This window comes from Nonomuraea turcica (assembly GCF_030718205.1).
GTDB lineage: Bacteria > Actinomycetota > Actinomycetes > Streptosporangiales > Streptosporangiaceae > Nonomuraea.
The window spans coordinates 1-55,937 of the sequence record NZ_JAUZQF010000038.1 but is presented as its reverse complement, the minus strand read 5'-3'; the positions used below and the strand labels follow the sequence as shown (position 1 = coordinate 55,937).

59 protein-coding genes and 1 pseudogene (1 of these 60 running past the window's edge) are annotated in these 55,937 nt (G+C 69.1%); 34 read left to right on the top strand and 26 right to left on the bottom strand.

All coding sequences use genetic code 11. The features are described 5' to 3' along the window. A protein-coding gene (locus Q9G87_RS54240; RefSeq protein WP_305924536.1) for a LysR family transcriptional regulator crosses the window boundary here: on the top strand, positions 1-96 show its 3' end. 780 nt of this gene lie to the left of the window's left edge; only the last 96 of its 876 coding nucleotides appear in the window; its start codon lies beyond the left edge, outside the window; the stop codon is at positions 94-96. 9 nt (positions 97-105) lie between these two features. Next, positions 106-1,149, top strand: coding sequence for a tartrate dehydrogenase (locus tag Q9G87_RS54235; protein ID WP_305924535.1), 1,044 nt, complete (start codon positions 106-108; stop codon positions 1,147-1,149). A gap of 8 nt (positions 1,150-1,157) precedes the next feature. Here the strand turns inward: Q9G87_RS54235 and Q9G87_RS54230 are convergent, their stop codons facing one another. Next, complete coding sequence (locus tag Q9G87_RS54230; RefSeq protein WP_305924534.1) at positions 1,158-1,598, bottom strand: anthrone oxygenase family protein; 441 nt, start codon at positions 1,596-1,598, stop codon at positions 1,158-1,160. A gap of 198 nt (positions 1,599-1,796) precedes the next feature. Then, complete coding sequence (gene tnpA, locus Q9G87_RS54225; protein ID WP_305924533.1) at positions 1,797-2,228, bottom strand: IS200/IS605 family transposase; 432 nt, start codon at positions 2,226-2,228, stop codon at positions 1,797-1,799. A 25-nt stretch (positions 2,229-2,253) separates the two neighbouring features. Here tnpA and Q9G87_RS54220 point away from each other — a divergent pair, with 25 nt between their 5' ends. Beyond that, positions 2,254-3,570: an RNA-guided endonuclease InsQ/TnpB family protein gene (locus Q9G87_RS54220; RefSeq protein ID WP_305924532.1), complete on the top strand. Its 1,317-nt coding sequence runs from the start codon at positions 2,254-2,256 to the stop codon at positions 3,568-3,570. Between the two features lie 49 nt (positions 3,571-3,619). Here the strand turns inward: Q9G87_RS54220 and Q9G87_RS54215 are convergent, their stop codons facing one another. Together Q9G87_RS54215 and Q9G87_RS54210 are read right to left on the bottom strand one after the other, a co-directional pair. After that, positions 3,620-4,090 (bottom strand): PPOX class F420-dependent oxidoreductase, encoded by a 471-nt coding sequence (locus tag Q9G87_RS54215; protein ID WP_305924531.1) that lies wholly within the window; start codon positions 4,088-4,090, stop codon positions 3,620-3,622. A 97-nt stretch (positions 4,091-4,187) separates the two neighbouring features. Further along, the gene (locus Q9G87_RS54210) at positions 4,188-5,303 is read right to left on the bottom strand and encodes a hypothetical protein (protein WP_305924530.1); all 1,116 of its coding nucleotides are present in this window, start codon (positions 5,301-5,303) and stop codon (positions 4,188-4,190) included. A gap of 231 nt (positions 5,304-5,534) precedes the next feature. Between Q9G87_RS54210 and Q9G87_RS54205 the strand changes: the two genes are divergently transcribed. Beyond that, a complete protein-coding gene (locus tag Q9G87_RS54205) occupies positions 5,535-6,089 on the top strand; it encodes a YceI family protein (RefSeq protein WP_305924529.1) in 555 nt (184 codons plus the stop codon). 93 nt (positions 6,090-6,182) lie between these two features. Then, a complete protein-coding gene (locus Q9G87_RS54200) occupies positions 6,183-6,320 on the top strand; it encodes a hypothetical protein (protein WP_305924528.1) in 138 nt (45 codons plus the stop codon). 30 nt (positions 6,321-6,350) lie between these two features. Here the strand turns inward: Q9G87_RS54200 and Q9G87_RS54195 are convergent, their stop codons facing one another. After that, complete coding sequence (locus Q9G87_RS54195; protein ID WP_305924527.1) at positions 6,351-7,076, bottom strand: phytanoyl-CoA dioxygenase family protein; 726 nt, start codon at positions 7,074-7,076, stop codon at positions 6,351-6,353. 57 nt (positions 7,077-7,133) lie between these two features. Here Q9G87_RS54195 and Q9G87_RS54190 point away from each other — a divergent pair, with 57 nt between their 5' ends. The 4 genes from Q9G87_RS54190 to Q9G87_RS54175 all read left to right on the top strand — a co-directional run bounded on the left by Q9G87_RS54190 (position 7,134) and on the right by Q9G87_RS54175 (position 10,799). Next, complete coding sequence (locus Q9G87_RS54190) at positions 7,134-7,928, top strand: SCO6745 family protein (protein WP_371825980.1); 795 nt, start codon at positions 7,134-7,136, stop codon at positions 7,926-7,928. Then, complete coding sequence (locus Q9G87_RS54185) at positions 7,897-8,106, top strand: hypothetical protein (RefSeq protein ID WP_305924525.1); 210 nt, start codon at positions 7,897-7,899, stop codon at positions 8,104-8,106. The genes Q9G87_RS54190 and Q9G87_RS54185 overlap by 32 nt, the downstream gene beginning before the upstream one ends. Positions 8,107-8,403: 297 nt before the next feature. After that, a complete protein-coding gene (locus tag Q9G87_RS54180; protein ID WP_305924524.1) occupies positions 8,404-9,423 on the top strand; it encodes a hypothetical protein in 1,020 nt (339 codons plus the stop codon). Positions 9,424-9,578: 155 nt separating this feature from the next. After that, positions 9,579-10,799 (top strand): cytochrome P450 family protein, encoded by a 1,221-nt coding sequence (locus Q9G87_RS54175; protein ID WP_305924523.1) that lies wholly within the window; start codon positions 9,579-9,581, stop codon positions 10,797-10,799. A 139-nt stretch (positions 10,800-10,938) separates the two neighbouring features. Here Q9G87_RS54175 and Q9G87_RS54170 read toward each other — a convergent pair whose 3' ends face one another. Next, positions 10,939-12,168 (bottom strand): MFS transporter, encoded by a 1,230-nt coding sequence (locus Q9G87_RS54170; protein WP_305924522.1) that lies wholly within the window; start codon positions 12,166-12,168, stop codon positions 10,939-10,941. 240 nt (positions 12,169-12,408) lie between these two features. On the opposite strand from Q9G87_RS54170, the gene Q9G87_RS54165 reads away from it, so the two are divergent. From Q9G87_RS54165 to Q9G87_RS54125, 9 genes are all read left to right on the top strand, one after another. Continuing rightward, complete coding sequence (locus Q9G87_RS54165) at positions 12,409-14,910, top strand: polysaccharide lyase family 8 super-sandwich domain-containing protein (RefSeq protein WP_305924521.1); 2,502 nt, start codon at positions 12,409-12,411, stop codon at positions 14,908-14,910. Positions 14,911-15,003: 93 nt separating this feature from the next. Further along, entirely contained in the window at positions 15,004-16,386 is a 1,383-nt protein-coding gene (locus Q9G87_RS54160; protein WP_305924520.1) for a serine/threonine protein kinase, read from the top strand. Positions 16,387-16,449: 63 nt separating this feature from the next. Further along, positions 16,450-17,409 carry an EamA family transporter gene (locus tag Q9G87_RS54155; RefSeq protein WP_305924519.1) on the top strand — a complete coding sequence of 320 codons (960 nt, stop codon included), beginning with the start codon at positions 16,450-16,452 and terminating at the stop codon, positions 17,407-17,409. A gap of 277 nt (positions 17,410-17,686) precedes the next feature. After that, positions 17,687-19,171: an MFS transporter gene (locus Q9G87_RS54150; protein ID WP_305924518.1), complete on the top strand. Its 1,485-nt coding sequence runs from the start codon at positions 17,687-17,689 to the stop codon at positions 19,169-19,171. Positions 19,172-19,294: 123 nt separating this feature from the next. Beyond that, positions 19,295-20,353, top strand: a complete 1,059-nt coding sequence (locus Q9G87_RS54145; protein WP_305924517.1) for a protein kinase family protein — start codon at positions 19,295-19,297, stop codon at positions 20,351-20,353. Positions 20,354-20,447: 94 nt separating this feature from the next. Then, positions 20,448-21,047, top strand: coding sequence for an RNA polymerase sigma factor (locus Q9G87_RS54140; protein WP_371825979.1), 600 nt, complete (start codon positions 20,448-20,450; stop codon positions 21,045-21,047). After that, positions 21,040-21,990, top strand: coding sequence for a CU044_5270 family protein (locus Q9G87_RS54135; RefSeq protein ID WP_305924516.1), 951 nt, complete (start codon positions 21,040-21,042; stop codon positions 21,988-21,990). The genes Q9G87_RS54140 and Q9G87_RS54135 overlap by 8 nt, the downstream gene beginning before the upstream one ends. 135 nt (positions 21,991-22,125) lie before the next feature. Beyond that, positions 22,126-23,340: an FAD-dependent monooxygenase gene (locus Q9G87_RS54130; protein ID WP_305924515.1), complete on the top strand. Its 1,215-nt coding sequence runs from the start codon at positions 22,126-22,128 to the stop codon at positions 23,338-23,340. A gap of 33 nt (positions 23,341-23,373) precedes the next feature. Then, on the top strand, positions 23,374-24,093 hold the full coding sequence (locus Q9G87_RS54125) for a TetR/AcrR family transcriptional regulator (RefSeq protein WP_305924514.1): 720 nt from the start codon (positions 23,374-23,376) through the stop codon (positions 24,091-24,093). A 73-nt stretch (positions 24,094-24,166) separates the two neighbouring features. Here Q9G87_RS54125 and Q9G87_RS54120 read toward each other — a convergent pair whose 3' ends face one another. Beyond that, complete coding sequence (locus Q9G87_RS54120; protein ID WP_305924513.1) at positions 24,167-24,748, bottom strand: HD domain-containing protein; 582 nt, start codon at positions 24,746-24,748, stop codon at positions 24,167-24,169. 173 nt (positions 24,749-24,921) lie between these two features. On the opposite strand from Q9G87_RS54120, the gene Q9G87_RS54115 reads away from it, so the two are divergent. Continuing rightward, on the top strand, positions 24,922-25,929 hold the full coding sequence (locus Q9G87_RS54115) for a GlxA family transcriptional regulator (RefSeq protein ID WP_305924512.1): 1,008 nt from the start codon (positions 24,922-24,924) through the stop codon (positions 25,927-25,929). 21 nt (positions 25,930-25,950) lie between these two features. Here the strand turns inward: Q9G87_RS54115 and Q9G87_RS54110 are convergent, their stop codons facing one another. The 5 genes from Q9G87_RS54110 to Q9G87_RS54090 all read right to left on the bottom strand — a co-directional run bounded on the left by Q9G87_RS54110 (position 25,951) and on the right by Q9G87_RS54090 (position 29,230). Then, positions 25,951-26,814 carry an acyl-CoA thioester hydrolase/BAAT C-terminal domain-containing protein gene (locus Q9G87_RS54110; RefSeq protein WP_305924511.1) on the bottom strand — a complete coding sequence of 288 codons (864 nt, stop codon included), beginning with the start codon at positions 26,812-26,814 and terminating at the stop codon, positions 25,951-25,953. A 95-nt stretch (positions 26,815-26,909) separates the two neighbouring features. Then, positions 26,910-27,815, bottom strand: coding sequence for an aminoglycoside phosphotransferase family protein (locus tag Q9G87_RS54105; RefSeq protein ID WP_305924510.1), 906 nt, complete (start codon positions 27,813-27,815; stop codon positions 26,910-26,912). A 39-nt stretch (positions 27,816-27,854) separates the two neighbouring features. Continuing rightward, positions 27,855-28,016: a hypothetical protein gene (locus Q9G87_RS54100; protein WP_305924509.1), complete on the bottom strand. Its 162-nt coding sequence runs from the start codon at positions 28,014-28,016 to the stop codon at positions 27,855-27,857. A gap of 123 nt (positions 28,017-28,139) precedes the next feature. Further along, positions 28,140-28,820, bottom strand: a complete 681-nt coding sequence (locus Q9G87_RS54095; protein WP_305924508.1) for an SDR family NAD(P)-dependent oxidoreductase — start codon at positions 28,818-28,820, stop codon at positions 28,140-28,142. Between the two features lie 80 nt (positions 28,821-28,900). After that, complete coding sequence (locus Q9G87_RS54090; protein ID WP_305924507.1) at positions 28,901-29,230, bottom strand: DsbA family protein; 330 nt, start codon at positions 29,228-29,230, stop codon at positions 28,901-28,903. Positions 29,231-29,404: 174 nt separating this feature from the next. On the opposite strand from Q9G87_RS54090, the gene Q9G87_RS54085 reads away from it, so the two are divergent. Next, positions 29,405-29,737, top strand: coding sequence for a winged helix-turn-helix transcriptional regulator (locus Q9G87_RS54085; protein WP_305924506.1), 333 nt, complete (start codon positions 29,405-29,407; stop codon positions 29,735-29,737). A 239-nt stretch (positions 29,738-29,976) separates the two neighbouring features. Here the strand turns inward: Q9G87_RS54085 and Q9G87_RS54080 are convergent, their stop codons facing one another. Next, positions 29,977-30,633, bottom strand: coding sequence for a winged helix-turn-helix transcriptional regulator (locus Q9G87_RS54080; RefSeq protein ID WP_305924505.1), 657 nt, complete (start codon positions 30,631-30,633; stop codon positions 29,977-29,979). A gap of 214 nt (positions 30,634-30,847) precedes the next feature. Here Q9G87_RS54080 and Q9G87_RS54075 point away from each other — a divergent pair, with 214 nt between their 5' ends. The 5 genes from Q9G87_RS54075 to Q9G87_RS54055 all read left to right on the top strand — a co-directional run bounded on the left by Q9G87_RS54075 (position 30,848) and on the right by Q9G87_RS54055 (position 34,420). Then, on the top strand, positions 30,848-31,543 hold the full coding sequence (locus tag Q9G87_RS54075; protein WP_371825978.1) for a maleylpyruvate isomerase N-terminal domain-containing protein: 696 nt from the start codon (positions 30,848-30,850) through the stop codon (positions 31,541-31,543). Positions 31,544-31,701: 158 nt separating this feature from the next. Continuing rightward, a complete protein-coding gene (locus Q9G87_RS54070) occupies positions 31,702-32,226 on the top strand; it encodes an RNA polymerase sigma factor (protein WP_305924504.1) in 525 nt (174 codons plus the stop codon). After that, a complete protein-coding gene (locus Q9G87_RS54065; protein ID WP_305924503.1) occupies positions 32,223-32,708 on the top strand; it encodes a hypothetical protein in 486 nt (161 codons plus the stop codon). The genes Q9G87_RS54070 and Q9G87_RS54065 overlap by 4 nt, the downstream gene beginning before the upstream one ends. After that, on the top strand, positions 32,705-33,205 hold the full coding sequence (locus tag Q9G87_RS54060; RefSeq protein WP_305924502.1) for an ATP-binding cassette domain-containing protein: 501 nt from the start codon (positions 32,705-32,707) through the stop codon (positions 33,203-33,205). The genes Q9G87_RS54065 and Q9G87_RS54060 overlap by 4 nt, the downstream gene beginning before the upstream one ends. A gap of 99 nt (positions 33,206-33,304) precedes the next feature. After that, positions 33,305-34,420 carry a MerR family transcriptional regulator gene (locus tag Q9G87_RS54055; protein ID WP_305924501.1) on the top strand — a complete coding sequence of 372 codons (1,116 nt, stop codon included), beginning with the start codon at positions 33,305-33,307 and terminating at the stop codon, positions 34,418-34,420. A 245-nt stretch (positions 34,421-34,665) separates the two neighbouring features. On the opposite strand, the gene Q9G87_RS54050 is transcribed toward Q9G87_RS54055, so the two are convergent. Further along, positions 34,666-35,307, bottom strand: coding sequence for a histidine phosphatase family protein (locus Q9G87_RS54050; RefSeq protein ID WP_305924500.1), 642 nt, complete (start codon positions 35,305-35,307; stop codon positions 34,666-34,668). Between the two features lie 159 nt (positions 35,308-35,466). On the opposite strand from Q9G87_RS54050, the gene Q9G87_RS54045 reads away from it, so the two are divergent. Further along, positions 35,467-35,652 carry a hypothetical protein gene (locus Q9G87_RS54045; protein WP_305924499.1) on the top strand — a complete coding sequence of 62 codons (186 nt, stop codon included), beginning with the start codon at positions 35,467-35,469 and terminating at the stop codon, positions 35,650-35,652. A 164-nt stretch (positions 35,653-35,816) separates the two neighbouring features. Further along, positions 35,817-36,719: an aminoglycoside phosphotransferase family protein gene (locus Q9G87_RS54040; protein ID WP_305924498.1), complete on the top strand. Its 903-nt coding sequence runs from the start codon at positions 35,817-35,819 to the stop codon at positions 36,717-36,719. A 451-nt stretch (positions 36,720-37,170) separates the two neighbouring features. Here the strand turns inward: Q9G87_RS54040 and Q9G87_RS54035 are convergent, their stop codons facing one another. The 4 genes from Q9G87_RS54035 to Q9G87_RS54020 all read right to left on the bottom strand — a co-directional run bounded on the left by Q9G87_RS54035 (position 37,171) and on the right by Q9G87_RS54020 (position 40,108). Continuing rightward, entirely contained in the window at positions 37,171-38,067 is an 897-nt protein-coding gene (locus tag Q9G87_RS54035) for a S41 family peptidase (RefSeq protein WP_305924497.1), read from the bottom strand. 71 nt (positions 38,068-38,138) lie between these two features. Then, entirely contained in the window at positions 38,139-38,978 is an 840-nt protein-coding gene (locus Q9G87_RS54030) for an alpha/beta fold hydrolase (protein ID WP_305924496.1), read from the bottom strand. A 152-nt stretch (positions 38,979-39,130) separates the two neighbouring features. After that, a complete protein-coding gene (locus tag Q9G87_RS54025) occupies positions 39,131-39,529 on the bottom strand; it encodes a DNA glycosylase AlkZ-like family protein (protein ID WP_305924495.1) in 399 nt (132 codons plus the stop codon). Positions 39,530-39,532: 3 nt separating this feature from the next. Further along, a complete protein-coding gene (locus Q9G87_RS54020; protein WP_305924494.1) occupies positions 39,533-40,108 on the bottom strand; it encodes an ArsR/SmtB family transcription factor in 576 nt (191 codons plus the stop codon). Positions 40,109-40,186: 78 nt separating this feature from the next. On the opposite strand from Q9G87_RS54020, the gene Q9G87_RS54015 reads away from it, so the two are divergent. Then, complete coding sequence (locus Q9G87_RS54015) at positions 40,187-40,765, top strand: dienelactone hydrolase family protein (RefSeq protein ID WP_305924493.1); 579 nt, start codon at positions 40,187-40,189, stop codon at positions 40,763-40,765. A gap of 137 nt (positions 40,766-40,902) precedes the next feature. Here Q9G87_RS54015 and Q9G87_RS54010 read toward each other — a convergent pair whose 3' ends face one another. Both Q9G87_RS54010 and Q9G87_RS54005 read right to left on the bottom strand, forming a co-directional pair. Beyond that, positions 40,903-41,367, bottom strand: a complete 465-nt coding sequence (locus Q9G87_RS54010) for a nitroreductase/quinone reductase family protein (RefSeq protein ID WP_305924492.1) — start codon at positions 41,365-41,367, stop codon at positions 40,903-40,905. Positions 41,368-41,716: 349 nt separating this feature from the next. After that, positions 41,717-42,478, bottom strand: a complete 762-nt coding sequence (locus Q9G87_RS54005) for an SDR family oxidoreductase (RefSeq protein ID WP_305924491.1) — start codon at positions 42,476-42,478, stop codon at positions 41,717-41,719. Positions 42,479-42,634: 156 nt separating this feature from the next. On the opposite strand from Q9G87_RS54005, the gene Q9G87_RS54000 reads away from it, so the two are divergent. Continuing rightward, entirely contained in the window at positions 42,635-45,925 is a 3,291-nt protein-coding gene (locus tag Q9G87_RS54000) for a BTAD domain-containing putative transcriptional regulator (RefSeq protein ID WP_305924490.1), read from the top strand. Between the two features lie 52 nt (positions 45,926-45,977). After that, positions 45,978-46,127: a hypothetical protein gene (locus tag Q9G87_RS53995; protein ID WP_305924489.1), complete on the top strand. Its 150-nt coding sequence runs from the start codon at positions 45,978-45,980 to the stop codon at positions 46,125-46,127. A gap of 255 nt (positions 46,128-46,382) precedes the next feature. Here the strand turns inward: Q9G87_RS53995 and Q9G87_RS61135 are convergent. The 6 genes and pseudogenes from Q9G87_RS61135 to Q9G87_RS53970 form a co-directional block, all read right to left on the bottom strand. Then, positions 46,383-46,472 (bottom strand): annotated as a pseudogene (locus Q9G87_RS61135) (FAD-dependent monooxygenase); the annotation flags it as partial. Positions 46,473-46,490: 18 nt separating this feature from the next. Further along, on the bottom strand, positions 46,491-46,673 hold the full coding sequence (locus Q9G87_RS53990) for a hypothetical protein (RefSeq protein WP_305924488.1): 183 nt from the start codon (positions 46,671-46,673) through the stop codon (positions 46,491-46,493). Positions 46,674-47,320: 647 nt separating this feature from the next. Continuing rightward, positions 47,321-48,127: a GNAT family N-acetyltransferase gene (locus Q9G87_RS53985; RefSeq protein ID WP_305924487.1), complete on the bottom strand. Its 807-nt coding sequence runs from the start codon at positions 48,125-48,127 to the stop codon at positions 47,321-47,323. A 332-nt stretch (positions 48,128-48,459) separates the two neighbouring features. After that, positions 48,460-49,401, bottom strand: a complete 942-nt coding sequence (locus Q9G87_RS53980) for a hypothetical protein (RefSeq protein WP_305924486.1) — start codon at positions 49,399-49,401, stop codon at positions 48,460-48,462. A gap of 106 nt (positions 49,402-49,507) precedes the next feature. Then, positions 49,508-49,891 carry a tyrosine-type recombinase/integrase gene (locus tag Q9G87_RS53975; RefSeq protein ID WP_305924485.1) on the bottom strand — a complete coding sequence of 128 codons (384 nt, stop codon included), beginning with the start codon at positions 49,889-49,891 and terminating at the stop codon, positions 49,508-49,510. Continuing rightward, entirely contained in the window at positions 49,891-50,148 is a 258-nt protein-coding gene (locus Q9G87_RS53970) for a hypothetical protein (protein WP_305924484.1), read from the bottom strand. Before Q9G87_RS53970 ends, Q9G87_RS53975 begins: the two co-directional genes overlap by 1 nt. A gap of 305 nt (positions 50,149-50,453) precedes the next feature. Between Q9G87_RS53970 and Q9G87_RS53965 the strand changes: the two genes are divergently transcribed. From Q9G87_RS53965 to Q9G87_RS53950, 4 genes are all read left to right on the top strand, one after another. Then, positions 50,454-50,894 carry an Lrp/AsnC family transcriptional regulator gene (locus tag Q9G87_RS53965; protein ID WP_127933500.1) on the top strand — a complete coding sequence of 147 codons (441 nt, stop codon included), beginning with the start codon at positions 50,454-50,456 and terminating at the stop codon, positions 50,892-50,894. Between the two features lie 126 nt (positions 50,895-51,020). Then, entirely contained in the window at positions 51,021-53,999 is a 2,979-nt protein-coding gene (locus tag Q9G87_RS53960) for an aminotransferase (protein WP_305924483.1), read from the top strand. Between the two features lie 261 nt (positions 54,000-54,260). Then, positions 54,261-54,860, top strand: coding sequence for an NAD(P)H-binding protein (locus Q9G87_RS53955; protein WP_305924482.1), 600 nt, complete (start codon positions 54,261-54,263; stop codon positions 54,858-54,860). Positions 54,861-55,154: 294 nt separating this feature from the next. After that, on the top strand, positions 55,155-55,595 hold the full coding sequence (locus Q9G87_RS53950; protein WP_305924481.1) for a DUF6924 domain-containing protein: 441 nt from the start codon (positions 55,155-55,157) through the stop codon (positions 55,593-55,595). Positions 55,596-55,937: the final 342 nt, after the last annotated feature.

The window sequence follows — 55,937 nt, the reverse complement described above, 5'->3', positions numbered from 1 at the left end:
GATCCGCCCGCGTCGCTGCACCTGGCGCTGGTCAGCAGGAAGGGTTGGCTCACCCCGGCGGCCACCGAGTTCCTGGACATCGCGCTCTCGTATTGAATCGACAGCATGACGACGCATCACATCGCGGTCATTCCGGGCGACGGCATCGGCCTCGAGGTCACCCCGGCGGCCCTGGAAGTGGCGCAGGCGGTGGGCCGGCGTCACGGCTTCGGCCTCCGGTTCACCGAGTACGACTGGTCGTGCGAACGCCACCGGCGCGAGGGCGCCATGATGCCCCCCGACGGCCTGCGACAGCTGCGCGGCCACGACGCCATCTTCCTCGGCGCGGTCGGCGCCCCCGGCGTGCCCGACCACGTCTCGCTCTGGGGCCTGCTCATCCCGATCCGCCGCGCTTTCCGCCAATACGTGAATCTCAGGCCGGTCCGCCTCTTCCAGGGCCTCGACAGCCCCGTGCGCGCGGCGGTCGACCTGGTGATCGTCAGGGAGAACACCGAAGGCGAATACAGCGAGATCGGCGGCCGGATGAACCGCGGCTTCCCCGAGGAGATGGCGGTCCAGAAAGCCGTGTTCACCCGCGCGGGCGTGACCCGCGTGCTGGACTACGCCTTCACCCTCGCCGGCCGCCGCAAGGGCTACCTGACCTCCGCCACCAAGTCCAACGGCATCGTGCACACGATGCCCTTCTGGGACGAGCTGGTCAGGGAACGCGCGGCCGGCCATCCGGAGGTGCGCTGGGACCAGGAGCACATCGACGCGCTCTGCGCCAAGCTGGTCCTGGAGCCAGCGCGGTTCGACGTGATCGTCGGCTCGAACCTGTTCGGCGACATCCTCAGCGACCTGGCCGCCGCGGTCGCGGGCAGCATCGGGATCGCCCCGTCCGCCAACCTCAACCCCGAGCGGGACTTCCCGTCGATGTTCGAGCCCGTGCACGGCTCGGCTCCGGACATCGCCGGCCGTGGCGTGGCCAACCCGATCGGCGCCATCTGGTCGGCCGCCATGATGCTGGAGCACCTCGGGCATCCCGAGGCGGCCGAGGAGGTGGTGGCGGCCATCGCGGCCGTCCTGGCCAAGGGCGAGGTCCGTACGCGCGACCTCGGTGGCACGGCGAGCACCGAGGAGTTCACCCGCGCGGTGCTGCAGCTCTGCTGAGCCGAACGCTAGAGGCCGCCTGCCAGGCCGATTCCGACCAGGACGAGGCTGATGAAGGACGCCACGGCCCGCAGCGTGTTCCAGGCCGTCCACCGCCGCGAGTAGTCCTTCCACGCCATCGTGCCGGCGTCGACGGCGTTGTTCATCGGCACGTTGATCGCCACCGTGACCAGGAACGAGCCGACGAAGCCCACCGCGGCGGCCGCGAAGAACCACACGGCGGCCGGAGCGCCCGCGAGGAGCCCGGTCGCCAGCGCCGCGAGCGGCGAGCCGAGGAACGGGATGTAGAGCCACGGATTGAGGATCTTCCGATTGATGCTCCGCATCGCCTCCTCGGCCTGGGCGGGTGCGATGGCGTTCAGGCCCGGCATCACGGACATCGAGAAGGTGTAGAAGAGTCCGGCGAGGGCGCCGTGTAAGACGAGGGTGACCAGAGCGAGTATCAACATGCTCATATGGTGATGCCCAGTGGGTGAGACGGTCCATGCCCAGCCCGCTCACCCGCATACGCAAGCGTCTACCGAGGTGCGGGCCAGTGCTCCCGCCTTCAGGCGGATGGTGAGGGCCCGTGCGGGAAGGCCCCCGAGGGTCTGAGCGTGCCCTGACCCGCGCTTTTGGAACCGGTCGTGAGCGCGTCTGGTGTTGTCTCATTTCTGGGGTCGGTCCTGGGACTGGAGGTAGGTGCGGACGGTGGCCTCGCTGGCGTCGCCGGTCGATCCTGTGTAGTAGGAGCGGGACCAGAAGTGGCCGCCCCCCAGGTGTGTGCGGACGTGGGCGCTGTATTCCTGGCGGAGGTAGCGGGCCGAGACGCCTTTGAGGGAGTTGACGAGGGAGGACAGGGCGACCTTGGGCGGGTAGCGGACCAGGAGGTGGACGTGGTCGTCGGCGCCGTTGAAGTCGGTCAGTTCGCAGTCGAACTTCTCGCACACCTCTTTCATGATCTGTTCGCAGCGTTCCAGCATCGGGCCGGTGAGTGCGTCTCGCCGATATTTCGTGACAAACACCAAATGCGCGGACAGCTCGTGGACGCAGTAACGTCCTGTTCTGATGCCGGGGTTCGGTTCCCATCGCGGTGACATACACCAAACGATAGAATGAGCCCCTGTGGAGCGGGAGAAACGCAACCGTGCTCATGTCGCCCGCCTGGAGCTGGACCAGCCGCAGAGCGCCGTGTTGGACGGCCAGGCGCACAACGCGCGCACGCTGTGGAACCTGCTGCACGAGTTCTTCACCTTCCGGCAGGGCCGGTTCGCCTCCCTCGCCCAATGCGACGAAGCCATCCGGGCCGCCCGCAAAGAGATCAACTGGCTCAACGACCTGCCCGCCCAAGCGGCGCAGGCCGTGCTGAAGACCTACCGGCAGGCGTGGGCGAACTTCTTCAACCCCGACCACCCGGCCGGGCGCCCCACGTTCAAGAGCCGATTGCGCTCCCGGATGGCGGTGGACGTCCCCCAGGCGCGGGACCTGAACATCACCCGGATCAACCGGCGGTGGGGCGCGGTCACCATCCCCAAACTCGGCCGGGTCCGCTTCCGGTGGACCAAAGACCTGCCGGGGGTCACGAAGGGCGGCCCGGACGGGAAGATCACCGGGGCGCGGTTGGTGAAGGAGGCCAATGGGTGGCACATCGTGTTCCGTATCCAGACCGAGCAACCGGTGCCTGCCCCGCATCCGGGGCCGCGCACCGCGATCGACCGGGGCATCGCCGTACCATTGGCGCTGGCCACCGGAGAGAAGATCTTCCACCGTAACCAGTGGCTGACCAGCGGGGAACAGCAGCGGCTACTCCGTCTGGAGCGCAAGGCCGCCCGCCAGAAACGAGCGGCGAAACCCGGGCAGCCTGTCAGTAACCGGCTGAAGCACACCTACGACCAGATCGCCCGCCTGCGCGCCAAAGCCAAGCGCCGGGCCATCGACTGGCAACACCAGACCACCGCCAAGCTCACCGACCGGTTCTCCCTCATCGTGCTCGAAGACCTCAAGGTCACGAACATGATGGCGAGCGCCTCCGGCACCCCCGAACAGCCAGGCAGGAACGTCGCCCAAAAACGCGGCCTGAACCGCGCCATCGCCGGGCAGGCATGGGGCCGCACCGCCGAGTTCCTCACCTACAAGGCCACCGCCAAGGGCGGCAAGGTCGTCCTCGTCCCGGCGCCGGGCACCAGCCAGGAATGCCACGCCTGCCACACGATCACCGAAGGCTCCCGCCAGAGTCAGTCCCGGTTCGTGTGCAACAACACAGCCTGCGGGTGGATCGGCAACGCCGACGTCAACGCCGCCCGCACCCAGTTGTACCGGTACAACTCAGCCGCCGGACGGGCGGTCACCGGACGTGGAGGCCCTGCCGTATTGGGGCCGCTGAAGCGTCAAGCACCTCATGGCGGGACTACCCGCACCACCCCGCAACGGGTGGCGGCGTAGCGGCCATGAGAATCCTCCCCATTCATATTCATGCGGAGGAGCACGTCAATCAGTCCTCGGACATCAGACGCGCCGGGAAACCGCCGGTCGCGATCGGGCCCCAGCGGTCGATGTGGATGCGGATCAGCGACTTGTCCTGGCGCCGCATGGCCTCGCGGTATTCATCCCAGTCCGGGTGCTCGCCGGCGATGCAGCGGTAGTACTCGACGAGCCCGTCAAGGGCCTCGGGCATGTCGAGCACCTCAGCATGCCCGTCCACCTGGACGTACGGGCCGTTCCAGTCGTCGGACAACACGCAGATCGACACCCGGTCGTCCCGGCGGGCGTTGCGTGCCTTGGCACGGTCGGGATAGGTGGAGACCACGATCCGGCCGCCGTCGTCGACTCCGCAGGAGACCGGCGACAACTGCGGCCGCCCGTCCGTGCGGGTGGTCGACAGCAGGCCATGGTGCCTGAGGCGGAGGAACTCGAGGAGTTCGGGAAGTTCGACGCGGCGCGCGGTCGCGATGTTCGGAGCCATCTGGGTGTGCCTCTCGATCAAATCAGGTCAGCTCACGACCCTATCGAGCGAGCCACCGACCAGAGGATCCAGCGGTGCGGCCGGCATCCCAGGGGCGCTAGAGCAGCTGGTCGCGGCGAGCCGCCGCGGCCTGCCGGACGTCGGCGATGAACGCCTCGGTGTGGCGATGTTGCGGCGGATCAACGTCCGCCTCTCTACCGCTGAAGGTGTCCGCATATTGTGTGTAGAGCACCCAGCAACTACGGATTCCCGACAGCAGGTTCTCCAGCAGGTCGAGGGCCGGGCGGGCGGGATTGATCGGACTGATCGACAGATAGACCGAATCGAGGCTGAGGCCGAGCTCGGGATGGTTGTCGTGGGCCTTGACGATGAGGTCTTCGGCTGCGGAAATGCGCTGTTTGGCCTCGGCCACGCCACGAAAGTGCCCTTCGGCCACGTGCAGGGCGCTGCGGATCATCGGCATGACCACTTGCCAGGGAGAGGAGCCCGCGTTCATCGCGACGACGATTTCGGCGAGGCTGTCATGCGCGAGGGCCTTGACGCGGTCGACCTCCGTGATGATCTGCGCCGGGTGGAGGCGGGTCTGGCCGGCGGTGGTGACGGTCGCGGCATGGAGCCAGTGAGCGGCGGCGATGGCCGCGGCTGTGGGCTCGACCTGCGTGAACAGCTCCTCGGCGCCGAAGGGGTGCCGCTGGAGGACGGTGTCGGCATGGGCGACGTGGAGCGGTGAGGCGTCCTCGCGGCTGAGGAGGACGGCCTGCTGGGCCCGTGACCTCAGGTTGCCGAGTTCGGCTTGTTCGATGGCGGCCAGCTCGGCGGTGACCTCGGTGGTGATGCGCGCCGTCAGACGGGGCGCATTGAGCGCCTGCAGACTGCGGCCGGCGCGGTGGGCGATCTCTTCGACCCGGGTGGCCGAGGGGGCGCCGTTGACCGGCCGCTGGGGCCTGGTCAGAGCTGGTACGACGGCGGTGAAGGCATCGCGCTCTTGCTGCCGGTGCCAGCCGATGCTGTTGGGCCCCTGCTGGTCGGCGGCACTGGCCGGGTGGGTGTAGGAGCGCCAGCAGGCCTGCGACAGCTCGGTCAGGCAGGTGGCGAGGCGGAGCGCGTCCGGTCCTGGGGGAAGCTCGGCCACGGTGGTGGCGACGTCGCCGATGCCGGTGCTCCAGGTGGCGATGAGCGCGTTGCGGACTTGGTCGACGGCGTACCGGGTCACGCGGGCTCCTTATGAAGAGATGGGGGAGCGTGATGCCCATGCTCAGGATGCTTGATCCGCCGTAATTCCGGAGGGTGTTTGACGGTCCTGCGGGTCGCTGATCAGCGGGTTTGTCGGGAAATGCGCAAAACTTTTTACATGCGGAGCGACGCGAGGCGTCGCGCGACTGGGCAACCCGAGCCGACCGCCACCCGACGGCGGGCTCTCCAACTTAGTCGTTAGCCTGGAAACGTGAGCATTACCGCTGGTAGCTACACGTTGGGACCCGACTCCGGCCGGCTCCTCGTCAAGACGACCCGTACCGGGCTGGGCGCGAAGGCCGGCCACGACCTCACTCTCGAGGTCACCCGCTGGCGCGCCGACGCCACGATCGACACCACCGCCCCGGTCCACTCGTCGGTGGCCGTCGAGGTCGACGCCGGCTCGATCGAAGTCCGTGAAGGAACCGGCGGCGTCAAGCCGCTGACGAGCTCCGATCGCAACGAGATCGAGAGAACCATCCGGGAGAAGATCCTGCACACCGATCGCCACCCGACGATCACCTTCCGGTCGACGCGGGTCGAGGGGACCGAGGAGTCGTTCCGCCTCGAGGGCGATCTCACCCTCGTCGGCGTCACCCGGCCCGTGATCGTGCAGGGGTCGGTGACCGGGGGGCGCGTACACGGCTCGGCGGTCATCGAGCAGTCCCGATGGGGGATCAAGCCGTACTCGGCGTTGTTCGGCGCACTCAAACTCAGCGACGACGTCCAGGTGGAGTTCGACCTCGGCCTCGTCGCGAAGCAGTGACGGTACGCTGGATATACCCCTGTGACCTGCGCAAATGCCTAACTTGGCGCGCGGTGCGCTTGGCGTCCCCGCCGATCCCCGAAGGAAGCCCCCATGAGCGATCACATCCACGTCCGCGTCAACAACGGCCTGGCGGTCACCGAAGCCGGTGAGCTGGTCGAGGAATACCGCTGCCGGTGCGGCGCCACCTGGACCCGCGTCCACCACACCGACGAGGGCCCAGAAGGGTGAAGCAGTGCCGCTTTCGGGCTACGTGCCCGATCAGGCCAGTACGGCGCGCGCCAGGGCGGTGCCCTCGCCCGGCTCGACCGGCGCGGTCAGGAACACCGGCCCCTGGGCCATGAAACGCGGCCGCGTTCCGCGGTGCTCGTCGGCCGCGTGCACGGTCAGCGGGTGCACGAGATAGATGTCACCCGGCTGCCCGGTCGCGTACGCGATCGGCCGGTCCTTGGACGCCGCATCCAGCAGCGGCCCGGCCTCGAACGGGTCGAGCGCCCGCTCGCCCAGCGCCCGCTCGGCATCACGATGTGAGCCCACCCTGATACGGGTCGGCGCGTCGTCGTCACCCACGTCCGACAGCAACGTGAGCAACAACATCGTCTCCGGCCGCCCCGACACGGCCCATGAGCCGTCGGGCCTGGCCACGGAGGCGTCGATGTGCCAGCCCCGATCGTCGGCCGGCGCCACGCGGGGGAAGCGGATCGGCATGTTGCCGATCGACCCGCGCGGCACCCACCCACCGGGCCCGGCCACCTCATCCAGCGCCTGAAGCAGCCGCGGGCTGCGCACGAGTTCCCCGAAGGGGCCCTGGCCGGTCAGGTCGGCGGCCCACATGACGGGCTGCTGCCAGCCGGAGGGCTCGTCGGGCGACAGGCCGATCTGCTGCCACACCAGCGCCCTGGCCGCGTCCCCGACCTCACGGGGCACGGCCGCCTCCAGCTTGACGAACCCTTCGGCAACAAACCGATCAATGTCCACAACACCCATACGAGCCACCGTAGCGACGCGGTCCACCGGTTTTCCGTACGCCGGGGGAAAGCCGCGGTGGCTTGCGATTATCCACGGCTGCCATCGGATAGGGGACCCGGTGTGACACCTGACGACGTCGTACGACGTACCAGGCATGTAGTGACCGGGGTAGGGGCCGCATTCGGGAGTGACCCGCGCCATGCCGTCCGGGGACAACGCCTGGGGCTGTCCCGCTGGCCGTTCTATTTCGGCGGTCGTGGGGGAGTGCTGGGTGACGTGGATGCCGACGTCGTCACCGCCGCCTGCGGGTTCTTCGCCCCGGACCTCGTCCGTGAGGCTTGGAGCACGGCCCGTGCCGCCGCTCCACTCGCCGTCATCGTGCGCGCCGATATCGAAGAATGCCTTCACTGGGCCCGCAAGGTCTACGGCGGGCTGGCGGGACTTGAGCGGTTGGCTTATTTGGCTGAGCAGGTGGTAGAAGCAGCGCCGCCGGCGGGACGCCCTCTGTTCGCCGCGTGGCGCTCCTATGCCGCCCCGGCCGACGATCCGGTGACGCGCGTGGCCCTCGCGCTGCTGCGACTTCGGGAGCACAGGGGCGGCTCCCATCTGATCGCGGTGCTGGACAGCGGGCTTACCCCCTTGACGGCGATCCTGGCGGGCCCCGGGCCCGGCAAGGCCGAGGCCAACGGCTGGCGTCCACCGTGGCCTGCCGTGCCGCAGTCTGCCACGGCCGCCCTGGCAGAGGCCGAGCGGCTCACCGATGCACTGTCCGCGGCGCCCTATGCCAGTCTTTCCCAGGAGGAGCGCATCGAGTTCATTGACCTCCTCGATCAGGTCAATGACGCCTACCAGCGGTTTCGCCAGGGATGACCCGATAAAACGCGCTCTCCTCATACGCAGCCTCGTCGTCCTGGACGGCGGCCGCATCATCGAGACCGACGACGGGCGCATCGCCGAGCAGGGCAGCCACGCCGACCTGCTGGCCGCCTGCGGACCGTACGCGCGGCTCTACACCGCCCAGGCCAACGCGTACGCCCCACGGCCTTGACGCGCCTTCTGCACATCGGAGGAGCGTGATGGCAGGATGCCTCCCATGCGCCGGAATACGACGTCCTTAGGCCGGGCGGTCTCAGGGCGGGCGGTCTTAGGCATGGCGGCGGCCCTCCTAGCGGCCGGATGCTCGCCCGTGACCGGTTCCGGCGCAGCGGACCCGACGCCGAGGCCGCAGGCGAACGCGTCCCCCGGCTCGGGGAAGACCTCGCCGGGACGCCGCTGCCACCTCGATCCGAGCTCCACTCTGCCGCCCACCCCGCCGCCGCTTCCATCCGGGGAAGGGGCGCGCCTCGTGCACTACAACACCTACCCCTACCGCGACCGCTTCCTCGGCGTGGCCGCACTGCGCGACGGCACGGTCTACGCCGTCGGGGACCGCCAATTCCCCAGGCAGGACAACAACCCTTGCGGCCCGATCAGCCAGCTGTCGTACGCGCTTCGGTGGGACGGCGAGCGCTGGCAGGAGCTGCCGGAACTCGACCAGGTGGTGGAACCGCAGCAGGTCGCAGCCTCCGGCGACGGGGGCCTGTGGGTGTTCGGCCACTGCCCCGCGACCGTGGCGAGCAGCGACCCTGCCGGCTGCGCGGCCCGCTGGGACGGCACGTCGTGGATGCTGTCCGTGCTCGACAACGCCCAGGTGTCGGGGGCCGCGGTGTTCGGCCGTGACGATGTCTGGGCGACCACGTACGACGCGCTGCACCACTGGAACGGCGAGCGCTGGCGGGCCCAGCGGCCACCCTTCGGCGTCCGCGCCCACGCCCTGGAGGGGACCGCGTCGGGTCAGGTGTGGATCGCGGGAGACAAGGACGGGCGGGTGACGCTGGCCCGCTGGAGCGATCGCCGCTGGAGCCTGCTCCCCCGCCCGCCGATCCCTCGCCTGTACGGGGCCAAGCAGGGGGAGACGCGGGTGCTCGACCTGGCGGTGGGCGAGCAGGGCGAGGTGTGGGCGCTGGGCTCGATGTACTGGGTGTGCGGGGCAGAGGAGACCATGTGCACCCGGCCGGTGCTGATGAGGTGGGGCGGCGGCCGGTGGCTGGTCAAGGTCATGCCCGAACGCTTCACCGTCGGCGGGAGCATCGTCTCCGACGGCGCGGGTGGCATCTGGACCACCGTCTCCCGCGGCCTAGGCCGCTTCACCGGCGGGAAGTGGAAGACGTACCCGATCACCCGCGGACCGTTCGGCGGCCGGTCGGTGGCGGGACTCGCCCGGCGTCCGGGGTCGGCGTCGGTGTGGGCGGTCGGCGAGGACCACACCGAGGCCGAGGAAATGCCGTTCACCAACGGCATGATCTGGCGCCTGGAACCGGAGTAGCCGGTGACGTCGTATTGAGGTGGTCGATCGGCGGATGATCCAGCATGAGAGAACTCAAGGTGACCATCACGTTACTGATCACTCTGTCATGTTGTTTGTAGATCACAGCCGATATTGGATGAGATCACTGACCGGATTCCGTGCGAAGGGGTCACATGGCAACGAACCTTCCCTCCTTCCCCGCCGTGAACGAAAACCCGCTCGACACCTGTATTCGGTTGCGGGAGATCGCCCCCGTGGTCGAAGTGGAATTCCCCGGAGGCGTGCCCGCCTACCTGGCACTGACCCACAAGGCCGTGCGGGAGGTCCTCGCCGGGGACAACAAGACCTTCCTGAGGGATCCCCAGCACTGGCCCGCTCTGTACGACGGATCGATTCCCGAAGACTGGCCGCTACGTGCCATCATCCAGGGCGGTCACCTGGCCACCGTGGACGGAGGCGACCACAGGCGCCTACGCGGCCTGGTCGGCAGGGCGTTCACACCGGCCCGGGTGCAGGCTCTGGAGCCGCGGATCCAGCAGATCATCGATGGGTTGCTGGATGACGTGGTGGCCGCCGGCGATGGCGTCGACCTGGTTCCCGCCTTCACCGAGGCGCTGCCGATGGCGGTGATCTGCGAGTTGTTCGGCGTGCCCGCCGAGGACCGGCTCCGGCTGCGAAAGTGGACCGCCACGCTGCTGGCGCACACGACTCCGCCGGATGTGGCGTTCGCGACGCAGAACAACCTTCAAGCCTTCCTGCACGCCCTGGTGGAGCGCAAGCAGCGGGAGCCGGGTGACGACCTCACCTCCGGCCTGGTCCAGGTCCGCGACGAGGAGGACAAGCTCACCACCGACGAGTTGGTCGGCGTGCTGTGGCTCATGCTCGTCGCCGGCCACGAGACCACCGTCCACCTGCTCGGGTACGCCATCGTGGCGCTGGCTCAGAACCCCGGCCAGCTCGAGCTGGCCAAGGCCGAGGACCGGTGGGCCGACGTGGTCGAGGAGACCCTGCGCTATCGCCACTCGGTGATGATGACCAGCTTCCGGTTCACGGCGGACGACGTGACCGTCGCCGGGGTGCACATTCCCAAAGGCAACGCGGTCGGTGTGGTCTACCAGGCCAGTGGCATCGACCCGGAGGAGTACGGCGAGAGCGCCAACCGGTTCGACATCACCCGCGAGCAGACCGGACACCTCGGCTTCGGCCACGGCCCGCGCTATTGCATCGGGGCGCCGCTGGCCCGGTTGGAGAGCCGGCTGGCGCTCGCCTCGCTGTACAGGCGGCTGCCGGGGCTCAGCCTCGCGATCGACCCCGACGACATCCCGTACTCCCCGTCGTTCTTCACGATCGGCCCGCTGTCCTTGCCGGTCACCCTCGGTATCGCCAAACCCTGACGTGCCGTTCGTCTTGCCCGGCAGGCCTCCGTTGCCGGGCAAGATCGGACATCCTGGGCTCCTTCTCCTAGAGCAGCCGTCCACCTGCTCAACAAGCAGGCGCGCTCAAGGTTGTGAGAGCCGGAACCTGACCGGAAGGTCACGCGCGCTCGGGGTAGCGCTGCCGTACGGGCGTGGCCAGCGCGATCAGAGCCAGCACCAGGCAGGACGCTCCGGCGAAGACGAAGACCGCGGTCGCGCCGTAGCGCGCGGCGGCCCAGCCGAGTGCGGCCGCGCCCACCGGCCCGAGTGAGAAGTGGATCGTCCAGAAGGCCGACGTCACCCGGCCCAGCAGGTGAGCGGGTGTCACCTGCTGGCGCAGCGACATGGAGCAGATCCCCGCCAAGCTGACGCACGCGAGGTAGAGGGCCATGATGGCGGCCACACCCCACACCGAGCCGGCGAGCCCGAGGCCGAGAATGGCCAGCCCCGACACGATCCCCGCCCCGATCCACAGCGGCCCGAAGCCGAGGATCCGCCGCATCCGGGCCACCAGCATCGAGCCGACCATCGTGCCGGCCGCCCCGACGCCCAGCACGATGCCCACCACGGAGTCCGCCTGGCCGAGGTCGTGCTTGAGCCGGTAGATCACGATGTCCGTCAGCCCGAGCGTCATGAAGATGAAGAACGTCAGCAAAATGGTCATGGTCCGCAGCACCGGCTGCCGGAACAGGAACTCCGCGCCGGCCAGCAGCTCCCGCCACGGCCGTCCCTTGGGAGCGGGCTCGACGGCGTACCGGGAGGAGCGGGTCAGCAGGACGCCGAACGCGGACAGCCCGAAGCTGGCCGCGTTGATGGCGATCGCGGCGGTCGGGCCGAGGTGGCCGCTCACCACCCCGGCGAGGGTGGGGCCGAGGATGCCCGCCGCGGCGGCGGTGGCGTACAGCATGCCGTTGGCCTCGGTGACCCGTTGCTCGCCGGCCAGGCCGCGCACCGCAGACACGTACGTGACCTGGAAGACCATGCCCACGGCCGCGGCCATCGGCAGCACCGTGTACAGAAGCCAGATGTGCTGACCGAATAGCCAGACCACCGGGATCGTCACGTACAGGACGAGCCGGATGACGTCGCAGGCGATGAGTAGCCGACGCCGGTCGAATCGGTCGGCGAGCACCCCCGCGAACACCCCGGCCGCCACCGACGCCGCCCCGGAGACGCCGGTGAGCAGACCCATCTGGGCGACGGAGCCGGTGACGTTGAGGATGAGGAGGGGCACCGCGATGAGCGCGAACGAGTCGCCCGCCACCGACAGCGTCTGCGCGCACCAGAAGATCAGGAAGTCACGGTCCCGCCACAACGAGCGGGCCGCCGGCCGCGTGTCAGTCTCCATCGCTCACGGCCCGCACGGTGCGGGGCGGTCCGGCCTGGGATGATCGGTGCGCGCTGATCCGGGAGAACTCACGCAGGGAAGGTTATCTTTCCCGATCCGCCCGACGCCGCTCGTTTTTCGCCGCCGCGCCCCCGGCAGGCAACCGCACTGCCGCCCTGCAAAGCCTGGGCCGGCAAAAGTAGATCATGTAGGGTAAGCCCGGCCCACCCTCGCAACGGCCTGGAGCCCGTCGTGCCGCACATGTCTCGTCGCCAGGTTCTCTCCCTGCTCCCCGCCGCCGGCCTGCTCGCCGTAGCCTCTCCCTCCCGCGCCGCGGCCGGGATCGACCACGTGCGGCTGCTCGCCAACACCGTGGCGATCTTCGCGGGAACCCCGGACGTCAATGCCCGCCCCGAGGTCGCCGGCAAGCTCGCGGCGATCGCCAGGACCGCCAGGCAGCGGCTGACCGCCATGGACCAGGCGGGCGACGGCGAGCTGTTCGCCGGCCTGAAGCTCGGCACCGACGACGTCAACCTGCGACTGGCGTACCAATATCTGTACGAGATCGCGCTGGCGACCCGCAGCCCGGGCGGTGAGCTCAACGACGACACCACTGCCCAGCGGCGGGTCGTCGACGGCCTGCAGTGGTTGCACGAGCGCTACTTCGGCGACCAGTCGAAGGGCTACTACGGCAACTGGCACAACTGGGAGATCGCCATCCCCGCCCACGTGAGCAGGACGCTGGCCCTGCTGGCCGAACGGGTGCGGGAGGAACGCCCCGACCTGGTGGCGACGTACATCACCTCGATGGACGCCTACCTGCGCAACGGCAAGGACGGCGACGTCAACCTCGACTCACGCTTCCACACCGGGGCGAACCTGGCCGACATCACCGGCAACCGGATCCTCCAGGGCGCGCTCACCGGCGACGACGCCCGCGTCGGCAAGGCCATCACCGACCAGGCCACCGTGTTCGCCACGATCGACCCGTACAACCTCCAGCACGGCGTCACCGACGGCTACTACCGCGACGGCTCCTTCATCCAGCACCATTCGGTCGCCTACACCGGCTCCTACGGCCGCGCCCTGCTGACCCGCGTCGTGCAGACCCTCAAGACGCTCGAGGGCGCGACGGGCGGTGGCGCCTCCGACGACCTGCCCGGCGTCGTGCACCGCTGGATCACCGACGGCTTCGCCCCGCTCATCTTCGAGGGCTGGATGATGGAGATCGTCAAGGGGCGGGCGGTCTCCCGCACCACCACCGGCTACGCCGACGTCGGAGTGATCGTGGAGGCCATCGCCGACCTGGCCGACCACGTCGAGGACGGGGCAGCCCTCGCCCTGAGGAAGTACGTCAAGTTCCTGCCGGCCGCCGACCCGGCGGCCTTCGTCTCCCCGGTCAGCATCGCCCGTTATGCGGCCATCCGCACCGACTCCGCGATCCAGCCCGCCGACCTGAACCCGCCCGAGCGCTGCCTGGCGTACAACGCCATGGACCGAACCGTCCACCGGCGCCCCGGCTACGCCTTTGCCCTGGCACGGAGCTCGGACCGCATCAGCAAGTACGAGTACATGAACGGCGAGAACCTCATGCCCTGGTTCCAGGGCGACGGCGCCTACTACCTCTACCTCGCCGGGGAGGACCAGCGCGAGGTGTTCGGCGTCGACTACTACACGACCGTCTCGCCGTACCGGCTGGCCGGGATCACCGCGCCCGTGGAGGAACGACGGACGGTGCCCGACCTCTACGGCCGGTTCTGGTACGAGAACCCGGGTCACCCGCTCAACTTCACCTCCTCCTCGGAGTCCCAGAACACCTACGTGTACTTCCCCCGCGCCGGGAACGCCTTCTCCGGCGGCGCGACGCTCGGGGCGTACGGCGCGGCCGGCATGGTCCAGTCGGACGACGCCGCCTACACCGCCAAGCAGGCGGGCACCCTGCCCGACGACTTCGTCGCCTACCAGAACGCCCGCGCCACCAAGTCCTGGTTCATGCTCGACGACGAGATCGTGGTGCTGGCCGCGGGCATCTCGGGCCAGAGCGGCCGCGAGGCCGTGACCACCGTGGACAGCCGCATCGCCGCCCCCGGGGACACGATCGAGCTCACCGGCGCAGGCTGGGACGGCGGGCCCTGGCAGGCAGGCGACACCACGCCGCCGCGCTGGCTCCGCTACGCGAACGGCACCCGCCGCACCGCCATCGGCTACGCCTTCCTCACCCGCCAGCCCGTCACGGCCGGGCTGGAGACGGTGACCCGCAGCCGCAGAGTCGTCCGGACCTCCAACCCCGACACCAGCGTGACCAAGAACGTCTTCACCGCCTCGATCACCCACGCCGCCACCGGCGACGTACCCGCCCTCGCCTACGCCCTGGTCCCGAACGCCACCGACACCCGCCTACGCGGCTACGCGAACGGCCCGCTGACGGTCCTGGCCAACAACCGGCACGTCCAGGCCATCGCGCACAAGACCCTCGGCATCATCGCCGCCAACGTCTTCACCGACGGCCCCCGCCACGCCGACCGCCTGCTCATCGACGGCCCCGCCTCGGTCATCACCCAGTCGTCCGGCGGCCGTACGGTCGTCGCCCTGTCCGACCCCACGATGAAACGCGACCGCGTCACGGTCGTCCTGCACGGCGCGTCCCTCCGCCTCGACCAGGCCGACGAGGGGGTGACGGTACGGCGCGTGCCGGGCGGCACCCTGATCCAGGCAACAACCCGCCACGCCCACGGCCGCACCTTCACCGCCACCCTCCGCTGAACCGCCCCCGGGGCGTGTGCCCGACCGTACGGCGGGAGCCCTGCCGCCGCACTCTTCACGCGAGGGGCGTACGTCGTTATGGTCGGAATCCATATGGACGGGGTGCAAGCGTTAACGGAGGCGGATCCCGCGCAGCTTGGCGAGTACGCGCTCGTCGGCGTGCTGGGCCGAGGGAGCCAGTCGGTCGTCTACCTGGGCCACTCGGCGAGCGGTCATGTGGCGATCAAGCTGCTGCCCGCGGGTGACGCCGACACGCAGCGCGCGGTGGCCGCGGCGCAGCAGGTCACGGAGCCGACCAGTGCGCGGGTGCTGACGACCGGGATGTACGGTGACCGGCTCTACGTGGTCAGCGAATACGTGCATGGCGTATCCCTGGCGGAGTGGATCCGCCGGGAAGGCCCACGTGACGCGGGTCAGCTGCACTGGGTGGCGACCAGCACGATGGCCGCGCTGGCGGCGATTCACCGGGCGGGCATCGCCCACCTGGACTTCAAGCCCGCCAGCGTGCTGCTCGGCCCCGAGGGGCCGAAGGTGATCGATTTCGGGATGGTGCGGTGGCCGGAGCCGGCGGTCGTGCCGGCCTACCTGTCGCCGGAGCAGGTGGCAGGTCATCCGGCCGGGCAGGCGTCCGACCTGTTCTCCTGGGCCGTGACGATGATCTACGCCGGGACCGGGGTGCCCGCGTTCGGTGAGGACGGCGTACCGGCCGTGTCCCATCGGGTGCTGTACACCCCGGCGGACCTGTCGCGGCTGCCCCCGCCGCTCCAGCCCATCCTGGACCGGTGCCTGGCCAAGCGACCTGAATACCGGCCGACCGCGCAGGAGGTGCTGGCGTCCCTGCACGGAGCCGGGCAGGACCGGCCGGCCTCCGCGCCGCCGCCCGCTTACGCCGAACAGCCCGCCTACGCCCAACAGCCCGCCCAGCCCACTCAGCCCTTTCAACCCGTCCAGCCCTTTCCGCCCACTCAGCCGACCTCATCGAAGAGCTCGACCGGCCTGGTGATCGGGCTGACCGCCGGAATCGTGATCTTGCTGGTGGCGATCGTCGCCGCTGCGGTGTTCCTGGTCAAGTGGCCGCAACAGGACCCGGTCGCGGTCGCCACCCCCGGCGCCGTCGTCACGACTCCGGCACCCGAGCGCGCCTCGGTGGCCGGCCGGTGGACCGGCAGCTACGTGTGCAACCAAGGCAAGACCGCGCTGGAGCTCACCATCAAAGAGACGTCGCCGGGCGAGATCGAGGCCGTTTTCGCCTTCGAGGCCGACCCGAGCAATCCCGGCGTACCGTCCGGTTCCTTCGCCATGAGGGGCCGGCTGACCGAGCGGGCCTTGGAGCTGAACGGCGAGCGCTGGATCGACCGGCCGGGCAAGTACGTCATGGTCGACCTCCGCGCGACCCTCACCGAGGACCGCCCCTCTGCCATCAAGGGGACCATCGTGGGCGGAGGCTGCAGCACCTTCACGGTCGAGCGGTCGTGACGTGGAGTCCGGCCTCCGGAAAATCATTGGTCAGGATGGTGATCCCGCAGGAACACTGCAGGCGTGGCCGTACTGGAGACCGCGCGGGCGCCGGGCCGGGCCTGGGCGACCGCGCTGAGCCTGACCTCGTGGGTGCTGTTCGCGAGTTCCGGCCCCCTGGCCAAGGCGGTGATGACGGCGGGCTGGTCCCCGGCCGCGGTGACCTCGGTGCGGATCTCGCTGGCCGCGGTACTGCTGGCGCCGGTGGTCGCGGTGCTGCGGCCGCAAGCTCTGCGGTTCCGCCGCGCCGACCTGTGGCTGCTCCTCAGCTACGGCTTGCTCGGCGTCGCCGGGGTGCAGCTGTTCTTCTTCCTGGCCGTGGCCAGGGTTCCGGTCGGGGTGGCGATGGTGCTGGTCAACCTGGCGCCCGCGCTGGTCGCACTGTGGGTGCGGTTGGTCCGGCGCACCCGGCTGCCCGGGCTGGTGTGGCTGGGCATCGGGCTGGCCGTGGCCGGATTGGCCCTGGTCGCGGAGATCTGGCAGGACGCCCGGCTCGACCTGCTCGGCGTCGCCGCCGGGCTGGCCGCGGCGATCTGCTCAGCCGGATACTTCCTGCTCGGCGAGCACGGCGCGAGCAGGCACGACTCGTTCGGGCTGACCGCGGCCGGGCTGGCGGTCGGTGCGGTGGTGGCGGTCGCGGTCAGCCCGCCGTGGACGCTGCCCGCCGGCCTGCTCACCGCCCCCTCGGCACTCGGCGGCCTGCAGGCCCCGGTGTGGTTAGTGCTGCTGGTGCTGGCCGTGGTCGGCACCGTGCTGCCCTACCTGGCCGGGCTGTGGGCGCTGCGTGATCTGCCTTCTGCGCCGGCCAGCGTACTGGCGTTGGTGGAGCCGCTGGTCGCCGCCGTGCTGGCCTGGCTGCTGCTCGGCCAGGCGCTCGGCCTGGCGCAGCTGGCCGGGGCGGTGATGTTGCTCACTGGCGCGGTGCTGGTGCAACTGGCCGGCCCGAAAACGCTCCCGGACGGCCCCCGCCAAGATCGCCGGTGATCACGGAGTTGGCCGGCTTGGCGGAGCCGCCGCTGCGGCCCCTGGCTGACCTGCGGGCCCATCCGTCATCTCGAAGACCCCGGCAACTTCACCGTTGCCGGGGTCTTCGTGCTTTCACACGGCTTCATTCTGAATGACGCCTGCATCGCCGTTTTGGATGTCCGCGGCGACGTGCACGAGATCCTGACGGGCCAACACCATCCACTCTTGCGTACGCCATTCATCTCCGAGTACAGTGTTCGCATCGCAAGAACGACGTTCACAAGGAGTTGCCCCCATGGACGCGAGACACCCTCGCCGCTGGCTGATCCTCATCGTGTTGTGCCTCAGCACGCTGGTGCTGGTCGTCGACAACATGGCGCTGACGGTCGCGGTGCCCCCGCTGGCGGCCGACCTGGGCGCGAGCGCGCAGGACATCCAGTGGATCCTGGAGTCCTACATGCTGGTCTTCGCCGGCCTGCTGCTGACCGCCGGGTCGCTGTCCGACCGGTACGGCCGCCGCCGAGTGATGATCATCGGTTTGCTGCTGTTCGGGGCCGCGTCCCTGGCGGCGACCATGGCCACCAGTGCCGGCCTGCTGATCGCGGCCCGGGTGGCGATGGGCGTCGGCGGCGCGCTGGTGATGCCCAGCACGCTGTCGATCCTCATCACCGTCTTCACCGACGAGGGCGAGCGGCGCAAGGCGATGGCCGGCTGGGGTGCGGTCGCCATGCTCGGCCTGGTCGGCGGCCCGGTGCTGGGTGGCGCGCTGATCGCCTCGTTCGGCTGGGAGTCGGTCTTCTGGATCAACGTGCCGATCGCGGCGCTGGCCATCCTCGCCGCCCTGGTGCTGATGCCCGAGTCCAAGGGCCCCTGGGCCAAGCCCGACCCGCTGGGCGCGATCCTGTCGATGATCGGCATGTCCGCGCTGGTGTGGACGATCAACGAACTCGCCCACGGCATCTCCTGGACCCCGCTGATCATCGCGGTCGTCGCGCTGGCCGCGTTCCTGATCTGGGAGCTGCGCACGGCGCACCCGATGGTCCCGCTCAAGCTCTTCCGGGACCGTGACTTCGCCGGCGGCAGCCTCTCCCTCACCCTGGTCCAGGTCGGCAACGGCGGTCTGCTGCTGGTGCTCACCCAGTACCTGCAGTTCGTGCTCGGCTACACGCCCACCGAGGCCGGGCTGGCGTTCATCCCGATGGCCATCGCCTCCCTGCTCTTCAACGGCATCGGCGCTGGACTCGGCGCCAAGCTCGGCAACCGCGCCACCGCCGTTCTCGGCATGGTGGTGATGGCGGCCGGGTTCGGCGTCCTGGCCGTCTCGTCCGACAGCTTCGTGATGCTGGCCATCGCCCAGTTCGTCCTCGGCGCCGGCGGCGGCCTGGCCATGCCCACCGCGATCGCCGCGCTCATGGGAGCCATCCCCGCCGAGCAGGCCGGCGTCGGCTCCGCACTCAACGACACCATTCAGCAGGCCGGCGCCGCCCTCGGCGTGGCCCTCCTGGGCAGCATCGCCACCAGCAGCTACACCGCGGCCATGCCCGCCGATGCACTCGAGGCGGCGCGCCTCTCCGTCGCCGTCGCCGTGACCGACCCGGCCCTGGCCGCGGCCGCCCGGGAGGCGTACAACGCGGCGATGTCGGCCACCTTCGTCGGCGCTGCCGCAGGCGTGCTCGGCGCCGCCGTCCTCGCCCTGCTCCTGCTGCGCGGTCGCAAGCCCGCCCCTGCCGCGGAAACTGCCGCGGAAACCGATCAGCCCCTCGTCGCCGCCGGCCACTGAACACCATCCGGCAACCCATAACCACCCGCATCCAAGATCGCCGACCGGGCTTCATCCCCGCGTCGGCGATCTTGTTGTTGGGCCTCCAGCCGCCGTTGCGCCACCGCGGGCTAGGGTCGCGGCGTGAGAGAAGAGATCGCTCAGGTGCTCGGCGCCTCTGACGCCACAGTGGAATCGTTGACGCACAATGCGATGAACGGCGTGACCGCAGGGATATGGCGGGTTCAAACGCAGGACCGCTCGGCCATCCTCAAGGTGCTGACCAGGCGGAAGAACGCTCACGACGGGTGGAAATCCTCGTCAGACCCGCTGCACTGGAACTATTGGCGCAGGGAAGCCGATGTCTACGCTGACGACCTTCCGGCGCTGTGGTCCGGCACCGGCGTGCGCGCCCCCCGGCTACTGAAGCTGATCGAACGGGAGGACGGCGACCTGGCGCTGTGGCTCGAGGACGTGACCGGACAACCGGCCACGTCATGGGAGATTGATCGACACGGCCTTCTCGGCTACCAGGTGGGCATGGCCCAGGGCAGCGCCGGGCCCGTGGATCGGCCCTGGACGAGCCGGTCGTTCCTGCGGGACTACATCGACTCCAAGCGCGTGCCGTACGAACTGCTGGAGGACGACGACGCTTGGCGGCATCCCCTGATCCGCGAGAACTTCCCGCCCAGCCTGCGCGCCGAGTTGCTGCGACTGCACCGCGACCGGGAGTGGTTCCTGACGGTCATGGAGTCGCTGCCTCGCGCACTGTGCCACCTCGACTTGTGGCCCAGTAACGCGATCGACGCGGACGGCCAGAGCGTGCTCCTCGACTGGGCGTTCACCGGCGACGGCGCGCTGGGCGAGGACATCGGCAATTACGTTCCCGACAGCGTCTTCGACCTCTACCTGCCGGCTGCGCGGCTGCCTGACCTGGACGCGGCCGTGTTCGGCGGCTACCTCCGCGGGCTGCGCGAGGCCGGCTGGCGTGGAGACGAGCGCCAGGTCCGGCTCGCCGTCTGCGCCTCGGCGGTCAAGTACGACTGGCTGGTGCCATGGATGCTGCAGCGCGTCGACCGGCAGCCCCGGGCGTACGGTGGCCAGGCGTCCGTCGACGCGGCACGTCACTTCCGGGAACGCGGCACCGCCATGATGTTCCTCGCCGCGTGGGCCGATGAGGCCCGCCGGTTGTCGGACAGGTGATCTGATCCGAGCCCGATGGTGTGGAGCCTGGCCGAGAACTCGAATCCCGGCTTCGGGTGAAAGGGGATACGACACCGAGGAACGGAGCACAGGCTTGATCGCCGATGTGAGCCTGGAGGATGCGACGCTGATCCAGCGGTCCAGGCGTGACCCCGCCGTCTTCGCGGCGTTATTCGACCGGCACGCGGCCGCCCTGCACCGCTATGTGACGCGGCGGCTGGGCGACTCGCTGGCCGATGATGTCGTGGCGGAGACGTTCCTGGCCGCTTTCAAGCGCCGGGACCGCTACGACGTCAGCCATCCCGACGCCCGTCCTTGGCTGTACGGCATCGCGGCCAACGTGATCGGCAAGCACCGCCGTACGGAAACGCGCTTCTACCTCGCTTTGGCGAGGACCGGAGTCGACGAGGTGGCGGAGAGCTACGCCGACCGGGTCGAGGCCCGCGTTTCGGCGTCGGCGGCACAGCGCGATCTCGCGGGGGCGCTCGCGGTGTTGTCGCCGGAAGACCGCGAGGTCCTCTTGCTGATCGCCTGGGCGGATCTGAGCTACGAGGAAGTGGCGCTCGCCCTCGGCATACCCATCGGCACGGTCCGCTCGCGGCTGCATCGCGCCAGGAGGAAGACGCGCGCGGCGCTGGGTGGCGTCGATCCGTCCGCCGTTGTCACGGATGAGGAGGAGACAGAGCGTGGATGACCTGACGATCCTCGGTGAGATGCGTGCCGACGCGCCGGAGCCGGACGCCGTACGGCTGCGCAGGCTCCGCCGCCGGGTGATGCGACGCAGGCGAAGGTTCGTGATCATGCCGTCCGTGCTGGTCGCGGCCGTGGCGGTCGTGGTGGTCGCCGTCTCGATGGCTGAGAGGCCACCGGCGGTACGGACCCTTCCCGCCGTGGAGACGGTCCTGCTGAACTCGAAGACCGTACTGGAGAAGGCGGCGAAGACCGTCGAGAAGCGTGCCGACGCGCCGGAGCCCAGACCCGATCAGTGGCAGTACACCAAGATCCTCAACCTGCAGCCTGCCGACGGCCGGACCGCGACGTACGAGAGCTGGCTGCGCTACGACGGCAAGCAGACCGCCGGGCGGGATGCCGAGGGGAACTTCCGGGTGCAGGATGTTCCGCCCGATCCGGGGGATGACGATCTCTCACCTCAGCAATATCGGCAGAAGCTGCTCAAGCTCCCGACCGACCCGGACAAACTGCTCGCCCACGTCCAAGGTGATCGGCACTGGGTCGACTACCCCAAGGAGGAGGGAGTGCCCAAGTCTGTCGAGGATCCGGACACGCGGGCCTACCGCATCCTCTCGCTGTACCTGAAGCAGCAGGCCGTCATGCCGCCCGAACTCGAGGCGGCCATCTTCCGCGCGATGGCGAAGATCCCGGGGGTGGAGATCGAGCAGGGCGTCACGGACGCGACCGGACGTACTGGGCTCGGCCTGTTCCGTTCCACCATCGGCGAGGAGGTGCAACGCCGTTACCTCATTCTCGATCCTCGCACCTACCGGGTCATGGCGGACCAGTCGATCTGGCTGGGCGACGAGCTGTTCAAGGGGGAGGTGGTGTTCAGGAAGGGTGCCGTCTACGCCGATGTGTGGCTTGAGTCCGGCATCGTGGACAAACCCGGCGACGTCCGCTAGCGATCTTTGGTCGCGGGCCGGCCGCGGCTCCTGCCCAGCTCCACCATCCCAGGCCTCGCGGGCTACTGACCAATTGAACCAATTCGGTCAGTTCGTTGGATAGAGTGGTTGCGACACGACAGGGAGGGAGCCGTCATGAAGGACGCAGTCGGGCATGGCCGTGCGCTGGTGGTAGGGCTTGGGATCGCGGGCATCGCCACCGCGCTACGGCTACGGCAGGTCGGCTGGGAGCCGGTGCTGGTGGAGCGAGCAGCCGCACGCCGCTCAAGCGGCTACTTCATCATGCTGTTCGGCACCGGCATCGCCTCCGCGCGGCGGCTGGGCGTGCTGGAGGCGATCCCCGACCGCAGCAGCCCGCAGCTCGCCGCCTTCGAGGTGAACCGGGCCGGGCGCCGCAGTCCCGGCATGAGCCCGGCCAACCTTCCCGGCAAACCCCGGCTGGTGCTGCGCGGCGACATCGAGCAGGCACTGTTCTCCGCGCTCCCGGGCGATGTGGAGATCCGCTACTCCACCGTGCCCACCCACATCACCCAGGACGACTCCGCAGCCGAGGTCACCCTGCACGACACCGCCTCCGGCGCCACTGTCACCGAGCGCTTCGATCTGGTGGTGGGCGCCGACGGGATGCGCTCCACCGTACGCAGGCTGGCCTTCGGACCCGAGGATCATCTGCATCCGCTGAACTACATGATCGGCGCCACCGTCCTGGACAAGCCGATCGAGGGCTTCCGCCAGGATCAGGGCCTGGTCCTGGCCGAGTCGGGACGCTCGGCATGGATCTTTCCCTTCTCCGACCACACTCCGGGCCTGCTGTTCTCCTACCGCACCGACGACATCGACGCCGAGTTCACCCGCCCGCCGATCGAGTCCATCCGCGCCGCCTTCGGCCCGCAGCCCTCGGGAGTGCTGCTGGAGAACCTGTTCACGGCATTCGAGCAGGCGCCGGACCATCTGTTCGACTCCGTGCACCAGGTCAAGATGCCGCGCTGGCACCGCGGCCGGGTCGTCCTGGTCGGCGACGCCGCCTGGTGCGTCACCCTGTACGCGGGCATGGGCGCCTCCAGCGGCATGGCCGGCGGCGAGCTGCTGGGGACCATGCTGCAGCGCCACCCTGGCGACCTGCCCGGCGCGCTACGGTCCTGGGAGGCCCGGATGCGGCCGTTCATCCAGACCGAGCAGGACAGCGCGCTGATCATGCGTAGGCTCTTCACGCCCCACGATCGCAAGGAGCGGATCATGCGCAGCGCAATGCTCCGCCTCATGCACGCACCGGTCATCGGAAGGACCATGGGCAGGATGATGAACGGCGCGGACATGAAGAACAAAACCTTCGACGTCGCCGCCGTGTGACCGACCCCAGCACGAAAGAAGAGGACAGCCCAGGTGAGCCAGCTGATCGAGCGCCACTCGCGCAAAGCCGCCCGCATCCTGGACAGCGCACGCGAGCTGGTGCTGGACCACGGCGTGCGCAAGGTCACCGTCAGCGAGATCGCCCGCGCGGCGGGGGTCGGCAAGGGCACCGTCTACCTTTACTGGCCCGCCAAGGAGGACCTCATCCTCGGACTGTTCGCCCGCGAACTGCTCACCTTCATGGATGAGATCACCACCCGCATCACCGCCGACCCCGCCACCGTGCTGCCGCACCGCCTGGCCCCGCTGCTGATTCGCACCGGGCAGCGCCTCCCCCTGGCAGGCCGCGCGCAAAGCGGCGACACCGACCTGCTGCGGCTGCTCACCCAGCAGGTCGGCGACCGTGAGCTGTTCGCCCGCACCACACCCAGCGCCCTGTGCGAAACGGGCCTGCCGATCCTGCACCGCCACGGCCTGATCCGCCACGACCGTCCCCTGCCCGACCTGACCTACACCGTGCACGCCGTGCTCACCGGCTTCGGCGCCGCCCTGTCCGACCCGGCCACCGCGCCCCTCGGCGTCAACGACCCTGACCAGGTCCTCGCCGACACCGTGGCCCAGCTACTCGAACCCCCCGTCGCCCCCAGCGAGCCGGCGATCGCCGCAGCCGCCGAGGAGACCCTCGTCGCCCTGCGCGAGATCCAGGAGGCCATGCTGGACCTCATCAACCGCAGCCAAGTCGCCACACAATAAGCGATCACAGCATCCGGCCACGAGGTCTACTTGGCGATTGTGCTCGGCACGGGCCTTCTTGACAGGCCTCTCGTCACGCTGGTCCGTCGATCGGGTTGGTGCCGAATCGATCGGAGAGCGTGACGACTCGTTCGAGATGGGCGAAGGCCCCCTCCGGGTGCCGGCGGGCCTCCTCGAGGAAGCGGGTACGCATGCTCGAGACGAAGTCGAGACGCGGGTAGGCCTTCAAGATGCCGGCGAGATCGTCCGGCACGAGCTCTTCGTAGCCGAGTCCGGCGACGTCCACGGCGGCTCCCGCTTGGATCAGCCGGTACACGGGCACCTCCTCGGCGACGAGGTTGGTGTGCCGCAGGATCGCCTCTTCGACCAGGTGGATGCGGTCCAGATCCCATCCGCGCGAGTCAAGGAAGCGGCACGCGAGGTCGGCCCCGGAGCGCGCGAAATCGCTCTCGCCCTGGTAGGCGTCGGTGAGACCGAGATCGTGGATCATCGCCGCGACGAAGGCCACCTCCTCGTCGACCTCAGGCTCGGCGACGATGCACCGGCCGAAGAGGTACGTGCGGTAGCTGTGGTTGAGCAGGTAGGCGGGAGCGGCCTCGGCGGCGAGGTTCGCGGCCGCCTGGGCCGTGAGCGAAGAGGGAATCGAGGGGATCATCGGATGCTCCATGTGTCACAGGAAGCGGACGAACACCATCGTTGGCCCGGATGACGAATGTCTGCAAGGACCTAGATATGTCAGATCCGGCCATCGCCTCAGTGCCGGACAAGTCCGGATGTGACATGTGCGTGTCATTGCGGACACCCCGGTGATCCTGCAGAGTTGGCGGCATGACTGCTCACCTCGTCGTGATCGCCGCGTTCGACGGCGTCGAGCTGCTCGACGTCGCCGGACCGCTCGAGGTGTTCTCCACCGCCGACCGCCTCGTAAGCAAGGACATGCCTGGCTACGAGACCCTGGTCGCCGGTCCGGCGCCCGGCCTCATCCGCTGCGCCGGGGGCACTGCCATCGCCGCCGATGTCTCCTGGACAGAGCTGGGTCGCGAGATCGGGACACTGATCGTGCCCGGCGGTCTAGAGCTCAGTGCGACGGAAGCGAAGGCGCTACAGGCCCCGTCCCTGGTCGAGTGGCTCGCTACCCCTGCCGCTCGCGATACGCCCCGGATCGCGTCGGTCTGCGCCGGGGCTCACATGCTGGCCGCCGCGGGCTTGCTTGACGGGCGACGAGCGACGACCCACTGGGCGACGGCGCGACAGCTCGCCGCCGATCATCCCGAGGTGATCGTCGAGCCAGACGCCATCTTCGTACGTGACGAGCACATCTGGACGTCGGCGGGCGTGTCCACGGGCATAGATCTGGCCCTTGCCCTGGTCGCCGACGACCACAATGCCGAGCTGGCCCGCAGAGTCGCCCGGTGGCTCGTCATGTATATGCGACGGCCGGGTGGTCAGAGCCAGTTCAGCGAGCTCCTCGCACCCTCCACGGCCGCCGACGCCGGGATCGCGCGCCTGCAGGCGTGGATCCCGGACCACCTCACCGAGGATCTTTCCAACGAAGCGCTCGCGCGCCGCACCAGCCTCAGCGTTCGTCACTTCTCCCGACTCTTCCGCCAGCAGCTCGGAGTGACACCTGCGCAGTACGTCGAGTCGGTCCGTGTCAACGCGGCGGCCCGGCAACTCCTCCACACGGGCAACGGGCTCAAGACCATCGCGAACTCGGTCGGTCTCGGCTCGGTCGAGACGCTCCACCGGGTGTTCAGGCAACACTTCGGCGTCACTCCGGCGGCCTATCGGCAGCGTTTCACCACGCCCGCGGACATGACCGAACCGAACTCTTGATCGTTCGCGCTGTTGGATCGCTCAGGTGGCGCAGACGGCTGCCATGACGTGTGGCCAGGCGGCAGCGCCAAGCGCCGCACTCGCCTCCGGGGTCCCGCCGTGGTCGAACGTGGTGGATGGAGCCGGAGCCACCTCTCCTGGGAAGACGACCCGATGCCCCGCGTCGGCCTCGGTGATGAGCACTGCCTCCCTCCCGGCCGTTGAGCGCCGGGCCGCGAGTTCGTGGGCGAAGCGCAGGGACGGCCACATCCGGTCGGCGCCGCCCGCTATCAGGACCAGATCAGCGCTGGCCTTCTCCACCGGAATGGCAGCGGCGGGCAACCGGCCCGCATGTACCGCGAGGCTGCGCTCGTACCAACTGAGCACAGAGACCGGCGTGCCTTCCTGCTCCTTCGGCCTCCAGGACTCGTCATAGGGGACAAAGGGCAGCGGCCGCCCCTGCCAGGTCCAGCTGGAGCGGTATGGGTGGTGCCGGCCGTCACCACCTGGGCCAACATTGGCCCAGGTGACAGACGTCGGGGCAAGCGCGATCACGGCGTCGGCGCAGTTCGTGAGGGTGGACACGAGCAGGGCTGCCTCGGCGCTCTTGGAGTTACCGAGGATGCTGATGCGCCTGGCGTCACGCTCACGCAGCAGCCCAGTTGCAGCAACGAAGGTCTCCAGCGGGACCTCGCAGATACCAGGCACCTGCCCAGGTCCGCCGAACCACCGAACCGACACCGCGGTCACGCCGGCGCGAGCGAAGAGCCGACACCGATCGCGTTCGATCCGACCGCTCGATCCGGAAAGCACAAGGACACCCGCGCCGCTGCTGCCCGCAGCCGGTTCGGAGAGAAAGCCCTCCCAGGGCCCGGTCAGCTCATGCTCGACGATCACGGCGTCCATGCCGCCAACCTACTGCAGGCAAGTCTCCGCCTCCGGTACGGGACGGGCAGGCAGGTGGACTCGTCTTTGTCTCGCGCGTGGTGGCGTCCGTTTCCTTAGTCGGCCACCTGCGGGGAGCGCGAGAAGCCGTCTCCTGGGCCGAGCACGAGGGGAGGGCATAAGCCGCGCTCCTCCAACCAAGCGACGACGGAACGGACGAAACCGTCGACGTGCGACAAGGGTTTGCCGGCGAACACCGCGTGGAGGTGCCCGACCCCGACCGCGTCGTTCCAGGCCCAGGCGCGTCGGTAGGTCTCCTCGTCGGTGGCCGCGCGGAGGACGTCCCAGCCGTGCCAGGTCGCGACGAGTGCCGCGTCGATCGCCCGGTCGGACAGGATCGCCATGTCCCAGTCGAAGACGCCGGTCAGCTTGCCGTCCTCGCCGAAGTGGACGTTGCTGCCGCCGAGGTCGCCGTGGACGAGGCTGGCCGGGACCTCCTCGAGTGCCAGCAGCGTGTCCAGCCGCTGCCGGACTCCGTCACGCCACTTCGTCGGCAGGCGCGGAATGATCTCGTCGTTCAGGATGTCGGCCCATCCCAAGCCATCGGCATACCGGCGCGGCGTGTGGAGAACGGCCTCGAGCTCCGGCGAGATTTCAACCTCGCGCAGTGCCTCCAAGAGCAGGCCGAACGCCGCCGGGTCCCCGATGCCTTCCCGTACCCCCTCGCCGTCGATCCACGAAATCGCGACGGCCGCGCGTTCCCCGAACGTGGCCACCGCAGTCAGCGGCTCCGGTACGGCGAAAGGCAGGCCGGCCGCCGCAACGGCTCGAAGAATCTCGACCCGGCGCGGCAACTCGGCGGCGGCACTGGGGCGCTTGCTGATACGCACGGCGGCGACGCCGGGGAACAGCACGACGTGGTGCATATTCCCGTGCTCGGCAAGGCGTGCCGAGTCAAGAGGAGCGTCGGGGACAAGTGCTTCAGCGATTTCCAGGAGGTCGGCGGGGACTGGTTGGGGCATCTCGCCATTTTGGCGGACGATCGCACACGGTGAAGCCCTTCAGGCCAGGAGGCCCAGGGTTTCGGGCGCTTCCCAAGCCACCAGATGCCGCTCAGGGTCGGTTTCCTCCTGCGCACACTGGTTGATCAGCTCGGCGAGGGCTTGCCGGTCCTGCTCGGGGAGGTTGCGCAGGAGGCCGATCACCGGTTCGAGCACTTGCATCGTGGCCTCGGGCGCGATGGCGTCGTCGCAGAGATCAAGCCTGATGACGATCTCCGTGAAGGCTTTGGCAAGGTGCGGCGGGCGAATGCCCCCCGGGAACGGGAGCGGGGCCGGGCCGGCCGGTCAGGCGTTGAAGACGGCCTCGGAGCGGTCGCGGTTTTCGTGCAGGTCCCAGTACAGGGGCGCGATCTGCTCGGGCGTGGCCGTCGGGCTGCCGTCCGGACCGCCCCCGCCGATCCAGACGTTGATCACCACGTGCGCGGCGTGCACGCCGCTGCCGGCCAGTTCCTTGTTCAGGTTGATCACCCAGTTGCGCAGAGCTGCTTGGGCCGGGTTGACGTTGCCGAACATCGGCACCGGGTCCACAGAACCGCCGCCCGCGGTGAACAGCAGGGTCCCGGCGTCCGCCTCGCGCATCGCGGGCAGCACCGCCTGGGCTGCCGTGATGGCGCCGTAGAAGGCGTACTCGATCACCGGCTGCAGATTGTCCACCGTGACCTCCGAGGGAGCGGCCAGGGTGAGGCCGGGCACCGGGGAATGCGGGGCCGGCGAGTACTCCAGTACGTCGATGCCGCCGAAGCGGGCCTTGGCCGCGTCCAGGGCATCGGTCAGTGAGGCGCGGTCGAGGATGTCGGCGGGGAACGCGGCGGCCGTGATGCCTTCCTGGCCGAGCTGGGCGACCAGCGTTTCCAGCTTCTCCTTGGTACGGGCGATCAGAGCGACGTCGAAGCCGCGGCTGCCGAAGGTGCGGGCGATGGCCAGGCCCATGCCGGGGCCGGCGCCGACGATGGCGAGAGTGGGCACAGTGAGATCTCTTTCGTGTTGTGACCGCCGGGACATGCGGAGATCGGACGCCCGGCTGGCGTGTGGATCAGGTGTCTAAATCAGGCGTGGGCGACGTGGTCGGCGGGAACCGCGCAGCCGTCCGGGCCGCAGATGGCCGCGTCGTTGTCGGCGACGAGAACGGTCGGGTGGGTCGCCTCGATCTGGCGGGTCGACGCCTCCAGGCGGGCGCCGGCCAGGCCGTACCTTCGCAACAGGACCTCGCGGACGCTGATCGTGCTGCCGACGGTGAAACCGTCGCTCAGTGGGAACGAGCGGTGGATCACTTCCACCTCGGCGCCGTGCTCGAACCGCTCCACGGCGCGGTCCAGGCGGTGGCTGCCCAGGCCGCACCAGGGGCAGGCGATCTCGGACCATATCTCGACTCTCATGGCGCACCCCCAATTCCTACTTTTTGTGCGTAGCGCCATGATGGACCAGTATGGAAGGCCGTACAAAAGGCACATCGATGTGCGTGCCGGAAGGGAATGTGCGCCATGGACGTCGCAGCCCGGTCAGGTGCCGCAGCAGACCGAGGACCGTGCGCCGGCATCCCCGCTGAGCAGATGGACTTCATCCGCCAGGTACTGGACCGCGTCGGGGATAAGTGGAGCCTGCTGGTGATCGCCGCACTTGAGGCCGGCCCGCTGCGCTACACCGACCTGCAGCGCGACGTCCCCGGCATCTCACAGCGGATGCTCACCCTTACCGTGCGCCAGCTCCAGCAGGACGGCTTGGTGACCCGGACCGCCTACGCGGAGGTGCCGCCGCGTGTGGAGTACGCCCTCACCCCCTTGGGCCGCAGCCTCCACCACATCGTCACGTCCCTGATCACCTGGGTCGCCGACCACCACGGCCAGATCCGCGAACACCGGGACCACACCGCCACCAGGCCCTGATGCCCGACCCGTTTCCGGGACGCGACGCAGGAAGTCCGGGAAGGCGTCAGGAAGACGGGGTCGCCTTCCCGCACCCGCCGACTCGTCACTCTGCGATCCCTCTCGACGTGCATCAACACGCACATTCAATAAGGAAGTGATCTAGCCGCCGTAGGCCGGGCGGTCAACGATGGCCGCGCAGAGCCGAGGCTCGGTGAATGTCTTAGTCCATCCCGAAAACGCCTCGTTTGAGGCGGCGGTCATCGGCGCAAGGAGCCTCCGACATCGGCGCCTCGGGGGCTGAAGACGGCTCGTACGGCAGCTTCATCGCCTTCGATGTCGACGAGCCCAAGGGTGTCGTCGAGGGTGAGCACACCCGCTGCCAGCCCGAGCACGATCGAGGCGTCGGTGCGCACGACGGCATCGAGATCGCGACCATCGTGCAGGCTGACCTCCATGCCCGAGGGCGTCGCCTGCACCTGGAGCAGTTGACCGTCGACCGCGATCCCCACCGTCGATGACCGGTGTGCAGCCGGCTTGTCACGGAGCAGAGCGGGGAGGGCGACGACGAGCCATTCGGCGCGGAAGTGGTCGCCGCCTGGTCCGCGTGCCATGAGCGGCGTGGACCAGCGGATGAGGCTCTCGATCGGCTCCCGCAGCTCGGCCCCCCACGGGGTGAGGGCGTACACGATGACGTTGCCCTCCTCGGCCAGGCGCCGCTCGACCACTCCGGCGGTCTCGAGGTCGCGGAGGCGGTCGGCGAGCAGGTTGGTGGCCACCCCAGGGAGCCCATCGAGCAGCTCGCGGTAGCGGGCGGGAGCCACGAGGAGTTGGCGGACGATGAGCAGATTCCACCGATCGCCCACGACATCGAGTGCCCGGGCGAGACCGCAATGCTGGCCGTAGCTTCGACTCATTTCCACCCACTTGACAAACTCAAGCTGACTTGACTATCTATACCACAGTCGCCGAAACGAGGGTGGTGCTGACATGGTCCCGGCTGCGACGCACAGTGGTGCGTCCGACACCATGGCCCAGGCTCGTGCGGCATTGCGGGACGTTGTCCCACGCCTCGTCACCCTTGTGCGGAGCGTCCCTGACGCCAACTCCGCTTCGGTCGGTATGTGGACGGTGGGCGAGGTCGCGGCTCACCTTGCTCATGTCTTTCGCTTCGACACCGACGCCGTCGCCGGAAGACCGCTCCCGGAAGCCATCGTGACAACGGCGGGAATGGCCGAGGTCAACGCGAAGATGCTGGCCGAGGACGGCGAACGGGACCCAGCCGTACTCGCCGATCGCATCGGCACGCTGGCAAACGAGTTCGACGACGTCGCGTCGCGTTCACGAGCCGCCGCCGTCGATTGGCTGCAGGGTGTCCGCCTGCCGCCTTCCGCGGTGGCCTGTCACCTGCTCGAGGAATGCCTGGTGCACGGCCATGACATCGCCAGAGCCGCTGGGCGCCCGTGGCCGATCCAGCGTCACCACGCTCTGCTCGCGATCGAGGGCGGCGCGCTTCCGCTTATCGCGGCTCTGTCGCCCACTGCTTTCGTGAACCAGGAGGCGGCCGGATCCTTCCGAGCTCGCTTCGATGTGCGCCTACGTGGAGGTGGACGCACGTCGCTTGTCTTCGACGGCGGTTCGTTGACGCTCGACGCGGCGGGCGCATGTGACGTTGACGCCCACGTATCTGCCGACCCCGCGGCTCTCATGCTGATGTTCATCGGCCGACAAGGAATGTGGAAACCGCTTTTGGGAGGAAAACTCGCCGCTTGGGGTCGTCGGCCATGGAAGCTCGCCCGCATGCTCACCGTCATAAGCCCCCCGTAGCCAGTTCGCCGGACGATCGGCCGGCATTGTGCGGCCCCGACCGGCACCTTGATCCCGACCTGCGTTGACCACGGCCGGTCCGCCCGCACGATGATGTGAGCGCCCCGTGAACCTGAACGGTCTCTCGCCCGACTGTGCAAGGTGACGGAAGGGATGAGATGACCGATGAGCTGCTGGTGGTCCGCGCCCAGTTGGGCGATCGGTCTGCCTGGGCCGAACTGGTGACCCGATGGCGGGTGCCGGTGTGGACCTATGTGCGGCGGATGCTGGATGCCGAGCGGGCCGACGAGGTGACCCAGGAGATCTGGCTGGCCGTGGTCCGTGGCCTGCCCCGGCTGCGGGAACCCGGCCGGTTCGCACCCTGGCTGTTCACGATCGCCCGCCGCTCGGTGACCGACCGCCTGCGCAGTGAGTACGCCAGGGAGAAGGAGAGCTTCACCGCCAACGAGGCGATGGTTGAGGATCCCGTCGAGGCCATGGCGGATCGTGCCGAGCTCGTCGCCGCGTTGGCAGGGCTGCCGGTCGTGGAGCGGGAGATTCTCGTCCTGTTTTACCTGGAGGATCTGTCGGTCGAGGAGTGCGCGCAGGTCTGCGCAGTCCCTACCGGCACGGTCAAGTCCAGGCTCAATCGGGCTCGCCGGCTGCTGCGGGAGCGTCTGGAGGAAAGGGGATACCGGCCGTGATCGAGGAGGAGCCGCGTCTGTCGGCGCAGGAGATGATCGAGCGGCTTGAGCCGTCGCTTTCACCGTGGCGACGGGTTCGCGCCGTGGTGGCGCTGCTGGCCGGGCTGGGCGGCACGGTGTTCGTGGCCGCGCTGTGGTGGAGCGAGCCGGGTCCGCTGCCCGGCCGCACTCACGGGGCGTTTGCGCTGTTCACCGTGTTCTGCTTGGCCTGGGCGGGCTACGGCTGCTGGCTGCTGACGCGCAGGGTGCCGTTGTTCGCCACCGACCGGGTGATCGCTGCCTGGATCGCCCTGGTCGCCTCGCTGGTCACGACCGTGGGTGTGGTGGGCATCACCGTGCAGCGCGGTTTCGGCCTGGGCGCCGGGCTGGCGGTGGGGGGCGTGTTCGTCGCGGCGGCATTGGTGCTGCTGGTGCGGGCGCACGCTCGCCGGGCCGAGCTGCTGCGCCGCAAGCGCGAGCTGACCGGCGGGGAGCAGGCGTGAACGCGCTGGAGGCCAGCATGCTGGGCAAGCGCTACCGCAACCGCTGGGCGCTCCGGGAGGCCACCTTCGAGCTGCCCGCCGGGGCTCGGTGCGCGCTGGTCGGGCCGAACCGGGCGGGCAAGACCACGCTGCTCAACCTGGTGACCGGGCTGCTGGTACCCACTATCGGCCGGGTGCGCGTCTTCGGCAGGCCGCTGGAGGTGTCCAGGGTGGCGTTCATGGCGCAGGACAAGCCGCTGTATCGGCGCTGGAGCGTGGCCGACCTCCTGCGCTTCGGCGCCGCCACCAACCCCCGCTGGGACCAGCACACCGCCACCTCGTTCCTGCTCGCGCACGACATCCCCATCCAGCAGCGGGCAGATCGCCTGTCCGGCGGGCAACGCACCCTGGTCGCACTCGCCCTGGCCGTCGGCAAGCGGGCCGACCTGCTGGTGCTGGACGAGCCGTTGGCCGAGCTGGATCCGTGGCCCGCATTCGGCGTGGTCATGCTGTCGTAGTCAGCATGCGGCGGTGAGCTCGGCCTCAGGCGTTCGGCCCTTGCTGCCGTGAGTGAGGCTCTTGACCCTCACGTGGCGTCAGGCGGCATAGTCGGTGCCGTGGAGGATCACTGGACCGTGGGACGCGTGGCCGAGCTGGCCGGCGTGAGTGTCCGCACGCTGCATCACTATGACGAGATCAGGCTCGTTCGGCCGTCGGCGCGGACCGCGGCCGGGTACCGGGCCTATTCGGCGGGCGACGTGGAGCGGCTGCGGGAGGTGCTGGCCTATCGGCGGTTGGGCTTCGGGCTGCGGGAGGTTGCGGAACTGGTCGGCGACCCGTCCACCGACGCGGTTGCGCACCTGCGCCGACTGCGCGGCCTGCTGCTGGAGCGGCGTGATCGCGCTGACGCAATGGTGGCGGCTATAGACAGGGAACTTGAGGCACGGGGGAAGGGACTGAAGGTGACACCGGAGGAGCAACTGGAGATGCTCGGTGCACGGCTGTACGACGCGATCGGCAGCGCTTACACCGCGACACGACGTACCGAGCCGCGGATCGCCGCGCAGATCTGGGACGCGCTCGGGGACGCGCAGACGGTGCTGAACGTCGGGGCCGGCACGGGCTCCTACGAGCCTGTTGATCGCGACGTGACCGCGGTAGAGCCATCGGCGGTCATGCGGGGGCAGCGGCCTGTCGGCTCGGCGCCGTGCGTGGCCGCCGCCGCGGAGAGCCTGCCGTTTGAGGACCAGTCCTTTGACGTCGCGATGGCCGTCTCCACCGTTCATCACTGGGGGGACCCGATAGCGGGGCTGCGCGAGATGCGGCGGGTGGCCCGCCGCGTGGTGGTGCTCACGTTCGACACCGACGAGCCCGGATGGCAGGACCGGTTCTGGCTTACCCGCGACTATCTGCCCGAGTTCCCCGCCGTTCTCGCAGAATTTCCCTCGCTTGCTGGGATGGTCGACGCGATCGGCGCCCGCGCTGAGCCGGTGCCCATTCCGTGGGACTGCGCTGATGGCCTGTTCGAGGCGTACTGGCGCCGACCGGCGGCGTATCTGGAGGATCACGTGCGCCGTGCGATGTCGGTGTGGACGAGGGTCGGGCCGGAGGCCGAGCAGCGGGCCGTGCGAAGCCTCAGCGACGACCTCGACTCCGGCCGGTGGGCCGAGCGCAACAGCGACCTTGCCGACCTCAACGCGGCAGACCTCGGCCTCCGCCTACTCATTGCTTGAACCGCGCAAGCTTGTCATCCGCTCCGGCGAGGCTGATTCGCAGACCTTCGATCTCGCCGAGCCATCCTTGGTGTTCAGCTTCGGCGATACGGGCAATGAGGTGTCGCGGATCTCGACGATGCGGGGGCGTTGAGCTGGGTCGGGCCAGTGCATGCTGCACCGCAGACAAGCTTCTCTGAACTAAGAAACTGGACGCTCAGCGGTAGCACCTCACCTCGTTAGCCGTCGAAGCGGCCAGGTAGAGGTCAGCCGGCTTCGGCGGAGTCGAGATGGCGGGTGTCACCGAGGTTGACGACCGTGCGGTTGTGGTAGAAGTCGTCTTCGCGCAGCGTGGTGATGCTGCCGGATGGCACCCGGAAACTGGCATACCCGACCGCCTGGATCGGCATCTTGATCCAGGACGCCACGACGAAGGTCAGGGAGCCACCATGCGTCACGATGATCTGGTGTTCGCAGGGGCGCTGCAAGATGTCGTCCATGGCCGCGTAGATGCGCTGCGCCAACACTGCCCTGGTCTCGGCACCCTCCACGCCCTCGTCGTGGTCCAACCGCTCCCCGACAGCCGGCGGCGGCACGAATCGTTGGTCCAGCCATTCCTGTGGCCTTCCCCCAGCCTCTCCGTAGGATTTCTCCCGCAGTCTTCGGTCCAGGATTGGTTTCACGCCGAACAGCTCGGCAACCTTTTCGGCCGTTTGCCGGGTGCGCTGCAGATCCGAGGAGAACAGCTCCGCACCGGCGCCGTCCGGGATCTGGGCCCGCAGCGTCTGGGCGATGGAGGCCGCCGCGCTGAGGCCGTTTGACGTCAGCTGCGAATCATGCCAGCCGCCGACGACCCCCTCGACGTGGTGCGTCGCCTCCGGATGGGTGACGGCGTAGATGGTGCGCATGAGTGAGCTCTTCCTGCAGGGAGCTGTTCTTGAGTGATCTTAAGAGTGGTTCACGAGTTCTCTGAATTTCGATGATCACGGCTCTGTCGCCGACCGTGGTCACGGACTGTCCGCGGCGATGGTGCAACCGACGACGGGGGAGAAGCGCGGCATTCCCAGGTGGATGGTGGTGCCGCGGGCCGCGAGGTCGTCGAGCTGGGCGAGTTTCTGTCGTGCGCCGGCAAGGCAGATTTGCAGCCCCTCGACCTCGCCGAGCCAGCCTTCTCGCTCGGCCTCGGCGATGTGGGCGATCAGGTTGTCGCGGATCTCGGCCAGCCGTGCCCGTTGGGCCGGATCCGGTCGTAGGAGTGAGCATCTGGCACAAGCTTCTCAACTATGGGGCCGGTCCGTCCCCAAAGCCTCTGATCGGCAGCTCTCTGAAACCGAATCGGTGATGCCAGAGGAATCACAGCGAGATGTTCCGGAGAGCGAGAGCCGCTCCGCCTGCCGCCTCAGTACTGTGACGTCGCATGACCGACACCGAGATCGAGATCACCGCAGACCTGGTCCGCGACCTGCTGCAGGAGCAACATCCAGACCTTGCAGGGCTGGCCATCCGCGAGGTGGCGGGCGGCTGGGGCAACCAAATGTGGCGCCTCGGGGACGAGTTGGCCGTGCGCATGCAGCGTATGGACCCCACCCCGGAGCTCCAGCTCAAGGAGCGGCGGTGGCTGCCTGTGCTGGCCCCGCGCCTGCCGCTCCCGGTGCCGACCCCGGTGCGGTTCGGCGAACCGTCCGAGCGCTTCCCCAAGCACTGGACCGTGATGACGTGGGTTCCCGGCGAGCCGCTGGACCACGGCTCGATCAGCCGCGGCGCCCACGCGGCCGACACGCTGGCGAGCTTCCTCAGGGCGCTCCATGTGGAGGCGCCTGCCGAGGCCCCGGCCAGTTCGGACTTCGGCGCTCACCCCAAGAGGTGCACGGGCGGTTTCGAGCAGTTCTTGCAGGCCATTGACCCCGACGCCGTCGGCGATGTCCGCGCCGTCCGGGCCGTCTGGGCCGATGCCGTCGCGGCCCCCGAGTGGGAGGGCCCGTCGGTGTGGGTGCACGGTGACCTCCATCCCGCGAATGTCGTCGTCTCGGGCGGGACGCTCTCGGGCGTGATCGATTTCGGTGCCTTGTTCGCCGGTGATCCCGCGTGGGACCTCGGCGCCGCGTGGGTGCTGCTCCCCGCGGGCGCGGCCGCACGGTTTTTCGACGCGTACGGGCACGCGGACGAGGCGGCGATCCGGCGCGCCCGCGGGTTGGCCGCTATGAAGAGCCTCTTCCTGATGCTCATGGGGCAGAGCGGAGATCGGGGCCTTCCCGGCGGGAAGCCGAACTGGGGACCTGCAGGCCGGGCGGCACTTGATCGTGTTCTGAAGGGTGTTTGATGCACACTTCTTGAACTTGTGCTCGATCTTGGTTGAGGGCCATGCGGCAGCCCACCTTCGTAGGTTCATCGATCACCGCGCGTGGTGGGGATGCCAAGGTCCACGGCCGTATGCTGCCCGTGGCCCCGATCGAGGTGGCGGAGCTTCTCCTCAGCGCCAGCTAGGCTGACCTGGAGACCTTCGACCTCGCCGAGCCAGCCTTCCGTCTCGGCTTCGGCGATTCGGGCGATCAAGTTGAGGAACGAATTCTGGCTCCACCTGACGAAGTCCGCTGGACCCACCGGGGTGAGGCGGATTCATGTCCGGTGAGAACTGGCCCCACCCCGGGTACCTGGTTTGGAGCATGAGTATTGGTACCAGCCTCAGCGAGGTCTGGTACGAGGCCCAGAGCTCCAGTCGCCTTGATCACGAACGACGTTTGGATACCACACTGTCGATGAGCTGGCCTGCGTCAGCCTGCCAGTCGGGCGAGGGCCAGTTTGTGTGCCTGGTCGAGGGACTCAGCAGCAGCGCAAGGGACGTCGGGCTGGACACCGGTGCCCTCCCAGTTCGCGCCGGAGACGGGGTTGATGGCGCGGCCGGTGGGGACGGTGGCTTCCAAGTGGGGGTGCAAAGTCCAGCCCTTGCACGGATGTGCGCCGCCGCGGGTGGGCTCGCCGACGACAACGGCGCGGCCGAGCTGTTGCAGGTCGTACGCCAGTTCCTCAGCGGCGGAGAAGGTGCTGTCACTGGACAACACGTACAACGGTTTGCTGCCACCGAAACGCGCGCCGGGAACGTGCGGCAGGCTCCAGGACTGCTCGCTGCGCTCGCCGCGGCGCCAGTACATGGTGTTGAGGTGAGTGCGCTCGTCCAGGAGGTAACTGCAGACGAAGGCGACGGTGTCTGGGTCGCCACCCCGGTTGTTGCGAAGGTCCACGATCAGCGCCTGGGCGCGGGAGGCCAGGGTGAGCGCGGCGCTCAGCGGTTCGGCGGCCCACTCCAGCGGGAACAGCATCGGCGCCAGTTCCACCACGGCGACCCCTCCGTCGAGTAACTCCACCCGGGGCGCACCGCCCAGCGAGGTGTCGAAGTCCCGGCGGATGGAGTCTAGAGTGGCCGCGCCTTGCTCGGGGGACACCGGGTCGGCGTGGTGTTTCAGTCTCAGGTGTTTGTCGTTGTTGACGGACTGCAGGTCCGCGGTGACCAGACGGGCGAGCTCTTCGGTACCGTCGACGTCATAGGCGCCCTCGGCGAGGCGTCGTTGGAGCAGGCCGGCGAGTTGCTCGGCTATCTCAGGGAAAACGTAGTGCTCGGTCAGTAGTCGGGCTGTCTCGTCGATGACAGGGGCAGGCTGAAGCGTCGTCACAGGAGTCATGGCAGGGAGTAGAGCACTGCCCTTACGAAAACGTCAAAGACGCCGCATCAGGCTGTCGAGGCTCACCAGCTCAGATCGCCAAGGAAACTGCTGAGCGCCGCGTTGACCTCCGCGGGCCGCTCCAGCGGCGGCAGGTGTCCCGTTGCAGGCAGATCGAGCCGCCGGGCGCCTTTGATCTCATCGGTCAGCAGATCCGACACCGCCTGGATGCCCGGCACATCCGCCAGTCCGTTGATCACCAGAGTGGGTGCGGTGATCTCGTGGAGTCGCTCCTTCGCCGACAGGTGCCGCTCGGTCACCGGCCGACGGCTCCAAGAGCGCTCGAACACCCGGCGCATCATCGCGAACGCCAGCTCCCACACCTCCGGATCGAGATCGTCCAGTCCCCGGTCCGGCCCGGCCACCTGCCATAGCACATGTGCCCGGGCGAAGGCGTCGAGATCTCCGGGAAGCACCCTGCCCGCCGTCCCGCTCCGATAGCGGGCCAGCCTATCGGCGGGAACGGTGCTGTGCACCCACTCCCGCGCCTGCGCGATCATGTCCTCGGGCCATGTGTGGCCCGACAGTCCAGAGGAGATCAGCACGAGCCCCGCCACTCGGTCCGGAGCCACCAACGCCGCCTCCACCGAGTAGGAGCCCCCCATCGAATCGCCCACCAGCGCGGCCCGTTCCACGCCGAGTCCGTCCATCACGCGCAGCAGGTCTTCGCGGTGAACGAGATCACCGGCCGGATCGGCCGACTCGCCGTATCCGCGCCAGTCGTAACTGATCACCCGGTAACGATCGGACAGGGAGTCGCACTGGTGTCGCCACATGCGCCGATCGGCAATCCCCGCGTGGATGAGCACCACCGCAGGACCCTCACCCACCTCGTCATAGGCCAGACCATCGATCCTCGTCACGCCCCAGATCGTATGAGTCGAATCGCAGCTTCTCGGCTGGGTTCGCAGTCGGCGTATCCCGCGCCCATGTCCACCACCCTCGATTCCTGAGTCCCGCTCAAATCTCGATGACCCAAGCCTCGCGGTTCGATGTCATAGGACAAACGGATTGATCAAGCAGCGAACGCGTATCCGTCCGGGTGTCGGGCTTGATGAAGGCGGTACTGTTCACGATCGAGGTGTCTGCGGAAGCGCGGGTCGCCGAGCCTGGGGGCGCGCAACGAGGGCTGCATCGCCTCGTGAAAGGGCGGGTAGTCCTCGGCGTGGACCGCGTGCAGCGTGATCCGCAGGAGCGTCGCCTTGACGACCTTGCCCTCAGCGAACGCCGCGTCCAGGTCCGCCGGGTCGAACCCGGCGAGCCGGTTCCACAGGGCCAGGTACGGCGAGGCGGCGTGTTGCGCCTGTAGGGCGACCAGGCGGCGCACAGCCTCGACGACATCCAGGGCCTGCCGTCCCAGGAGCAGTTGGCGGGTGAGCGTGGCCCGGTTGAGCTCCCGCACGGTAAGCCGCATGCGTCAGTCCTTGTCGGCCGGCAGGGTCGGGTAGTCGGTCATGGGATAGAGGCCGACGGCGAATCCGTAGGTCGTCTCACCGGAACGGGGAACCTGATCGAACTCCTGCACCAGGTCCTTGATCCGGTGCCAGAACTCCGTGGCCCGCTCCGGCGAGATCCGAGCGTGCCGGATGAACGCCCACAATTGGTGAGCCTGATAGGCCGCGGCGGACTCCTTGGCCGCGACCTCGAAGTCGTTGAAGTCCAGCGGGAGCGGGCCGCCGCCGGGCGCTTGGCCGACGCCGACGTAGAACATGCGGGCCGTGCGGCCGTAGTAGCGCTCATCGATCGCCCGCACCCGCCGGGTCCGCACCACGCGCAGCAGCCCGGCCTCGGCCAGGACGTTGACGTGGTGCGCGACCGTGCCTTTGGGGCGCTTGACCGCATCGGCCAGCTCCGTCACGGTCGCGGCCCGCTCGTGCAAGAGGCCGAGGATCGTGGTCCGCAGCGGATCGCCGATGGCCCGTACCTGCTCGGGGGTGCTGAGCTCGATCACCTCGGCGAGGTCGTAGTCCGGAACCGAAGGATTGGTCGACATGATTCGATTAGTCTAACATCATCAATCATTCGAGATTTCTCGTTCGTTCAGCAGCACGCGCACGAAAGGGGCCGCCGCATGACCGAGGTCTTGTTGTTCCACCACGTCCAGGGGCAGACAGCCGGATTCCTCGGCTTCGCCGAGACGCTACGCCAGGCCGGGCACACCGTACACACACCGGACCTCTTCGACGGGCACACGTTCGCCAGCCTGAACGACGGCCAGACCTATGCGGGCAAAGCAGGTTTCGACAACCTCCTGGAGCGTGGTGTGCGCGCCGCCGACACGCTGCCCAGCGAGCTGGTGTACGCCGGCTTCTCACTCGGCGTCCTGCCGGCCCAGAAGCTGGCGCAGACCCGGCCAGGCGCGCGTGGCGCGCTGCTCTTCGAATCCTGCCTGCCTGTTTCGGAGTTCGGAACCTCATGGCCGGAGAACCTGCCAGTCCAGGTCCACGGCATGGACGCCGACCCGGTCTTCGCCGGCGAAGGAGACCTCGACGCCGCTCGCGCCCTCCTCGCCTCGGCCGAACACGGCGAGCTGTTCCTCTATCCCGGCAACCGGCACCTCTTCGCCGACAGCAGCCTGCCGTCGTATGACGCCGACGCCGCCGCGCTGCTCACCCGCCGCACCCTCGACTTCCTCGCTACCATCGGCTAATGAGCGAAAGAAGCATTGGCTTCCCAAGCTCGGTCACGTTGCCCGCTGTTCGCCCCGGTTCGGGTACGGTACGCCGCACGACCACGCAGCAGCATGCAGTCAACCGCGGCGATACCCCGCCAGCGTGCAGCACCGACTTACGTGGTGCACTCACGCAGACCCGCCGCCCCAAAGGCGCGCTCCAGGACGACCACGGGGATCTGCCTGCGACTCCTGGCCTCGTAGGTCCGGTAGACCGGCGCGAGCTCGGTCATCATGCGCCAGAGCCGCTCTCGCTCCGGCCCTTCGGTGGTACGCGCGCGGGCGGTGAACCGCTCGCCGAGGATCTGCACGCCGACCTCCGGGTTGGCCACCACGTTGAGGTACCACGCGGGGTGCGTATGGGTGATGGCCGAGCCGGACGCCACCAGCACGTAGCGGCCGTCGTCCTCGCCGAAGAACAGTCCTGTGCGCAGCCACCGGCCCGACTTCCTGCCCTTGACGGTGAGGACGAGGTTGGTCACCCCTCCTTCCAGGTAGCCGTCGCGGCCGTCCGTGGCGAGGTAGCGGCGGACGTGCTCGGCGACCGAAGGGTCGGGGCTGTCGCCGGCGTCGTCCCACATCAGTGGTCTCCCGCGGAGATGCCTTGGGCGGACCTGGCATTGACTGCGAGCTCACGCTTGGCCATGCCGCCGACATATCTGCCACCCAGGACGACCACGCCAGCCGTGCCCTGGGCGGCGGCCTGGGCTATACGACCTGTGAGCGCGCCGACGCCTGCTGCGCTGTCAGGTGATGCAGCTGTACCTGATGCCTTGAGTTCGAAGCGCGAGGCCGCGTGCCACTGAGCGGTGGAGGGTCGAGAAGTCATGTGAGTGCCTTTCCGTTGCACAGCTTGAAATCTTCACTGATGACAAGCTCCGGCCACCGCCCCGCACCTGGGCCGGGCGGCGGCTGGAAGCGGGGCGTGCCTCAGTGCGCGCTGCTGAGGCCCTGGGCGAACCCGCCGTCGACGGGGAATTCGACGTTGGTGGTGAAGGTCGCTTCGGCGGCCAGGAAGAGCGCGGCTGCGGCGACCTCCTCGACGGTGCCGTTGCGCTTGAGCGGAGTGGTCTCGCTGCCCTGCCGCTCGAACTCGCGGCGTTCTTCCTCGGTCAGCCCGGCGACGCCCATGGTCGGAGTCTTGATGTAACCGGGGGCGACGGAGTTGACGCGGATCTTGCGAGGCAGGAGCTCGGCTGCGAGGACGTGGGAGATCGCACGCACCGCTTCCTTGGAGCCGGAGTAGGCGCTTAGACCGGGGAAGATCAGGTCGTTGGCGACGGTGGTGAAGACGATCGCCCCGCCGTCGTTGATCAGCGGTGACAGGCTCTGCACGGTGAAGAAGGCGCCCTTGGCGTTGACGGCGAAGTGCCGGTCCCAGGAGTCCTCGGTGACCTCCTCCAGCGTCTGCACCTCGGCGATGCCGTGGTTGACGAAGAGGTAGTCGATGCGGCCGAGCTTGTCCCGCACGGTGGCGGCGAGGGCACGGATGTCGGCCATGCTCGCCGCGTCGGAGCGTACGACGTGCGCCGAGTCCGGCTTCAGCTCGGTGCGCGCCTGCTCGATCGTCGTCTCGTTGCGGCCCGTGAGGACGACCTCGGCCCCACCGTCCAGGAGCGCCTTGACCATGGCCAGGCCCATTCCGTGGGTACCCCCTGTGACGACGGCCTTCTTGCCTGCGAACTTGCTCATCATTGACTCCTTGCTCGGACAGCATGCGAGGTACGTGTGGTGCGCCGGTTCCGACCGGCACACAGAGAGTGCGGGCCAGGACTCGCGGTCTTCTGTCGGTCCGCTTGCGGCGCGCTGACACGCCAGGCAATGACCACGTGGCCGTACGGTGATTCCATGCGGTTCGGGGTGTTGGGTCCGCTTGCGGTCTGGTCGGCGGACGGTGAGCTCGTGGTGGTGCCGGAGTCGAAGGTGCGCTCACTACTCGCGGCCTTGCTGACGGCTCCGGGGCAGGTGGTCTCCGCCGACCGGCTCGTGGACGAAGTGTGGGGCGACGCGCCGCCGGCGAACCCCACGGGCGCCCTGCAGACCCTGGTGTCGCGGCTGCGGCGGGTGCTCGCCCGGGCCGGGGGACAGGGCCTGGTGGCGCACCGGGCCCTCGGCTACGTCCTGGACGTGGCGGACGAGGCCGTGGACGCAGGCCGGTTCACCGCGCTCACCACGCGAGCCCGTACCGCCGCCGACCCGCGCGAGCGTGCCGACCTGCTCACTGAGGCGCTGGCGTTGTGGCGCGGCCCGGCCTTCGCCGACTTCATCGACGAGGACTTCGCGCGTGCGGCCATCACGCGCTTGGAGGAGCAGCGCATGCTGGCCCTCGAGGAGCAGGCCGAGGCCCGCCTCGAGTTGGGCGGGCACCGCCTTCTCGCCGCGGAGCTCGGCGACCTCACGGACCGCCACCCGCTCCGGGAGCGGCTGCGCGCGGCCCATATGCGGGCCCTGTACGGCGCGGGCCGGGCGAGCGAGGCCCTGGACAGCTACCAGGATCTACGCCGCCGCCTGGACCAGGAGCTTGGCCTGGAGCCGGGTCCCGAACTGGCCGCCCTGCAACAGGAGATCCTGCGGCAGGACCCGGCCCTGCGGGCCGTCCCGGCACCCGCGTCCGCCCCACGCCACCACACCAACCTGCCCACCCCGGCCACCGCCCTGATCGGGCGGTCGGACGCGTTGGAGGAGGTCCGCGCCCTGATCGCGGCGGGCCGCCTGGTGACGTTGACAGGGCCCGGCGGGGTCGGCAAGACACGCCTGGCAGTGGAGGTGGCGTCCGGCCTGACCGGTTCCTACGCGGACGGCGTCTGGCTGGTGGAGCTGGCCGCCCAGGCCTTCTCCACCGAGTCCGGCGCCGCCACCACAGGCGACGAACTGGCCGAGGTGGTGGCGGCGACGCTGGGCATCCGGGACGACGCCAATCCTGGCCCGCTGCCAGGCAGGCGGCCGCACACACTGCTCGACCGCCTGTCCGACGCGCTCCGTACCCAGCGCCTGCTGCTGGTCCTGGACAACTGCGAGCACGTCATCGAGGCCGCCGCGAGCCTGGCCCAGGCGCTGCTGCGGTACGCCCCTGGCGTACGGATCCTCGCCACCAGCCAGGAACCGCTGAGCATCCCGGGCGAGCAGGTACGGCCGGTGCCCCCGCTCGATCTGCCTGGGGACTCGGCCGACCAGGCGGTGCTGCGCACGTCGAGCGCAGTGCAGCTGTTCCTCGAACGGGCTGCGGCAGCCTCGCCCGGCTTCGCCCTCTCCGACGACAACGCCCGCGCGGTCGCCTCCATCTGCCGCCGGCTCGACGGCATCCCGCTGGCCCTGGAGCTGGCCTCGACCCGGGTACGAGTGCTTGGCGTGCGTGAGCTGGCCAGCCGTCTGGACGACCGGTTCCGGCTGCTCACCGGCGGCCACCGGGGTGCCCCGGCGCGGCAGCAGACCCTGCGCGCGATGATCGACTGGAGCTGGGAACTGCTCACCGCAGCCGAACAGGCGGTGCTGCGCCGCCTCGCCGTCCACTCCGACGGCTGCACCTTGGAGGCCGCCGAGGACGTCTGCGCCGGTGCCGGCGTGAAGCCCGCCGAGGTCCTGGACCTGCTGACCCGGCTGGTCGACCGTTCCCTCGTGCTGGTCGCCCACGAGGCCGACGGCACCCGGTACCGGCTGCTCGAGTCGGTCTCGGCGTACCTCCTGGAGCGGCTGAGGGAAACCGAGTACGAGCGAGTACGGCGCGCCCATGCGCACTACTACGCGGCGTACGCCGAGCGGGCCGACCCCCTTCTTCGCGGCGCCGATCAGCAGCACTGGCTGCGACGCCTGGACGCTGAGACCGCCAACATCCGCAGCGCCCTCGACAGCGCCGCCGCCGACGGCGACGCTCGCCTGATGCGCCGGCTTGTCCACGCGATGGCCTGGTACTGGTTCCTGCGCGGCCGCCTCACCGAGGCCAACCGCTACCTCACCCTGGCCCTAGCCCAGCCGCAGGATCCTCCCGGACGCGGTGAGGGCGCGGCGGACTCGGCGGCGGGTTCCACGGCCGGTCGGGTGCCGGACCGGTCGGGGACCGTGGTCTGGCAGACCGGGATGAGCCTGCTGTCCGGCGCCCCGGACGGACCGGCGCGCCACAGCCGCGCCGTCCTCGAGGTGTACGAGGGCATCCGCGACCCGCACGAGCGGACCAGGGCGGGCTGGCTGCTCGGCTACGCGGTCACCCGGTTCGGTGACTTCGCGGTAGGCGAGGAGCTGCTGAACCGGGTGCTGACCGAGTCCCGTGCGTTCGGCGACCGCTGGGCACTCGCCGCGGGGCTCAGCACCCGGGGCATGCAGACGTATGTGTGCGGCGATCTCAAGGCTTCCCGGCGCGACGGCACGGAGAGTCTCGAACTCTTCCGCGAGGCCGGTGACCGATGGGGGCAGCTGCAGGCCACGGCCGTGCTCGGGCGGCTCGCGGAGATCGAGGGCGACTATCCACAGGCCGCTCACCTGCACCGGGAGGGGCTGCGGATGGCCGAGGATCTGGGGCTGTGGACCGATGCCTCGATGCGCTGGTCCGAGCTCGGCAGGATCGCTCTGTTGACGGACGACTACGCCAGGGCCGAGGAGTTGCACGAGCAGGGCCGACGCCTTGCCGTCGAGCAGGGAGACCAGCCGGCCGAGGAGTTCGCCGAGATCGGGCTCGCCCTGGGGGCGCGCCGGCAGGGTCGGTTCGACCGAGCGGAGTCGTATCTGCGCCGGTGGCTGGAGTGGAACCGGCAGTTCGACGCGGAGTACGGGGCGGCATTGATCCTGGCCGAGCTCGGCTTCCTCGCGGAGCTGCGCGGGAACGCGGAGACGGCACTGGCGCTGCACCTGGAAGGGCTGGCCGCGGCCCGGGACACCGGCGATCCACGGGCGATCGCCCTGGCCTTGGAGGGGCTCGCCGGGGCGCGGGCCCTCGCCGGACACCCCGTGCGGGCCGCGCGCCTGCTCGGTGCGGCGTCCGCGGCCCGCGCCTCGGCCGGCGCCCCGCTGCCGGCGGCCGAGCGCGGTGACGTGGACCGGATCACCGCGGCGCTGCAGGCGGCGCTGGGAGAAGCAGGCTTCGAAGCCGAATTCGAACGGGGCGCCGCCCTGGGCCCAGACATCGACGCGGAGTGGCTCGACGCGTGACGGGAACGCCGGGACACGTACCCAGAAGTCCCTGGTGCAGGGACGGCTGGACGTGAGCACGGCACTGGAGACCGCATGGCGGTTGTCGCGTGCGCCGCCCGGCTGCGAGCCGATCACTCTGGACGACGTCGGCCACGGCCCGGGGAAGGCGGACCTGCTCGTGGCCGTGACTGACAGGATGGCTAACCGGACTCGGCAGTAGCTCTTCTTCGCAATCCATACCATCTCCCACCAGCATGGACTTCGTCCTCGACCACATGCGAAGAGGGAGATCATTGATGGCCGCATCAGACATGGCAGGCATGGCGCTCATGAGCAACTGGGCGGCAGGGTGGTAGGTGGTGGTGACCTCGGTGCCGGCCATCCGTGCGATCCCGGTGACCTGCCGGGCGCGGGTGACCTCGTAGCCGCGCAGAGCCACTACCGGGTCGGCGGCGGCAGCCCCGGCGGGGTCCAAGGCGCGGGCGAGGCAGTAAGCGTCCTCAAGAGTCTGGTTGACGCCCTGCGCCAGGCTGGGCGGCATGGCGTGAGCCGCGTCCCAGAGCAAGGTAATCCGTCCGGTGCCTCATGTCCGCAGCACCGCGAGGCTGTGGTGGGGCCAGGCGACCAGTTCGGCGTCGGCGATGGCCTCGAGCAGCTGTGGAATCGGGTCGGCGTACGCGGCGAAGCGTTGGCGCAGCATGGCCGGCGCCGCGTCGCGTACGCCCGCGGGTGGCAGGTCAGCGGGGGTGGGATGCTGAAGAACCACTGCAGCAGTCCTTCGCCGGCCGGCTGGAGGCCGATGAAGCCCTCGGGTCCGAGCATGCTGAGTATCCGAGAGGACTCGGTGATCTCGATGGGCAGAGGCCCTGCCAGGTGACCCACCCGGTGGGGCGGGTGTTCGGCTGGGCCCACAGCTGTCGGCGCATCAGGGACTCGCGCCCGTCAGCGCATCAGGGACTCGCGCCCGTCAGCGCCGACGATGACGTCAGCCTCGTAAGTGCTGCCGTCGGTGAAGGCGCCACGACGTGCTCGCCGCGGTCTGCAACCCCGCTGCGCTCCTTGCCGAAGGTCACCCTGCCGGCGGGTAGAGCGTCGAGCAGACGCTCGGCCAGCCGCCGCCGTGGGGCCGCAGATGGTCGGTGTCTCGAAGCGCCCCCCACAGCGGCTGTGTTCATCCGCATCAGACGGCGGCCGTCGTGGGTAACTTGACTTTGGCCATCTGCGCGATCTTGAAGCGCGCGGTGGTGGCGGGTTGGGGTCGCGCTCACGCGCTCGGGGTGGCGCTGCAGCTGACTGCACTGATGGTCAAGACGTGATCATGTTGGACCGGATGCCCATGGCAGTGCTCTGACATGCGGAAACATCGGGGGTCCTAGAGCCTGTTGCGAAGTGGGCAGGGAGAACGTCGGGGTATCAGGGCGTGATGTGGTGCTCGGTGAACTGGCCGCAGGAGCGGAAGCCCAGGCGTCGGTAGACGGGTTCGCCGTCCGGGGACGCCTGCAGGACCGCGACGCGGTAGTGCTCACGGCGGGCGAGGTGGAGGGCGGAGAGTGTCATGGCGCCTCCGTAGCCGCGTCGGCGGTGGGTGGCCAGGGTGCAGATGTTGTAGATCCCGGCCACGTGTGCGTGGAGGAAGACTTCGGCCGAGCAGACCGGGCGGCCCTCCACATAGCCGACCAGATAGAGGGCCGGGCAGTCGGCGGCCAGCGCCTGGGGGACGGCCCGGTCGAAGAAGCGGCGCACGGTTGCGGCGGGCGGGTCCCAGTTCGCGGCGACAACCGTGGCGTAGTCAGAGAGCTGTTCAGGTGTGGTCACCGGGCAGACGTCCAGTCCATCCACAAATGGCTGGGGCCGGGGGCCCTCCAGGTCGGCCCACATGGCCGTCTCGTGTTCGGCGGCCGGCAGGCCGACCGCCGACAGGCGGGCGGTCAAGTCCTCCGGGATGGAGGCAGGTCCCACCCACCAGGAGAAGGGGCGACCGGTGGCGGCCAGCGTCCGGATCGTCTCGGTGATCCGTGCCTGGGTGGTGTCGGGGGTGAAGCGGGCCGCAGCAACGATGTTGAACGTGTTGTCGGCGAGACCGCTGTCGGCAACCAGGAGATCGTCGGTCTCCACGACGATCGCGCCTCTCATGCGTCGGTGCAGGTGACAGGCATGTTCGGCCAGGTTCTGCTCCATCCTGGCCAGCAGCTCGCTTTCATCACGGGCGGGGCTCTTCATCAGGTTCATGATGATTGATCACAGCATGCCTGTGGCAACTCGGCTCGTGTTTTGGACTCGCCTAGTTACACCGTCTCCGTATGACGGTGTCCGCCGATGTCTCCGGCACCGACCATACCGGCAACCTGGCAGGGCCTGCTGGCAGAGTTCCGGCGCTGCTTCTCCTCCTCCACCTTTCCAGTGTTCTGCGCACTGACGACGGGTTTGGTGGCCTGTACGCAGGAAGTGCAGCCTGGCTCGTGGCATTGGCCACGGAACAGGCCAGCCGTCCCGTAAACGACACTTGTTGGCGGCCCGAGGGCATTCCCGTCGAAGAGGCCCTCGACGAGTGGCTATGCGGGGCGCAGAAGCTCCTCGCGCCTGGTCAGCAGTTGGGCGCGCTCGGCCAGCAACTGGGCGTGGCGCGCCTTCAGGTACGCCCCGGTGTCGCGCACCCACTGCGCCAGCTTCTTCACCTCGGCCCTGGTCCTCTCGATGCGCTGATGCTTGAGCACATCGCTGATGATGTTGTCGAAGAAGGCGTCCACAAACCACCGCGTGTCCACCTTGGGCATCACCGGCCGGGCCGCGATCCCGGTGTCGGCCAGCTCGCGGGCGAAGACGTCCAGAGCCCGCTGGGCATGCCAGGCGGCCTTGTCGGCACTGGTCAGCTTGTCGTGTTCGTAGGCGTCGGCGAGCAGACCGCCGCCGAACACGTCGAAGGTGGAGGCGTTCCTGGCGGAGTCGAGGAAGCGCAGCACGACGCCGAGCGCCTCGTGCGCGCCCTGCCCCGCCTGGCGGGCCTCCTCACACTCGCGCACATCGGCGCTCAACCGGTCGAGCGCGGCGCCGAGGTCGGCCAGCTCACGCGCGCGCGGATCTCCGCTCCGGATGAGCTGCTGCTCCTTCTGGGCCAGCAACTGGGCGTACTCCCGGGACGCGGAGTCGAGCACGGCCAGCTCGGCGGCCGCCGCCGCCGCATCGGCTTCGAGCTGCGCCAGTCGGGCGCGGTGACCGTCCACGCGTTCCCTGGCCACTACCGCCTCGGCGCGCTCGCGCTCCAGCCGCTCCTCGCGGTTGCCCAGCATGCGGGCCAGGACGGCGGACAGCCCGCCTTCCAGCCGGGCGACGTCACGCTCCTCTTGGGCCAGCTCGAACTCCAGATCCTCCAGGGTGCTACGGACACCCTCGATCTGTTGCGCGGTGGTCTCACGCAGGTGCCGAACGTGCTCGGCGCGGTGCATTCTGGCGGCCGCCTCGCGCAACCGTTCGTCAAGCCCGGGGGAGAGGGTCACGCAATGACGACGAACGGGCCGGACCGGACGTTCCGCACAGCTCGCCGAGCTTACACAGCGACCGCCGGGCCAACGTGCCTTACGACCCCCGAATGAGCGGCGGGCCTCAACGAGCAGGCCGTTCAGCAACGCCGTTGTCCAGTTGGCGATCACTGGCCATGGGATCAGCGGCGGCGTGCGGCCGGGTCGCGGCTCTGCTGCCGGCGAGCCGGGCTTCGGGGGAGACGCGGGCGTACTTGGCGAGGGACGTGACGGAGGTGTGGCCGGAGTAGGCGAGCAGGGTGGAGGTGTTGGCGCCGTCTTCCGCTGCGTGGATGAGCGCGCTGTGGCGTAGCTGGTGAAGCGTGTACGGGCCGCCAGGCAGGTCGGCGGTGGCCTGCTCGAACAGCTCGGCGGCGCGGCGGTAAGACAGTCGGGTCCGACCGGAGTCAGGGTCGGCGTCGGCCGGTGGCAGGGGGACGCGGGTGCCGCCGCGGTGGGGAGCCTGCATCAGGCGGGGCGAGCCGGCCCACCGGGGCCGGCGTTGCCGATGTCGTCACGGGCCTGGGGGATCTCCGTTCGAAGCACGGCCGCGTGTCTGAGTGAATCTTGGCCGGAGAGGTGGCCGTACACGGTCAACACCACATCCTGCGTATCCGGCGGCAACTTCGAGTTCACGATCGCTCTCTCGACATCATCCACCATGGCGAGCCCGACACCCAGGAGGTAACCGACGGAGACGTCAAGCAGCTCGCGCAGCTTGAGCACCTGAGGGAGGCTGGGATCTTCTTGCCGGTCTCCAAGGTCGGCGAACACCGCGACCGGCCAGGTTCCAGCGGGCGGGCGCCGCGCGTTCGGCGGTGTGGGCAGCCTCGGGCCGCGGTGGGCGCGGGAGGGGCCGGCCGACGGAGCGGAGACGTGCGCCTCAGTGTTCGGGGAGCAGAGCAGCGTGCCCGTGACGGGGCAGCGACAAGCGATTCATCTTCATGGACTCCATCTTCAAGCGTTCCAGGGCACTATTGCACGCGATCCGATTGAATGGTTTGCTCTTTCACGCACAGGAGGTGAACGCCATGGACGACATCGACCGGGCCATCCTGCGGGAACTGCAGGTGGACGGGCGGATCCCGTACAGCGATCTGGGGCCGAAAGTCGGGCTGTCGCCCTCGGCAGCCCGCCAGCGGCTGCAGCGACTGATCGACACGAAGGTGGTGCAGGTCGTCGGGGTCACCGACCCGATGGCCATGGGCGGGCAGACCATGGCCATGCTCGGTCTGCGCGTGGACGGCGATCCCCGCGCGGTGGCCGACGAACTCTCACGCCACGACGAGGTCGTTTACGCCGTCCTCGTCTCGGGCACCTTTGACCTCTTCGTGGAGGTCGTCTGCCGTCGCCCGTACGCCCTCCTGGATTTCGTCAACGTCGTCGTGCGTCCCATCGAGGGCGTCGCGGCGGTGGAGAGTTTCCCGTACTTCGGGATCCACACCCACCGCTTTCTGTGGGACGTCGACTGAGCACTCCTGCCTCACCGCCTCTCGTTCGTGCCGACGGCCGATCACGTGCTGCCGATGCTTCACCCACCGCCCCCTGCCGGTCAGCATCCACCCATCCCTCCACCGAACCGCTCCGAGGTACCCGGCATGACGCACGACCAGCCCCTCACCATCGACTTCTTCACGCACCAGGGCCTGCCGGCCCCACGGGTGACCACCGAAGAGGCCCGCCGGACCGCCGCGGAGCACTTCGGGCTCGCGGTCCGCGCCGAGGCGCTGGGCAGTCAGCAGGACGCCAACTTCCTGCTGACCCACGACGACGGATCGCCCGTGGCCGTCCTCAAAATCGCCAACCCGGCGTTCGCCGCGACCGAGATCGACGCGCAGGACACTGCCGCAGACCTGATCGCCGACGCACAGCCCGGTCTGCGTGTCGCGACCGTCGTGCGCGATGTCGATGGTGTCCGCAGGACTGCCACCATCCCCACCGACAACGGTCCGGTCATCGCCCGCCTGCTGCGGCATCTGCGCGGCGGGACGCTCTCCGGCTCACGTCATCTGGCGCCCCGGACGGTCGCGGCCATGGGGCGTATCGTCGGCCAGGTCAGCACGACCCTGCGGTCCTTCCGCCATCCGGGACTGGAGCGGGTCCTGCAGTGGGATCCCCGCCACGCCGACCGCGTGGTCAGGCGACTTTCGGACCACGTCGTCGAGGCGGAGCGCAGATCCGCCGTGCTGGCCGCGACCACGGAGGCCTGGGCCGTTCTCCTGGGGGTCGCCGACCGGCTACCGCGCCAGGCCGTGCATCTGGACCTGACCGACGACAATCTCGTCATCTCGCCCGACAGCCCCGTGCCACGGCCCGACGGGATCATCGACTTCGGCGACCTGACGGACAGTTGGGCGGTGTGCGAGCTCGCCGTGACACTGTCCTCGATCCTCCATCACGACGGCATGGAACCGCACCACGTCCTGCCCGCCGTCCGCGCGTTCCACGAGATCAGGCCGCTGTCCGGGGACGAGGCGACGGCTCTGTGGCCCCTGGTGGTGCTCCGGGCGGCCACCTTGGTGGTCAGCGGACGGCACCAGGCTGCCATCGACGGCGACAACGCCTACGTGAACGCCGCGCTCGAGCGCGAGTGGCGCATCTTCGAGCAGGCCCGCGCCGTGCCGACTGCGGTGATGACCGAACTGATCGTCGAGACATTCGGCCTGACCCGCCAACGGGCCACCGCCGCGGTGCCCGCGGTGCCCGTGCTGGCCGGAGCGGACCCCGCAGGCATCGCTGTGCTGAACCTGGCCGTCGGGTCCGACACCATGGACCACGGCACCTGGCTGGAGGACGCAGCCGTGGACCGTCTCGCTGCCGGCCTGCTCACCGCCGGTGCCACCACCGTCACCACCCGCTACGGTCAGGCGCAGCTCACCGCTGCCCCCGCTCTGTCCACCACCTCGCCCGCCACCATCGCCACGGGCGTCGACCTGTGGCTCGACGGGCCAGCCGTCCTGCAGGCGCCGGGCGACGGCGAGGTACTGGCGGCGGCGCCCGGCCGCGCGGCCGTCACCTTCGGGCCCCACGTGCTGCATCTGTCCTTCCCCGACGCCGCCCACCCGATCCCGCCCACTGGCGGACCCGTGCACGCAGGCGACCAACTGGTCACCCTGCCCGCCGGCGCTCGCGTCCACGTCTCGCTCCGGCGGCCCGAGGCACCCACGATCCCGGCACTGGTGCGGCCCGAGTACGCCGCCGGCTGGCTCGCGCTCACCGCCGATCCCGCCCCGCTGCTCGGACTGCCCGCTGTCGGCGGTGCCACTCCGGAGGACGACCTGCTCGCCCGACGCGACGCGGTATTCGCCCCGGTCCAAGAGCACTACTACGAGAACCCGCCCCGCATCGAACGTGGTTGGCGCCACCACATGGTGTCCGCCGAGGGCCGCTCCTATCTGGACATGGTCAACAACGTCACCCCGCTCGGCCACGCCCACCCCCGCGTCGAGCAGGCGATCTCGCGGCAGCTGCGCAGGCTCAACACCAACTCCCGGTTCCACTACGCCGCCGTCGTGCAGTTCACCGAACGCCTCGCCGCTCTGCTGCCGGCCCCCTTGGACACCGTCTTCCTGGTCAACTCCGGCTCCGAGGCCGTCGACCTGGCGATCCGGCTCGCGATCGGCGCCACCGGACAGCACGACGTCGTCGCCCTGCGCGAGGCGTACCACGGCTGGACCTATGCGTCCGACGCCGTGTCCACCTCTCTCCAGGACAACCCCAACGCACTGGCCACCCGCCCCAGCTGGGTCCACACGGTCGACTCACCCAACTCCTACCGAGGGCGTTGGCGCGGCGAACAGGCCGGCAACTACGCCCTTGAAGCCGTCCAGGTGATCGATGAGCTGGCCGCCTCCGGCCGCCCGGCGGGCGCCTTCCTCAGCGAGTCGTACTACGGCAACGCCGGCGGCGTCGCTCTGCCCGACGGCTACCTCCAGCAGGTGTACGCGGCGGTGCGTCGGCACGGCGGTCTGGCCATCGCCGACGAGATCCAGGTCGGCTACGGCCGCCTGGGCACCTGGTTCTGGGGCTTCGAGCAGCAGCAGGCCGTCCCTGACATCGTCTGTGTCGCCAAGGCGATGGGCAACGGCCATCCGCTCGGCGCCGTCATCACCACCCGGGCCGTCGCCGACCGCTACCGCGACCAGGGCTATTTCTTCTCCTCCACCGGCGGCAGCCCCGTCTCCAGCGTCGCCGGCCTCACCGTCCTCGACACCCTGCGCGACGAGGACCTGCAAGGCAACGCCGTGCGCACCGGCGCCCACCTCAAGGCAAAGCTCCAGGCCCTCGCCGAGCACCATCCCATCATCGGCGCCGTGCACGGCTCCGGCCTCTACCTCGGCCTCGAACTGGTGCGCGATCGCCACACTCTGGAGCCCGCCACCGAGGAGACCGCCGAACTCTGCGAGCGCATGCTCGACCTCGGCGTCATCGTCCAGCCCACCGGCGACCACCTCAACATCCTCAAGATCAAGCCACCGCTGTGCATCGACCCCGCCGGTGCCGACTTCTTCGCCGACACCCTCGACCGCGCTCTCACCGAACTCGGCCACTGCGGCACGGGCGGGCACACCCGCTGAGCGACAACGGCGCTCCTGCTCAAAACGTCGATCGGCAGCCCGACTCAGGCCACGCCCTTTGCTCCCCTGGGCGGGTGTCTAGGTTCGGCCGCGAGCTCGACCGCCTTGCCGCTGGCGGATAGTGCGAACGTCATCGCGAGCCGGTCTGCCCGCGGGTCGGGTCACCGGGAGCCTTATCAACGATAGCAAAAACTTGTTATCAATGGTGATTCCAGTGATAACGTAGAATTAGCATCGTTGGAAGCATGCAGAGGGGACGTCATGATCGTTGTCACCACTCCCAGCGGCCAGATCGGCGCCCAGGTCCTGGACAAGGTCCTCGACAGTGACGAGCATATTCGCGTGGTCGTGCGCGACCCGTCCCGTCTCGAGGCCAAGGCCCGCGACCGCGTCGAGGTGGTCCACGGGTCACACGACGACCCCGACGTCGTCACCAAGGCATTCGCCGGTGCCGACACCGTGTTCTGGGTTGTGCCGCCGAACATGCGGGTCCAAAACGTCGTGGACTACTACGAAGACTTCACCCGGCCGGCGAGCGAGGCGATCAAGGCCCAGGGTGTCAAGCGCGTGGTGGCCGTCTCCAGCCTCGGTCGTGAGTCCGGCGAGATAGCCAAGCGCACCGGGCACCTGTCGGCGGCGTTCGCAATGGACGACTTGCTCGAGGCCACGGGCGTGAGCTACCGGGCGACATCGGACGTCACCGCCGCGGCCACCACGCTGCTGCTCGACGACTCCTGGAGCGGCCGTGGGCCCGCCGCTTCCTGCGCCTCACCCTCAAAATCGCGACCAAACGGCCTGGTCAGACCGGGTTCAAAGTACTCGCGAGAAGGTGGATCGTCGAGAGATCCATTTCTTGGTTGATGAACGCCCGCCGCAACGTGATCGACTTCGAACGCAAGCCCTCGCACAGCGAAGCACACCTGACCGTTGCCTCGATCACGCTCATGACCAGGCGGCTTACCAGGAAAAAGCCGCAGGCATGGGCCCGAAAGCCAGCGTTGGCACCGCGGGCCGCCTGAGAGTGAGGAGGCCGCGGTGGGCCGGAAGGATGCCTCCGCCTGATCCTGCTCGACGGTTGCCCGGGATCGACAACACCCTCTGAACCTTGCGGCCGGCTGGTTCTGCCGTCCGCTGCCACTGACAGAATGTGCGGCTATGCCGGACATTCTTTCGTCGAGTTACGAACTGCTGGTGATCCGCACGGACTTCTCCGCCCCGCAGGCGTGGGCGGCCGTCCGCGCGACGATCGGATCGATGGTGGACAACGAATGGATTCTGGAGGACGACGAGGGCGAGTTCGTCGCGCCGGTGCAATACCTTGATGATCCGGCCTACGAAGGCGCCACAGCGGAGGAGATCCTCGCGCTACTGCCGGAGGAATACGACCCCGCGTTCTTTGTCGTAGTGGACGAAGTCGCTGTCCGCTTGCCGGAGATGCCGCTGCTTCTCGTCGACCTGAGGGTGGAGAGGGGGCGCCAGATGCGGGTCATCGCGACCGAGCTGTATTCGATCGAGGCCAACCTCTCGATCGGCAACATGGACTTCGCCGAATTCGCCGACGCCATGGACGAAGAGGGTATCTTCCGCGGGTTCTGACGAAGGCCGCCAGAACGGCACATGAATATCCGTACTCAGCCGGGCGGGCGGGTGCGGAGTGCCGACGATGTTCCCGCTCGGCACCCGCATCCACTCCCACTGCCGAGATCGCAGGCGTGGATATCGCGCTCCTCCGCCCGGTAGTTTGCCTGAGGGTGAGAGATGCTGGCTGATGACCTCCTCACCCAAGATCGCTAAGGGGTTCGAAGACACCTTCTTAGCTTGTTCTTTATCCTCCGGATTGTTGTAGGGCTGCGAGAGTGCGGCCGCGTTTGACGGTCTTGCCAACGTCGTAGCGGGGTGCGGGCCGGCGATTGGGGATCCCGGGTGGACGTCCTGGGC

Coding starts and splice junctions, on each gene's coding strand:
- Q9G87_RS53950 (WP_305924481.1), top strand. CDS start 55,155: ATGCCGGACATTCTTTCGTCGAGTTACGAACTGCTGGTGATCCGCACG.
- Q9G87_RS54115 (WP_305924512.1), top strand. CDS start 24,922: ATGACTGCTCACCTCGTCGTGATCGCCGCGTTCGACGGCGTCGAGCTG.
- Q9G87_RS54070 (WP_305924504.1), top strand. CDS start 31,702: ATGACCGATGAGCTGCTGGTGGTCCGCGCCCAGTTGGGCGATCGGTCT.
- Q9G87_RS54080 (WP_305924505.1), bottom strand. CDS start 30,633: ATGAGTCGAAGCTACGGCCAGCATTGCGGTCTCGCCCGGGCACTCGAT.
- Q9G87_RS54160 (WP_305924520.1), top strand. CDS start 15,004: ATGGACGGGGTGCAAGCGTTAACGGAGGCGGATCCCGCGCAGCTTGGC.
- Q9G87_RS54230 (WP_305924534.1), bottom strand. CDS start 1,598: ATGTTGATACTCGCTCTGGTCACCCTCGTCTTACACGGCGCCCTCGCC.
- Q9G87_RS54200 (WP_305924528.1), top strand. CDS start 6,183: ATGAGCGATCACATCCACGTCCGCGTCAACAACGGCCTGGCGGTCACC.
- Q9G87_RS53960 (WP_305924483.1), top strand. CDS start 51,021: ATGACGCACGACCAGCCCCTCACCATCGACTTCTTCACGCACCAGGGC.
- Q9G87_RS54175 (WP_305924523.1), top strand. CDS start 9,579: ATGGCAACGAACCTTCCCTCCTTCCCCGCCGTGAACGAAAACCCGCTC.
- Q9G87_RS54015 (WP_305924493.1), top strand. CDS start 40,187: ATGACCGAGGTCTTGTTGTTCCACCACGTCCAGGGGCAGACAGCCGGA.
- Q9G87_RS54090 (WP_305924507.1), bottom strand. CDS start 29,230: ATGAGAGTCGAGATATGGTCCGAGATCGCCTGCCCCTGGTGCGGCCTG.
- Q9G87_RS54195 (WP_305924527.1), bottom strand. CDS start 7,076: ATGGGTGTTGTGGACATTGATCGGTTTGTTGCCGAAGGGTTCGTCAAG.
- Q9G87_RS54170 (WP_305924522.1), bottom strand. CDS start 12,168: ATGGAGACTGACACGCGGCCGGCGGCCCGCTCGTTGTGGCGGGACCGT.
- Q9G87_RS54120 (WP_305924513.1), bottom strand. CDS start 24,748: ATGATCCCCTCGATTCCCTCTTCGCTCACGGCCCAGGCGGCCGCGAAC.
- Q9G87_RS54150 (WP_305924518.1), top strand. CDS start 17,687: ATGGACGCGAGACACCCTCGCCGCTGGCTGATCCTCATCGTGTTGTGC.
- Q9G87_RS53955 (WP_305924482.1), top strand. CDS start 54,261: ATGATCGTTGTCACCACTCCCAGCGGCCAGATCGGCGCCCAGGTCCTG.
- Q9G87_RS54020 (WP_305924494.1), bottom strand. CDS start 40,108: ATGTCGACCAATCCTTCGGTTCCGGACTACGACCTCGCCGAGGTGATC.
- Q9G87_RS54005 (WP_305924491.1), bottom strand. CDS start 42,478: ATGAGCAAGTTCGCAGGCAAGAAGGCCGTCGTCACAGGGGGTACCCAC.
- Q9G87_RS54085 (WP_305924506.1), top strand. CDS start 29,405: ATGGACTTCATCCGCCAGGTACTGGACCGCGTCGGGGATAAGTGGAGC.
- Q9G87_RS54110 (WP_305924511.1), bottom strand. CDS start 26,814: ATGGACGCCGTGATCGTCGAGCATGAGCTGACCGGGCCCTGGGAGGGC.
- Q9G87_RS54235 (WP_305924535.1), top strand. CDS start 106: ATGACGACGCATCACATCGCGGTCATTCCGGGCGACGGCATCGGCCTC.
- Q9G87_RS54050 (WP_305924500.1), bottom strand. CDS start 35,307: ATGCGCACCATCTACGCCGTCACCCATCCGGAGGCGACGCACCACGTC.
- Q9G87_RS54105 (WP_305924510.1), bottom strand. CDS start 27,815: ATGCCCCAACCAGTCCCCGCCGACCTCCTGGAAATCGCTGAAGCACTT.
- Q9G87_RS54215 (WP_305924531.1), bottom strand. CDS start 4,090: ATGGCTCCGAACATCGCGACCGCGCGCCGCGTCGAACTTCCCGAACTC.
- Q9G87_RS54025 (WP_305924495.1), bottom strand. CDS start 39,529: ATGCGGCTTACCGTGCGGGAGCTCAACCGGGCCACGCTCACCCGCCAA.
- Q9G87_RS54130 (WP_305924515.1), top strand. CDS start 22,126: ATGAAGGACGCAGTCGGGCATGGCCGTGCGCTGGTGGTAGGGCTTGGG.
- Q9G87_RS53965 (WP_127933500.1), top strand. CDS start 50,454: ATGGACGACATCGACCGGGCCATCCTGCGGGAACTGCAGGTGGACGGG.
- Q9G87_RS53985 (WP_305924487.1), bottom strand. CDS start 48,127: ATGAAGAGCCCCGCCCGTGATGAAAGCGAGCTGCTGGCCAGGATGGAG.
- tnpA (WP_305924533.1), bottom strand. CDS start 2,228: ATGTCACCGCGATGGGAACCGAACCCCGGCATCAGAACAGGACGTTAC.
- Q9G87_RS54185 (WP_305924525.1), top strand. CDS start 7,897: ATGACGCCTACCAGCGGTTTCGCCAGGGATGACCCGATAAAACGCGCT.
- Q9G87_RS54010 (WP_305924492.1), bottom strand. CDS start 41,367: ATGTGGGACGACGCCGGCGACAGCCCCGACCCTTCGGTCGCCGAGCAC.
- Q9G87_RS54100 (WP_305924509.1), bottom strand. CDS start 28,016: ATGCAAGTGCTCGAACCGGTGATCGGCCTCCTGCGCAACCTCCCCGAG.
- Q9G87_RS54000 (WP_305924490.1), top strand. CDS start 42,635: ATGCGGTTCGGGGTGTTGGGTCCGCTTGCGGTCTGGTCGGCGGACGGT.
- Q9G87_RS54165 (WP_305924521.1), top strand. CDS start 12,409: ATGTCTCGTCGCCAGGTTCTCTCCCTGCTCCCCGCCGCCGGCCTGCTC.
- Q9G87_RS54040 (WP_305924498.1), top strand. CDS start 35,817: ATGACCGACACCGAGATCGAGATCACCGCAGACCTGGTCCGCGACCTG.
- Q9G87_RS53975 (WP_305924485.1), bottom strand. CDS start 49,891: ATGCAGGCTCCCCACCGCGGCGGCACCCGCGTCCCCCTGCCACCGGCC.